We start from the raw sequence: 52,930 nt of genomic DNA on the forward strand, positions 1-52,930 counted from the left end.
TTGCCCTGCTGGGCGCCATCGGCGCCAAGGCGGGCGGCGCCAACATCCTTCGCGCAACGTTGCGCGTGACCTTCTGGGGCGCCTTCGCCATGGCGCTCACCGCCGGTATCGGCGCGCTGGTCGGCACCGCGGTGTAAGCGGCCGGCCACCTGCCCGGCCGCTTATGCCATCACCCGCCGACCGCGACCTGGATCCAGGACAAGGCCACCGCTTGCGATTGCCGCGCCTCCCATGCCATCTGTCCGATACAACGGACCGACCCGAAGCAGAATGGCAGCACGACCGACATCGCCCACAGCCAGGCCATCAGGCGTCAGCCTCAACCGCGCGCTGTCGAAACTCGGCCTGTGCTCGCGCACGCAGGCGCAGGTGCTGATCGCGGAAGGGCGCGTGCGCGTCGGCGGCAAGGTGGTCCGCGACGCCGCGCTGCGCGTCGACCTGAACCGCGACCGCATCGTCGTCGATGGCGCGCCCGTCATTGCCGAGCGCAAGGTCTATGTCATGCTCAACAAGCCACGCGGGCTGGTCACCACCCGCGACGACCCGCAGCAGCGCGACACCGTCTATGCCTGCCTCGAAGGGCTCGATTTGCCCTTCGTCTCGCCGGTCGGCCGCCTCGACAAGGCCAGCGAAGGCCTATTGCTGATGACCAACGACACGCATTTCGCCAACCGGTTGATGGACCCGGCCTCGCATCTGCCCAAGACCTATCACGTCCAGGTCAGCACGGTGCCTGACGAAGCGATGCTGAAGGCGCTGCGCGCGGGCGTCACCGTCGATGGCGAGACCCTGACCGCCAATTCGATCGCGCTTTTGCGCAGCGGCGGCCGCACCGCCTGGCTGGAGATCGTGCTCGACGAGGGCCGCAACCGCCACATCCGCCGCCTGCTCGCCGCGCACGGCATCGAGGTCAAGCGCCTCATCCGCATCGCCATCGGGCGCTTGCCCCTGGGCGACCTCGCCAAGGGCGCGGCGCGGCATTTGACGCCGGACGAGTTGGCGTTGCTGGAAGGCTGAGTGCGTCCCGCCCGCCAGACCGCAAGCGGCCAGGTTCATTTTTTCGTCGGGAGTTTGCGCCAGAGCGAGGAGATGGACCGGCGGCCCATCACGCCTTGTTGGTGATCCACATGCTTGGCGCGCCGACCACGCCGGCGCTTGCCATCGCCTCTTTCAATTTTGGGTTCTTGATGAAGGCCTGTGCCTCGGCGACACTGGCGAAATCATGGGTCACGGTGACGTCGTTGGGGTTGTCCGCCGCCTGATAGACGGCCTCTACGGTCGGTAGTCACTATTTGCACGGTATATTAGTAAATGTTAAATTAAAGACTGGAACCGCGATTGGTATGCGGCTCGCGACCATTCCGGCGATCGCTCGGCGTGGAGAAACTGGTAACCAGAAACCGGAACACGGGAGGATGAAATGACTTTCAAGCATTGTCTGCTGGCCGTCGTTTTCACGTCACTCTGCATGGGATCTGCTCAGGCCCAGCCTGCGAAAGAAGCCATCGAAGCCGCTAATGCCGAGTTCGTGAAGGCGTACAACAGCAAGGATGCGGCCGCGGTTGCCTCGAAATACACGGATGATGCGGCCGCATTCCCGCCGGATATGGCGCGGGTCGACGGCCGCCAGAATATCCAGAAGCTATGGCAGGGCGCGATGGATATGGGCATATCGGAGCTCACGCTCACGACGCTTGATGTCCAGGAAAGCGGAGATTTTGCGTTCGAGTCCGGGAGTTTCTCCCTCAAGGCGCCGGGCAAGGATTCGAAGCTGGTGGATGCCGCCGGGAAGTATGTCGTGGTCTGGAGGAAGGGTCAGGACGGAGGCTGGAAGCTCTACCGGGACATATGGAACTCCGACCCCGGGAAATGAGTCCGCATGCAGCCATCCCCGCCTGCGGATGGTGCTCGCAAGCGACTGATCTGGCTGTAGGCCTGAACGCGGGGAATAATGGCGATAAGGGTGATCGGAACGGGCTTTGGCCGGACAGGAACGGACTCGATGCGCGAGGCGCTGACGATCCTTGGCTTCGGCCCCTGTCACCACATGTCCGAAGTCATGGGCAATGAAGACCAGAAGCGGCTTTGGCGTGCGCTGGCGAAGGGCGCGGCGCCAGACTGGAACCAGCTGTTCGCGGGCTACGCGTCCTGCATCGACTGGCCCTCGGCGCACTATTGGCGTGATCTGATTGAGTTCTATCCGAATGCCCGGGTCATCCTGACATACCGATCTCCGGAAAGCTGGTGGGCAAGCTTCGAGAAAACGATCCTCGCGAGTATCAGCCAGAGCACGGATCAGGAATCGCTGGGTCTTGCCCTGATCTCCAGGCAAGTCTTCGACGGCCGGCCGCACGATCGCGCCAATGCCATAGCCGTCTACGAGGCCAACGTAAGGGCGGTCATTGCGACAGTGCCGCCTGGTCGGCTGCTGGTCCACAATCTCGGAGATGGGTGGAAGCCGCTCTGCCTGCATCTCGAAGTGCCGGTGCCGGACAAGCCCTATCCCAATCGCAACAGCACCAAGGACTTTCAGTCGGCTCTTGCACAGAACTAGTTGGCCGTCTGCAAGGAGCGCGTTAGCGGACGTTCCGTACGGCGACCACTGCACGTTTAATTAGCCACAATGTTCACGAATGAGAGCCGCCTGATCCGCGCCCGCGAAAGATTTTCGCCGCCCCACCGATGATTTCCACCCGCCCGCGCTGTCCTCATCCATGGGCGCCGGAATTGTCCGGGCCGGAACAGTGAGGTGATCCATGCGATCGTTGCAAGGTCAAAATGTCGTCGTGGTCGGAGGCAGCCGGGGTGTCGGCCGCTCGATCGTGGAAGCCGCGCTCGGCGAGGGCGCAGATGTGCTTGCCGTCGCCCGCGGCGCGGAAGCTTTGAAGGAGCTCTCCTGGGAAAAGCCCGGAGTCAGGACGCTGGCCGCCGACGCCACGCAGGACATGGCGCCCGATAGGGTGTTCGCCGCGCTGCAGCCGGATGTGCTGGTGATCTGCGCCGGCGCCTTCGCGCCGTCAGCCTCCATCCAGGACCAGAGCTGGGACGATTTCTCGGCGAATTGGGAGACGGACGTCAAGGCGTCGTTCCTGTTCTGCAGGGCAGCGCTGCAAAGCCGGTTGAAGCCGGGCAGCCGCGTGGTGCTGATCTCCAGCGGCGCGGCATTCAGCGGCGGACCGCCGAACTCCGGCGGCTATTCCGGCGCCAAGCAGATGCAGATGTTCCTCGCCGCCCACAGCCAGAAGGAGGCCGACCGGCTTGGCCTTGGCCTGCGCTTCATGGCACTGGCGCCGATGCGCATCATGGCCGGCACCGGCGTCGGCCAGCGCGGCATTGCGAGCATCTCCGCCTATCTCGGCATCAGCCCGGCGGATTTCCTGGCCAGCCTAAGCGATGTGCAGACGCCCGCCGATGTCGGGCGCGCCGTGGTGGCGCTCGCCGGCGGCAAAGTGCCAGGCATCGCCTTCACGGTCAGTGGCAGCGGCCTTGCCGCCGCGGCATGAGGCGCGCAGGATGCGAGACGAACTCCGCATGGCAGGCTCGACATGACAGACGCTCCCGGCCCGTTTGAGCCGCTGAGCCCGACAGGCGGGCCGATCCTCGATCGGCCTGCCTTCGAGCGCCTGACGATGGCCCACCGCCGGACGCTGAAGCTGCATTGCTACCGGATGATGGGCTCGCTGCACGAGGCCGACGATCTCGTCCAGGAGACGTTCCTCAAGGCCTGGCGCGGCCGCGCGCAATTCGACGGGCGCGGCTCGCCGCGCGGCTGGCTCTACACGATCGCCACCAACGCCTGCCTCAACGCCATCAAGGCGCGGTCGTCGGCCCACCGCGTCCTCGAAATGCCCGCGCGGCCGCCGAGCGAAGGGCGCGCAGCCGCCGGGCCGGCGGTCGAACTCTCCTGGCTGGAGCCCTACCCCGACGCCGAACTGCCGGACCTTGCCGATGGCGAGCCCGGCCCGGATGCGCGCTACGAGACAAATGAGGCCGTGCGGCTGGCCTTCGTCGCCGCCATCCAACTACTGCCGCCGAGGCAACGCGCCTCCCTGCTGCTGTGCGACGTGCTGGGCTGGTCGGCGCTGGAGACCGCGCAATTGCTGGGCGGTTCGACCGCCTCGGTCAACAGCGCCCTGCAGCGGGCGCGCGCGACGCTTGGCGAGCGCTATCCCGGGGGACGGCCCGAGCAGCGATCGCAGCCCAACCGAGAGGAAGGCGTGCTGCTCGAACGCTATATCAGCGCCTGGCAGGCCGCCAATCTTGACGGCTTCGTCGCGCTGCTGCGCGAGGACGCCACCTACCACATGCCGCCATGGCGCGACTGGTACCAGGGACATCAGGCGATCCACGGTTTCTTCAAAACCGTGTGGGGCAATTTCGCCGGCTACCGCGCCGTGGCGACACGGGCCAACGGCCAGCCGGCGGTCGCGATCTATGCCCGGCGCCATCAGGAGTCCGAATGGCGCGCGCAATCGCTGCATGTCATCGAGCCGGCCGATGGCGCTATCGCCTCGCTGACGATCTATGTCGCCCCGCTCGGCCCTGCCCTGTTCGCCGCCTTCGGCCTGCCGCCGGTCTGGTCCGGACCGGAAGCGTAGCCGTCGCCTCCACTCCTGACGGAAAGCTGGCAGGAGGCCTGGCCTATAGATCGGCCGGGAGCCCGGCCGTGGCTTCAGCGATCAAGGAGCCAACAATGAATTTCGTCTCTGTCCGCATCATCACCTCGGACGTTCAGCGCCTCGTGCGCTTCTACGGCGAGATCACCGGCATGCCGGTGACGGTCTACACGGAGGATTTCGCCGAACTCGCGACACCTTCCGGCACGGTGGCGATCGGCAGCACGCGCACCTTGATGCTGTTCGGCGGCGACATCGCCCGCCCCGCCGACAACCACACGGCCATCCTCGAATTCCGCGTCGGCGACGTCGATGCCGAATTCATCAGGCTGTCGGACTTCATCAGGGACACGACCGTGCAGAAGCCGACCACCATGCCCTGGGGTAACCGCTCGCTGCTGTTTCGCGACCCCGACGGCAATCTGGTGAATTTCTTCACGCCGGTGACGGCGGAAGCGATCCGGAAGTTCGATAAGTAGGAGGCGGACGCGCGGTTTGAGTTGGTTCAGCGCCTGGCATCGGGGATTGGCTGAAGCCACCCAACGCGTCGTCATGCTAGGGCGAAGCAGGAACGCAGCTCCGTCGCGGAGACCCTAGGATCCATGCCGGGACCTTCGACGTAGAGTGCAGCGGAGCAGTATTCTGCACCGTAGCGGCGCCTAGAAGTCGCGGCATGGATCCTCGGGTCTGCGCCGCGTCGCTTCGCTCCTTGCTTCGCCCGTGGATGACGAAGCGATGCGCGTTCCCGCGAGTGGGCCGCAGCGATGCCCGCTACTTCAGGTTCCATTTGCGCACGACCGGCTCGCCGAGATCATGCTCGTAGCCGAGCACGCTGATGCTTGCCGTATCGAGCACGAACAGCGCGCCGCCTTCCGGCGGCAGGCCGAGCCAGCGGGCGGCGAGCACGCGCAGGAAATGCGCGCTGGAAAAGATCAGGATCGAGCCGCCAGCTTCGCGAAGCCGTCTGATGATCCTGTCGGCACGGGCGCCGACATCGGCGGCCGTCTCGCCTTGCGGGCAACCGTCGCGAAACACGTTCCAGCCCGGCCGCTCGGCCAGGATGTCCTTGGTGGTGCGCCCCTCATAGGCGCCGTAGTCCCACTCCTGCAGATCATCGTTTCTGACGCTCTCACCGCCAAAGCCAGCCAGCACGCTGGTGTTGTAGGCGCGCTGCGAGGGGCTCGACCACACCGCCGAGAACGACAGGCCTGCGAGCCGCTGCGCCACGCCCCGCGCGGCGGCCTCGCCCGCCACCGTCAGCGGCATGTCGGTGCGGCCGGTATGCTGCCCCGAAAGGCTCCACGCCGTCTCGCCATGCCGGACCAGATGGATTTGCGGATACGCGCTGCTCATACGCTCGGCCCTTCGTTGATGTCGGGCCAAAGCTGTAGCGGTCGGCGCAAGGGAGCGAAAGACCCGGCGACCATCGCGCCAGGCGGTCGGGGCGCAACCGAGCCAAAGCCAACAGGGATACCGGAAGATCGCCGCGGCACGCCCCTCGTCTGGCCCTGATCCACATGACGCTGGCCCTGTGAGCAGCCCGGCGGCGCAACTATATCAGGAGGGGGCCACCAAGGCTCCCGCCCCAAGGGCGCCAACCCTTGCACAACAGGTCAGATCATCATGTACAAACATCTGCTCATCGCCACCGACGGGTCGGAACTGGCCGACAAGGGCGTTGCCCATGGCCTCACATTGGCAAAAGGCATCGGCGCCGCCGTCACCTTCGTCACCGTCTCGGAACCGTTCCCCATCTTGGCCTGGGGCGGCGCCATGGCCGGCTACGCGGCGGGCGACGAACTGGTCGTCTACCAGGAAGAGGCGCGTAAATATGGCAAGGAGGTTCTGGCCAAGTGCAAGGCCTCGGCCGAGGCAGCGGGCGTGTCCGCCAAGCTTGTGCATGTCGAGGACAAACGGCCCGCCGAGGCGATCCTGGAACTGTCGCAGGCGCAGGGCTGCGACCTGATCGTGATGGCCTCGCATGGCCGCCGCGGCCTGGGCAAGCTGCTTCTGGGCAGCCAGACTGCGGAAGTGCTGTCCTACACCGCGATTCCGGTTCTGGTCGTTCGGTAATAGATCGGCCGGCGCTCATGCCCTTGAGGTCAACGCGGCAGGATTTATATTGTACGGATTCAATCCGTACCGTATTATCATGAGCAAAGGGGATACCTATGCCGCGCAACGTCAGTGACAACGGTCGAATCGATTTTCGGATTGCGCCCGAAGCGAAAGCTGTGATCGCTCGTGCGGCGGCCTTGTCGAATGTCGGCCTGACCGAGTTCGTCACGCGTTCGGCACTGCGTGACGCCCAAGCCACGATCGAGCGCGCGGAACATCTTGCGCTATCAGAACGGGACAGTCTGCGTATCCTCGACCTGCTTGAGAACCCACCCTCCCCGACCAACCGTCTTATCCGCGCCGCCAAGGCCGGTCAGACCCTCGCGTGAACTCCACTACCTGGCAGGAAACGCCGATCGGGAAACAGCATGACCGTGCCGCCTTCGACTGCGGCGACACGGACCTCGACACCTATTTGCAGCGCTTCGCCCGTCAAAACCATGAAAGCGGTGGCGCGAAAACTTTCGTTGCCGTGACGGCGCAAGATCCTTCGCGCATCCTAGGGTTCTATTCTCTCAGCCCGGCTTCGATCGACTTTGTCCGGACGCCGGCCATCGCCAGACGCGGCCTTGGCCGCTATGAGGTGCCGGTCTACCGTCTAGGTCGGCTCGCAGTGGATCGTTCGATACAAGGCCGCGGCCTCGGCGGCGGTTTGCTGCTCGCTGCCGGAAAGCGCTGTATGGCAGTCGCGGAGGAAGTCGGCGGCGTTGCCTTGCTGATCGATGCCAAAGGGGATCAGGCGGCACGCTGGTATGAGGGTTACGGTGCGGTCCGTCTCGACGACGCGCCGTTGTCCCTGATCCTGCCTTTCGCCGTTATCGCCAAGGCGATAGCTGCGTTCTGAACGCCTGCGGCGGTGCTGGTGGTTCGCTAAGCCTGGCCCTTGGAGGCAGAATCCGGCATGCGTCAGCTATTCGTTTAGCCGTGCCGGAGGGAAACAACGAATGGCGCATGAGGATCACACCAGGGTAATCCCCGGGAGAACGCCGCAATCGGCGGCCATGCTGGCGGACGTCAAACGGGCGATGGCGATCACCGCCCGTCTCAACCAGTTGACGTTCAACGACGCGGACGAGGTCCGCGCCCTGTTCAGCGAACTCATCGGCAGGAAGGTCGACGACAGCTTCCTGCTGATCCCGCCCTTCTACGCGACCGGCGGGGCCGACACCCGCATTGGCCGCAATGTCTTTATCAATCAGAACTGCACGTTTTATGATCTTGGCGGGCTCGACATTGCCGACGATGTGCTGATCGGGCCGAATGTCAGCCTCATCACGTCAGGCCATCCGCTCGAATCGTCGCGGCGACGCGCCTTCACGACGGCAAGGCCGATCGTCATCGAGCGCAATGTCTGGATCGCCGCCGGCGCGACGGTCCTCGGCGGCGTGGCCATCGGCGAAAATTCCGTCGTCGCGGCGGCCTCGGTGGTGACCAGGGACGTTCCCGCGAACACGCTTGTCGGCGGCAACCCGGCGCGGGTTATCAGGTCGATTGCCGAGTGAGTCCACCTCACATCAGCGCCTCCAGCGCAAGATACACCCCCAGCGCCAGCAACCCGACAAAGAACACCTTTCGAAAAGTCTCGACGCTCATCCTCTGGCGCAGCGCCTGGCCGATGAACATGCCGCCCAGCGCCGGCAGCAGCGCCAGGATCGAGCCCGTCAGTTGCGCCGTCGGCGACGCGAAAGCGCCTGTCCTGAACAGGCCGAGGGCAAGCGCCGCCGTCGAGACGGTGAAGGACAGGCCGAGTGCCTGGATGAGATCTTCCTTCTCCAGCCGCATCGACTGCAGATAGGGCACCGCCGGAATGACGAAGACGCCGGTGGCGCCGGTGACCAGCCCGGTCGCCACGCCGACCAGCGGGGACATCAAGGCCTCGTGGCGCACCGGCGTGGTGAAGCCAAGCCTGAGGAGGCCGAGAATGGCGTAAAGCACCAACGCCGCGCCGAGCCCGGCCGAGGCCGCGCCCGCATGCGCGCCGGTGAGCACCCCTGCCCCGGCGACGGTGCCCAGCATGATGCCGGCCATCATCGTCCACAGCCGCCTGCACAGGCCGCCGAAGGCGGGGCCGGTGAACAGCTGCCAGAGATTGGTGACCAGCGACGGGATCAACAGCAAAGCGGCGGCCTCGGCCGGCGGCATCGTCACCGCCAGCAGGCCCATCGCCACGGTCGGCAGGCCCATGCCGACGACCCCCTTGACGAAACCGGCGGCGAGGAAAACGGCGCCGATCCAGGCGATGATGCCGGCGCTCAGCATGCCCACGGGATCAATCATGCAGCAGCATGTCAGCCGCATCGGCATCCGGTTTTGCCGGCACGGCATCATGGCTGGCGGGAACCGCCGTCGTGCATCCGCGCAGGCCGGGCTGCGCCTGCGCCATGGCAAGCGAGGCCACGGCGACCGCCAGCACGATCGCCATGCCTTCAAGAATTCCGAGCCGGCCTGTCGCTTTTTCGCCCATCGCAAACCTCCATCGCAAAAGATTTGACGGACATCCGGCCCGCGCACAATGTGGAAGTTGCGCTGCCAGCCTTCGTCCAGGCCGAAGGCTGGGGCCAACATCATGCACGTCGCAGGGAGCAAGAAATGCGCTTCGATCTCACCGATCTCCGGCTGTTCCTGCTGGTGGCCGAGCGCGGCAGCATCACCCATGGCGCCGAGCTTGCCGGGCTGGCGCTGGCCTCGGCAAGCGCCCGCATCAAGGGCATGGAGGAGCGGCTCGGCGCGCCGCTTCTGGAGCGCCGCCGCCGCGGCGTGGTGCCGACTGCCGCCGGCCAGGCGCTGCTGCACCATGCGCGGGCCGTGCAGAACCAGATCGAGGCGATGGCCGGCGACCTCGGCGCCTATGCCGGCGGCCTGCGCGCCCGCGTGCGGCTGATGGCCAACACCGCCGCCACGGCCGAACTTTTACGCGACACCTTGCCGGCCTTCCTGGCGGCCCATCCCGGCATCGACATCGATTTGGAGGAGCGCCCCAGCCACGAGATCGCCGAGGCGGTGGCGAGTGGTGCGGCCGATCTCGGCATCGCCGCGACCTGGGCCGGCCTTGCGCATCTCGAACAGAAACCGTTCTTCATCGACCGGCTGGTGGTGATCGCCGCGCGGAACTGGCCGGGGCTAGCCGGCCTGCACAGCGCCAGCCTCGCCGACATGCTGGGCGAATCCTTCGTTGGCCTCGGCCTCGGCCACGCCCTGCAGGAGCAGGTCACCCGCCAGGCCGCCCGGCTGGGCGGCCATCTGCATATCCGCATCCGCGTGCCCGGGCTCGACAATGTCTGCCGGCTGGTCGCGCAAGGTGCCGGCATCGCCATCGTGCCGGAAAGCACCGCCCGACATTCGGCTCGCACGCTGTGCAGCCTGCGGCTGACCGACGACTGGGCGACCCGCCAGCTCAATCTGTGCGCCCGCAGCTTCGACGAACTGACGCCGCAGGCAAAGCTTCTGGCCGCGGCGCTTGATCCCGCCTCCAGCATGGGGAGGAGATGATCATAGCCCATAAATGATACGGGCCTTGCTGTTATTAAAAATTTCCCCTAGGGTCTTTTCACATAAGAAAGAATAGATCATCTATTTATCTCATTTGTGAAAGACGGGCACTTTGCGGGAACATCTCGATCTGACCGATCGGCGGCTGGTCAAACAGCTGTCGCAGGACGCCCAGCCGGGCATCAACCGCCTTGCCGAGATCTTGGCGATTTCGGTGCCGACGGTGCGCTCGCGGCTGCGCAATTTGCTCGACCGCAATTTGCTCAAGATCGTCGGCCTGCTGAACCTCACCGAGCGGCCGGAACTGATCTCGGCTATTGTCGGCATCAATGCCCAGGGGCGCGGCCGGGCCCGCGAACTGGCGCAGCGCATTTCCGAACTGCCATTCGTCAACTCGGCTTCGGTGGTCACCGGACGCTTCGACATCATCGTCGACGTGACGGTGGCCGGTGACGTCGCCGATCTCTATCGCGTCACCAGCGAACTGATCCCGGGCGCCGGCGAGCCGGGCGAGGTCGTGCGCAGCGAAACCTTCGTCGTCATGGCGTCCTGCAACAAATGGGTCAGCCTGCCCGAAGGCTGCTGGTCGGACGACCGCAAGGAGCCGGCATGAGAATAGCGGTTCTCGGCGGCCTCGGCCTGCAAGGCCGCGCGGCCATCGCCGATCTCGTCGCCAGTGGTGTCGAGGAGGTGATCTGCGTCGATACCGCGCCGGATGGCGCGGCCCGGCTGGCTGATCTGACCGACCTTTCCCGCGTGCGTTTCGTCATGCCCAAGGGTGCGATCGGACCGGCGCTTGCCGGTGTGCTGGCGGACGCCGACGCCGTCATCGATTTGCTGCCGCAGCCGCTGATGCGCGAGGCGGTGCAAGCCGCCATCGCAACCCGCACGCCGCTGGTCACCACCAATTATGCCAAGACCATCGCCGACCTGGCGCCGGAAGCCGAACGGGCCGGTGTATCGATCATGACCGAATGCGGGCTCGATCCCGGCATCGACCTCGTGCTTTACGCCCGCGCCGCGAAACAGTTCGACGCGATCGCATCAATCGATTCCTATTGCGGCGGCATTCCCGAGCCGAAGGCGATGGCCAAGCCGCTTTGCTACAAGGTGAGCTGGAACTTCGACATGGTCCTGGTCAGCCAGAACCGCGACAGCGTGATGATCGAGGACGGCAAGCGCGTCGCCGTGCCCGCAGCCCGCCAGCACGACAGTCCTTTCATCCATGAGATCGAGGTCGCCGGCCTCGGCCGGCTGGAAGCCTTCCCCAATGGCGATGCGCTGCATTATGTCGAGATGCTTCCCGCGGCCAAAGGGCTGCGCCGCTCCGGCCGCTACACGTTGCGCTGGCCCGGATGGTCGGCCTTCTGGGCGCCGCTGAAGGAACTCGGTTTCCTCTCCGAGGACAAGGTGCCCGGCACCTCCATCAGCCCGCGCGAATTCCTCGGCCGGCTGCTCGGCCCGCAACTGCAATATGGCCCCGGCGAGAAGGACCTTTGCGTGATGCGCAATGTCTTTTCCGGCCTCCAAGGCGGCCGCGCCAAGACCGTGACATCCGACTTGATCATCGAGCGCGACCTGGCGTCGGGCCTGTTCGGCATGAGCCTCGGCGTCGGCTACCCCGCCAGCATCGTGGCGCAGATGCTGGCGCGGCGCGAGATCACCACGCCAGGCCTTTTGAACCCGCTGCTCGACGTGCCCGACGAAGCCTTCTTCGACGAACTGGCCAAACGCGGCATCAAGGTTGCCGAGACGGTGGCCTGGGACTGAGGATTTTCGAACGGCCCGCCGGCAAACGGCGTCGCCGCTCAAAAAAGAGCCCAAGGGAATCCGCGGGCAAACAACAACAGGGAGGAATGTCAGAATGAAGATTGCCAGACTTTTCATCGCCGGAAGACTTTTCATCGCCGGACTTGCGCTCGCGGGCCTGACCGCTGCCGCCAGCGCCGGAACGCTGGACGAGATCACCAAGCGCGGCGAATTGCGCGTCGCCGTGCAGACGCAAGGACCGCCCTTCTCGCTGGTCGGCGCCAATGGCGAACGCACCGGCAGTTCGGTCGAACTCGCCGAACTGATGGCCAAGGAAATGGGTGTGAAGATCACCTTCCTCGACTTCGACTGGGACGGCCTGATCCCGGCGCTCTTGTCCGGCAAGGCCGATCTCCTGGTCGCCGACATGACGCCGACGCTGGCGCGCGGCATGAAGGTCGCCTTCACCACGCCTTACATGTACACGGGCAGCACCGTCTTCACCAAGGCCGACAGCAAGTTCAAGACCACCGAGGACTGCAAAGCCAAGGGCACCAAGATCGCCGTGCTGCTCGGCGCCACCGGCGAGAAGGAAGCCAAGGCCGCCTTCCCCGATGCCGACATCAAGAGCTACAAGGGCGGCGGTCCGCTGCTGCTCGACGCGGTCAACAACGGCCAGGCCGATTGCGGCGTCAATGACGTCTCGGCGGTCAAGGGCCAGTCGACCGCCTACCCGGCCGGCACCTTCACCATCATGCCGGACCTCTTGTCGAAGGAGCCGCTTGCCTTCGCCACCCGCTATGACGAGCCGGACCTGCTGGTCTGGATGAACCTGTTCCTCAACCAGGTCACCATCGACGGCCGCCTGCAGAAGAACCTCGACTACTGGGTCAATTCCGACGCCTGGAAGAAAGACCACTAAATTGGGTGAGTAGGCAGTAGTGAGTAGTGAGTAGCCATTCGGCGCACTTCTCTACCGCCTACTGCCTACTGCCCTACTGCCCTACTGCCTACTGCCTACTGCCTACTCACTACTCACACCGCCGCGCGCTCATGCTCGAAAATTTCAGTTTCCGCACCATCGTCGAATACCTGCCGCTGTTCGGGCAGGGCCTGGTCACGACTGTCTGGCTATCGGCGATCTCCTTTGTCGGCGCGCTCCTCGTCGGCATCGTGCTGTGCGCCATGAATTTGCAGCGCGGCTGGCTGTTTCGCGCGCCGGCCAAGGCCTATATCGACGCGGTGCGCGCCACGCCCTTGCTGGCGCAGCTCTATTTCCTCTATTTCGGCCTGCCCCGGCTCGGCTTCGTGCTGCCGGAACTCGTCGTCGGCATCCTCGCTTTGTCATTGAACAGCGGCGCCTATATCGCTGAAATCATTCGCGCCGGCATCCTGTCGATCCCGCGCGGCCAGGTCGAGGCCAGCGTCGCCTCCGGCATGACCTACACGCAGCGCATGCGCCTGGTCGTCCTGCCGCAAGCCTTCAAGGTGACGATCCCGCCGCTGCTCGGCCAGGCGATCGTGCTGGTCAAGGATTCCGCGCTTCTGTCGCTGATCTCGGTCGCCGAGCTGACGCGCGCCGGGCAGTTGCTCGCCTCCGATCGTTTCATGCCGGCGGAAGGCTTTCTCACCATCGCCGCCTTCTATTTGCTGCTCTACTACGGCCTGAAGGCACTGGCCGGTCTCTCGGGCCGCTGGCTCGGCACGGCGGGGGCGCGGACATGATCTGGCAGCAATTCGTCAGCCTCGCCGGCTCTTATCCGCTGGCCCTGCGCGGCCTCGGCATGACCGTGGTGCTGTCGCTGATCAGCCTGGTGCTCGGCACCTTGCTCGGCTTCGGTCTCGGCATCTTGCGCACCGGCGGCAACCGGCTGCTCTCCAGCATCATCGGCGCCTGGGTCGACCTCATCCGCGGCACGCCGTTCCTGGTGCAGATCTTCCTGATCTTCTTCATCCTGCCGGAGTTCGGCATCGAGCTCGACGCCTTCACCGCCGGCGTCATCGCGCTGACCAATCTCGCCGCCTGCTTCATCTGCGAGATCGTCGCCGCAGGCATCCGCTCGGTTCCATCAGGCCAGGTCGAGGCGGCGCTGGCGTCCGGCCTGTCGCGCTGGCAGCGCATGCGCCAGGTGGTGCTGCCGCAGGCGATGCGCATCGTGCTGCCGCCGCTGGTCGGGCAATATGTGCTCTTGATCAAGGATTCTTCCGTTGTCTCGGCCATCGGCCTGACCGACCTCACCCGCGTCGGCTGGCTGGTGGTGCAGCGTGTGCCCAACGGCCTGCTGGTCTTCTTCCTGGTCGGCGTCGGCTATTTCATCGTCTGCTATCCGCTGATCATGCTGGCCCGCCGGCTAGAATGCCGCATGGGTGCGGCGCATGGCGAGGTGCAGCTGTGACATCGAACCCCAAAGGGCCAAGCAATATGACCGAAGCGGGCATGACCCAACCAGGCCTGACCAAGACCGGCATGATCGACTTTCGCGGCGTCAACAAATGGTTCGGCGCGCTCAACGTGCTCAGGGATATCACGCTCAGCGTCGAGCCGCGCGAAGTGGTCGTCGTCTGCGGCCCGAGCGGCTCGGGCAAGAGCACGCTGATCCGCTGTATCAACGGGCTGGAGACAATCAAGGACGGCCACCTCATCGTCGACGGCCAGCGTCTCGGCGACCCCGCGACCAACATGACGCAGTTGCGCACCGAGATCGGCTTCGTCTTCCAGTCCTTCAACCTCTACCCGCACAAGACCGCGCTCGAAAACGTCACGCTGGCCCCGATCCATGTCCGCAAGATCCCGCGCGCCGAGGCCGAACAGGCCGGGCGCGAACTGCTGGCCAAGGTCGGCTTGGCCGACAAGGTCAACGCCTATCCGGCACAGCTCTCCGGCGGCCAGCAGCAGCGCGTGGCGATTGCGCGTTGCCTCGGCATGCGGCCCAAGATCATGCTGTTCGACGAACCGACTTCCGCCCTCGACCCGGAAATGATTTCGGAAGTGCTCGACGTCATGGTGGCGGTCGCCGAGGAAGGCATGACCATGATGGTGGTGACGCACGAGATGGGCTTTGCCCGCAAGGTCGCCCAGCGCGTCGTGTTCATGGATGCTGGCGCCATCGTCGAAAGCGGCACGCCCGACGAGTTCTTCTCACACCCCAAGACCGACCGCAGCCGCGCCTTCCTGAGCAAGATTCTCAGGCATTGAGGGCGGCGACCGTCGGCTTTGCGGTGCAACCGATCTGTAAGCCGTTAGGGCCATCGTACCGGGCGAGCGGCTGCCCTTCCGCTGCGGGCGAAAGGGCAAACCGTCTGGGATGGGCGGCTCAGGCCGCCGTCGGGTAATCCGTATAGCCCCTGGCGTCGCCGCCGTAGAACGTCGCCTTGTCGGGGACATTCAGTTCGGCATTGCGCTTCAGCCGGCTGACCAGGTCGGGATTGGCGATGAACAGCTTGCCGAACGCGACCAGGTCGGCATAGCCGTCCCCGACGGCCTTTTCGGCCAGTTCCTTGTCGTAGCCATTGTTCACCAGCCAGGCACCGGTGCCGCCGGCCTTGTGATAGGCGGCCTTGAGTTCTTCGTAATCGAACGGCTGGTCGCCCTGGCTGAAGTCGCGCGCGCCGCCGGTCGCGCCTTCGACGATGTGGATATAGGCAAGGCCACGGCTGCCCAGGCCCACCATCACATGGTTGAACAGCGGCTGCGGATCGGCATCCGAAGTGTCGTTGGCGGGTGTCACCGGCGACAGCCTGATCCCGGTCCTGCCGGCGCCGACTGCGCCCGTGACCGCGTCGACCACCTCGAACAGGAAGCGCGTCCGGTTCTCGATCGACCCGCCATACGCATCGCCGCGATGGTTGGTGCCCGAACGCAGGAACTGGTCGATGAGATATCCGTTGGCGCCATGGATCTCGACGCCGTCGAAACCCGCCACCTCGATCGCCGCCTTGGCGGCGCGGCGGAAATCATCGACGATGCCGGGAAGTTCGGCCGCATCGAGCGCGCGCGGCTCGGAGGTCTCGGCGAACTCGCCGCTGCCATCCGGTTTGACCAGGAACGTCTTGGAGTTTGCGCGGATCGCCGACGGCGCCACCGGCTTGCCGCTGCCGGGCTGCAATGTGTTGTGCGAGATGCGCCCGACATGCCAGAGCTGCACCACGATCTTGCCGCCGCCTCTATGGACGGCGTCGGTGACACGCTTCCAGCCGGCCAGCTGGTCCGCGCCATAGAGGCCGGGCACGTTGGCATAGCCCTGGCCCTGATGGCTGATGGCGGTGGCTTCCGTGACGATAAGACCAGCCGTGGCACGCTGGCTGTAATAGGTCACCGAGAGGTCGCCAGGCACCGCATTGGGCGAGCGATTGCGCGTCAGCGGCGCCATGACGATGCGGTTCGCCAGCGTCAGGTCGCCGGCCCGCAAGGGATCAAACAGGGTAGTCATGAGAAATGCCTTTCATGCATTCGGGGGGATCGGGGGAGGATCGTCAGAGATCGGACAAGGCGGCCTGAAAGGCGGCGATGGTTTCTTCGTTGCGCTTGTAGAACACCCATTGGCCGACCCGACGCGTTGTCACGAGGTCGGCCGATGCCAGCGTCGCCAGATGCGCCGAGACGCTGGACTGCGCCAGGCCGCGATGGTCGAACTGGCTGGCGCAGACACCCATCTCGAGCGGATGCGCCTGCGCGGCGAAGTGCTGTTCAGGCTCCTTCAGCCACGCCAGGACATCGCGTCGAAACGGATGCGCCAGTGCCTTCAATATGATGTCGCGGTCCATCTTCACCTCGCATCGATCTCACCCGATATATAAATCGGGTAGAGTCGATATGGCAGGAAATCCATGCCAATTTCGAAGGCAATCGGAGCAAGTTGGTCTCAGGACACGGCACGAAGCCGCAAATAGCGCCGCCGGGCGCCAGCCTCCGCGGCGAATGCGCCGCCATCCCGTCAGGTGACCGACAGCACCTTGCCCGTATCGTGCTGGCGCACGAAATCCACATGGCTGCCGTCCCAGTGGTAGGAGTAGTGCCGGCCCTGCACCGGCACGGGGATGACGTCGGGCCAGAAGATGCCGATGCATTGCCCGTCGGGCATGCGCACGCTGTTCCAGACAAGTCCATCGCTGCCCCCTGCCCGCAGCGCCCGCCCCTCCGCCTGCGAGGCGGTGTAATCGTCGGGGTCGAGCACGCCGGGCACGGCGTTGACGTCGTCGAGGTCGCGGTCGACGCTGCCGATCAGCACGCGAAAGTCCGCCGTCCAGCCCGGATCCTCATTGGTGGCGCGCATGAAGTTCTGGTGGTGGTGGATGGTTTCGGCCAGCGCCACATCCTCGCTGTCGCCGGCATAATAGAGGCCGTAGCTGCCATCGGAAAAACGCCCGGGCCGCAGCGTCGAACAATGCACGAAGGGCGCCATCACGAAGCTGGCGCCGGGGCCGGAAACCCGCCTTGCCGCCGCGACCTTGCCGAGATCGCCGATCTCCAGCCGGATGCGCGGGTTGGTCTTCTCCTCGACGGCGGCCAGCGCCTCCCAGTCACGCGGATCGGCAATGTCCTCGAACAGGTCGATCGGCGGATGGATGGAGCGGATGATGCGAAACGTCTGGGGCCAGTGGACGCGGCGCCGGACCGCGAGCCCACTCACCATGCACCACGCTCCGCATCAAGCCATTCGCGCATGGCGGCAAGGTCGGAGATTTCGCCGCGCAGCATCAGGTCGAGCGCCGACTGGCCGCCGAACGTGGCATTGGGCTTGCGGATCCAGGCATAGCCACGCGCCGGTTCGGTGAAGAGATAGCGCAGGCCCTTGTGGATGCCCATCAGATGCGCCATGCGGGTGCGCAGGTCGCGGTCGATCCTGCCGATGCCGCCTTCCTTCCAGCGTGCCCCAGTCTTCCAACGTGCCCAGGTGCGCGCCGACATGCCGCCGAGCAGGATGCAGGCCTCGAGGTCAGTGAGGTTCCACGCCTTGAACAGATTGACCGTGGTGCGCGCCAGCGCGCCGGCCTCTTCTTCCGAAATGGCTGACCCGACCGCGGCCGGCGTCGTGACGATGGACTGAAGCTGCATGTTGCTCACCCTGCTATTGGCAGAGATATAGCATGTATTTGCCAATTGGCAAGGGTGAGGCCTCAACAGACCCTCGCCTCCACGAAGTGGGGAACCCAATTCCTGGAAGGTCGATGCTAAGGCCCTGCCTACTCCGCCGCCTCATACCCGGCGATGCCCTTGATTTCGAGGAAATCCTCGAGCCCGTATTCGGCGTATTCGCGGCCGTTGCCTGATTGCTTGTAGCCGCCGAAGGGCAGGCCGGCGTCCCAGGCCGGGTAGTTGATGTAGACATTGCCGGAGCGCATGCGTGCCGCCACGTCGCGGGCCTTCTGGATGTCCTTGGCCTGGATGTAGGAGGCAAGGCCATAGACGGTGTCGTTGGCCTGTTCGACCGCCTGTTCGACCGTGTCGTAGGGCATGATCGCCAGCACTGGCCCGAAGATTTCCTCGCGCGCGATGCGCATGTCGTGGGTGACGTCGGCGAACACAGTCGGCCTGACATAGTAGCCGCGGTTGAGTTCGGCCGGGCGGCCGGGGCCGCCGGCGACCAGCGTCGCCCCCTCGTCGATGCCGGCCTGGATCAGGTCCTGGATCTTGTCGAACTGGACCTGGCTGACGACGGGGCCAAGCTTGGTGTTGGCGCCATCGGCGGGGCCGACCACGAACTTTTCCGCCGCCGCCTTGGCATAACCGGCGGCCTCGTCATGGCGCTCGCGCGGCACGAACATGCGGGTCGGCGCATTGCAGGACTGGCCGCTATTGCCGAAGCAGCCGGCGACACCCTTGGTGACGGCGCGGGCGAGGTCGACATCCGGGAACAGGATGTTGGCCGACTTGCCGCCCAGTTCCTGGTGCACGCGCTTGACCGTGTCGGCGGCGGCCTTGGCCACCAATATGCCGGCCCGCGTCGAGCCGGTGAACGACATCATGTCGACGTCGGGATGGCTGGAGAGCGCCTGGCCGACGCCGGGGCCGTCGCCATTGACGAGATTGAACACGCCCTTCGGCACGCCGGCCTCATCGATGATCTCGGCGAAGATGATGGCGTCGAGCGGCGCGATTTCCGACGGCTTCAGCACCATGGTGCAGCCGGCGGCAAGTGCCGGGCCGACCTTGCAGGTGATCTGGTTCAGCGGCCAGTTCCACGGCGTGATCAGGCCGACGACGCCGATCGGTTCCTTGACGATGAGCGAGGACCCCTTGACGTGACGAAACTGGAAGGTCCTCAGCGTCTCCGCCATCTTCTCCAGATGCGCCAGGCCGACGCCAACCTGGCTGTCGAGCGCCATCTGGCGCGGCGCGCCCATTTCGCGCGACACGGCGAGCGCCAGGTCCCTGGAGCGCTTCTTGTAGACCTCGATGACGCGGTTCAGCATGTCGAGGCGTTCTTCGACCGAGGTGAAGCCGAACGTATTGAAGGCGCGCCTGGCGGCGGCCACCGCCTTGTCGACATCGGCCTTGGAACCCAGCGAGATCCGCGCGAAAACATCCTCGTTCGACGGATCGATGACATCGAGCGTGTTGGGCACGACAGGATCGACCCACGCACCGTCGATATAGAACTGCAGATTGTGTGACATGCTTTTCTCCTTGGGGTGCCGCAAGGCCGTTCCGGCCGTCATATCCGATCAGAAATAACGATGCACAAACGCCGCTGTCAAACACAACCCCCGAAATGGTTGCGCCAGCGCGCCAGTCATTGAGCCAGAGGCGTTGGGCCAGAGAACCCAGCCGTTTTCCACGGCCTGGCATGGATTACAGCAGCGTGTGTCCTGCCTCGACCAGATGCCGTCGCGCCGCATCCTGATCCCCGGCCTTCACCAGCAGATGGTCGCCGTCGAAGGTGGACACCAGGAAGATGCCCAGTCCGTTTTCCGACAGCGGCTGGATGACCGACAGCACGATGCCGGTTTCGTCGAAAGCAAAGGGCCCCTGCAATTTGAAGGCGACCCAGTCGCCGTCGTGCTTGACCGCGCGTGGGACGCGATCCTGCAGGCACGTGATCGAAAGCTCGTCGTCGGTCCTGGTGATGCTGACGAAGCCCGGCCCGTCCGCCCAGCCGGGAATGCCGTCGCCCGACCCGAGCCGCGAAATCGCGTACGGCCCGGGAAGTTGCCTCAATTTGACCTTGGCAGCCATCGTCGTATCCATGCCTCCGATTTGTCCGCTATCGCGTCAATTTCTTGCTCATATAGACCGTCATGCCGCCCATGAACGGCTCCTCCCGCTCGATCGTATAGCCATGCTTTTTGTACAACAACACATTGGCCTCGAAGGCGCCATTGGTCAGCAGGCGCAGCTCCTGGCGGCCTGCTTCGAGCGCCTTCCGCTCGGCCCGCTCCAGCAGCAGCCGGCCGATCCCCCTGCCCTGCGCCGGCGGCGCGACGCAGACATTCTCGATCCACAGATGATCGTCGGCCAGCATGGTTTCGATCATGCCGACGATGCGGCCGCCTTCGACGGCGAGCTCGAACGGATGCTCGGCAACGGCCTTCCCGTAATCGGCACGCATCGGCAGCGGCTCGCGGCCGATCACCCGCACCCATTTGCCATAGGCCGCGCGCACAATGTCCCTGATGGTCGCGGCGTCAGCGGTTTCGGCCGGACGAAACCGGATGGAAGAATTTGTCATCACAGTGCTCCAGATATGGAAAACCCCGCCGGCGTTGTCGCCGGCGGGGCTGGAAACGAACGAACCGGATCTAACCTGCCGGCCTTTGTCGTCGCGCGCTCAGCATGCCGCTCGGCAATGAGCGGCGTCGCGTGCTGTTTGTGGGCGCGAGAGCGAACATGACGCCAAGCTGGAACATGAGGCGCGGGGCGTCAAGGCTTGGGGATTAGCCCAGACTTTCGAACTTAGTGCTCTTGCGCCGTCGGCCTGAACAGGATCTCGTTGATGTCGGCCTCATCGGGCCAGCTCATGGCGAACTCGACCGTCCTGAAGGAATCCGCCGGATGGCTACACGGTCACAGAGCGCGCGCACGCTTCAGCGGTCGATCCTCGCCGCCTGTTGCGGCGAATAGCGCTCGCCCTGCACGGCAATTGCCGAGACCGCGTTTTCGATGTCGGCAAGATCCTGCGCCGTCAGCGCGACCGAGGCCGATCCGATGTTCTCCTCGAGGCGGTTGAGCTTCGTCGTGCCGGGGATCGGAACGATCCAGGGTTTTTGCGCCAGCAGCCAGGCGAGCGCGACCTGCGCCGGGGTCACCTTCTTTTGCGCCGCGATGGCGACGATCGCGTCGACCAACGCCTGGTTCGCCTTGCGCGCCTCTTCCGCGAAACGCGGCACGGTGTTGCGGAAGTCGCTGCTGTCGAACCTGGTATCGGCATTGATGGCGCCGGTGAGGAAACCCTTGCCCAGCGGGCTGAAGGGCACGAAGCTGATGCCCAGTTCTTCGAGCACCAGCAGGATCGCCTCCTCGGGTTCGCGCCACCACAGCGAATATTCGCTTTGCAGGGCGGCGACCGGCTGCACCGCATGGGCGCGGCGGATGGTGCGCACACCGGCTTCGGAGAGGCCGAAATGCTTGACCTTGCCTTGGCCGATCAAGTCCTTCACCGCGCCCGCCACATCCTCGATCGGCACGACCGGATCGACGCGGTGCTGGTAGAGCAGGTCGATCCGGTCGGTCCTCAGCCGCTTGAGCGAGGCTTCGACGACCTCGCGAATATGCTGCGGCCGGCTGTCCATACCCTCATGTCCGGCCGTGCCGGCGATGTCGATGCCGAATTTGGTGGCGATCACCACCTGGTCGCGGATCGGCTGCAGCGCCTCGCCGACGACCTCCTCGTTCTTGAACGGCCCATAGACCTCCGCCGTGTCGAAGAAGGTGATGCCGCGCTCGAACGCGGAGCGGATCAGGCGAACGGCATCCGGCGTCTCCATCGGCGCCCCGTAGGACTGGCTGATCCCCATGCAGCCGAGCCCGATGGCCGAGACTTCGAGGCCGCTTGTTCCAAGTGTGCGCTTTTGCATCTTCAATTCTCCTTCGGTGTGATCCGCACCGTGGCGGCGCGGGCGCGCGCCGCGATCATCGGTGCGAGATAAGGGCTGGCTGCGTATTTCGCGCGGTAGGCGTCATCGATGCGGGCGTTGACGGTTCCCTCGACTGCTTCGAAGGTAACGTCCCGGGTCAGGCCGGCGTCAGCCGCGCACATAAAGCGCGCCGTCGACGACGACCGACCAGATCCAGGTCGGCGTGCCCAGGGTCACGCCGTCATCGCGCAAAGGCGAAATATGCAGATCGTCGGTTGCTGCGATCCTCTCGAGTTCATCCTTCGACCAAGGCATTTCCTATTCCTTTTTCTCGGCATCCGCCTGTTCGAAAACCTTCCGGGCGACGCCGATCGCCGTGCTTGCAACCGGCCATCCGGCGTAAAAGGCGAGATGCGTGATGGTTTCGATGAGTTCGTCGCGGGTGACGCCATTGTCGAGTGCCCGCTTCATGTGGAAAGGCATCTCGTTGATCCGGTAGTTCGAGATCAGGCTGGCGACGGTGACGAGGCTACGGTCGCGCGGCGAAAGGCCGGGCCGTTTCCACACATCTCCGAACAGCACCTCGTCGGTGTATCTGCCGAGCGCGGGCGCGATATCGGAGAACGGATTCCTGTGCGGCACTGGTTTATCGGTCATGGTGGTTTCCTTCGTTGCGGCATCGGTCCAAGCGAAGCTGATGCTTGCTCAGACCCCGTATTGTTCGTCGGTAACATGCTCCATCCAGTCGACGACCTTGCCTTCGAGGGCCTCGGCGATGGCAATGTGGGTCATCGCTGTTGTCGGTGCCGCGCCATGCCAGTGCTTCTCGCCGGCCGCGAACCAGACGATGTCGCCGGGGCGAATAGGCTCGATCGGGCCGCCCTCACGTTGGACCAGGCCGGCGCCCGACATGACGATCAGCGTCTGGCCGAGCGGATGGGTGTGCCGCGCGGTGCGCGCGCCGGGTTCGAAAGTCACGGTGGCGCCGCCGACGCGGGCCGGCTCGCTGCCCTTGAACGGTGCGTCGATGCGCACCGTGCCGGTGAAATAGTCGGCTGGACCTTTTGCGGAAGGCTGCGAGCCGCTTCGCTTGATGTCCATGGTTTCTCCTTCTCGACGCCAGGCAGCACGCTGCCCCAGGCCTTCAAGGCCGCCGAGTTCGGGCAGCCAATTGTGATGGCGTCTATTTAGCGCCTGCGATTGGCCTGGATTAGATGCTATACCCGGCATGTACTTATGAGGACAATTCATCAATGCCGCGAGACAATCTGAACGATCTGACCGCTTTCCTCGCCGTCGCGCGCGAGAAAAGCTTCACGCGGGCGGCGGCACAGCTCGGCGTCTCGCAATCGGCGCTCAGCCACACGGTGCGCGCGCTGGAGGAGCGGCTGGGCGTGCGGCTGCTGACCCGCACCACGCGCAGCGTGGCGCCCACCGAGGCCGGCGAGCGCCTGGTGCGTTCCGTCGGGCCAAGGCTCGACGAGATCGAGGCCGAGCTCGCCGCGCTCAGTGCCCTGCGTGAAAAGCCCGCCGGCACCATCCGCATCACTGCCGGCGAGCACGCCGCCGAGGCGGTGCTGTGGCCGGCGATCGCGCGGCTTATGCCGGACTATCCCGACATCAAAGTCGAGATCATCGTCGACTACGGCCTGACCGACATCGTCGCCGAGCGCTATGACGCCGGCGTGCGGCTTGGCGAACAGGTGGCGCACGACATGATCGCGGTGCGCATCGGCCCCGACATGCGCATGGCCGTGGTTGCATCGCCCGCCTATCTCGCCCGGCAGCCGAAGCCGCGCACGCCGCAGGAGCTCACCACCCACAACTGCATCAACCTGCGCCTGCCGACCTATGGCGGGCTCTATGCCTGGGAATTCGAAAAGGCCGGGCGCGAACTGAAGGTGCGCGTCGAAGGCCAGCTGATCTTCAACACGGCGGGGTTGCGCATGAATGCGGTGCTGGCCGGCCTTGGCCTTGCCTACCTGCCGGAGGATCAGGTACGCGCGCATCTGGCCGACGGCCGGCTGGTGCGGGTGCTGGCAGACTGGTGCCCGCCCTTCCCTGGCTACCATCTCTACTACCCCAGCCGTCGCCAGGCGACGCCTGCCTTCTCGCTGCTGGTCGATGCGCTGCGCTATCGCGGCTAGAACGTCTGGACTGCGCCCGCGGTCGTTCTATTTTCCTGCCGGAACGCGATTGAAGAAACCCCGGACCCGTCGCCGTGACAGAAACCGACCTCTATCGAGGCTATATCGACTGCCTCAACAATCAGGATTGGGCGCGGCTGCATCGCTTCGTCCATGACGAGGTGCACTACAACAGTGAGCGCGTCGGCCTGTCGGGTTACCGCGCCATGCTGGAGCGGGATTTCCGGGAAATTCCCGATCTCTATTTCGATGTCCAGCTGCTGATTGCCCAACCACCGTTCATAGCCAGCCGCCTGCAGTTCAACTGCACGCCGAAGGGAACCTTCTTCGGCCTGCCCATCAACGGCCGCAAGGTCTCGTTCAGCGAGAACGTTTTCTATGAATTTCTGAGCGATCGGATCAGGAACGTCTGGTCGGTGATCGACAAGGCGGCCATCGAAGCACAGCTTTGATGAGGCCAGCTCCCTCTCCCCATTCCACAGGGAGTTGAGGACTGATCCGCGCAGCGGACGAAAAGCCAATTGCTTGGCTTTTCGAAAGACGAACGGCCGGCAGGCGGATGAGAGGCAGCGCCAACGTTGGTCAGTGATTGCCGATCGTTCGTAAAAATCGATCATTCTGACCATAACAATTCGTTGGAAAGATCGTTTCAGGAATGGCATTCCTCCGGCATACCTGTCTGGAGCATTGCATTGTCTTCCGCCGCCCGCGTCGCGAACGATATTTCGAAAAGCATGATTTCCACCGACCTCGCCGCAGGCCGCAAGCGGCTCGATTCGGTGTGGAACGGCATTATCCCCGGCATCGTGCTGGTGGCGATGATCACGGCCGTCGCCTTCTCGGCGCACAATGTCTCCGGCTTCGCTTTGTTCAGCCCGATGATCCTGGCCGTCGTTGCCGGCATGGTCTATTCCAACGTGCTCGGCACGCCGGCGCACGCCAAGGCCGGCATCGCCTTCTCGCAAAAGCGCCTGCTGCGCTTCGCCATCGTCCTGCTCGGCTTCCAGCTGACGCTCGGCCAGGTCGTCTCCATCGGCGCCGGCGGTGTCGGCATTGTCGCGGCGACGCTTGGCGCCACCTTCCTCTTCACCGTCACGCTCGGCCGGCTGATCGGCGTCGACGCCAAGCTGGCGCAGCTGATTGCCGCCGGCACCTCGATCTGCGGCGCCTCGGCCATCGTCGCCACCAACATCGTCACCGATGCGCGCGACGAGGACGTCACCTATGCCGTCGCCTCGATCACGCTGTTCGGCACCGTCGCCATGCTCGCCTTCCCGCTGCTCGCCCCCGCGCTCGGCCTCGACCAGCACGCTTTCGGCCTGTGGGCCGGCGCCTCCATCCATGAGGTGGCGCAGGTCATCGGCGCCGGCTTCCAGAACGGCACCCAGTCCGGCGAGATCGCCACCGTGGCCAAGCTGACGCGCGTTGCCATGCTGGCGCCGACGGTCATCGCACTCGGCCTGATGGCACGGCGCGGCAGCCGCGACCAATCGGCGGCACGGCCGCCCATGCCGTGGTTCGTCGCCGCCTTCGTCGCCGTCGTGGCGTTGAACAGCCTGGTCACCGTGCCCGCCGAAGTGAAGTCGGCCATGGCGCTCGCCACCACCATCATGCTGACCATGGGGCTGGCCGCCATGGGTCTGCAGGCCGACATTTCGCAGCTGCGGTCGCGCGGCCTGCGCCCGCTGGCGCTCGCCTTCTGCGCCTTCCTGTTCATCGGCGGCTTCAGCCTGATGCTGGTGAAGTTCGCCTAGCTCGCCAAGCCTCCCGTGAGAATTCGGATGCTGGCGGCCGCAGGGACGTCGGCTGGGTTGCCTGGCCGCATCTCACTCCAGTTTCCGACGCGCTCTTTCCTTGCGCCAGCACAACGACCGACCAACCGGCTCTGCTACGGTCGAAGTACGGGGAGAACCACGAAGGAGACGCCCATGCGGATCGATCCGAACATGTCCATGGACGACCTCATGAGACGATGGCCAACAAGCGTTGCCGTGCTGATCCGGCACGGGATGCACTGCGTGGGCTGCCACATCGCTCCCTTCCATTCGATTGCCGAGGCCTGCCGGGATCATCGAATTGACGAAGCCGATTTCCTGAAGGGTCTTGAACGCGCCGTCGCCGGCGGGCCGGTCAGCCGTCCTGATGCTCCGCCAGCATCACCAGGCGATGCGCGTCGGTGATGGTGACACGCTGGCGGCCGCTGACGATGATCCCGCGTTCCTCCCAGGCGCTCAGCAGCCGGCTCACCGTATGCAAGGTCGTCCCCGTCATCTCGGCGATGTCCTGGCGAGAGATCGGGAAGTCGATCTCGATGCCGGCATCGGTCTTGCGCCCCGTCTGCTTCACCAGCCGCAGCAGCGCACTGGCAACGCGTTGCTCGACCTGTTCGGTGGCCAGTTCCATCACGCGCGCCTGCGTGTCCTGCAGCCTCGCGCCGACCGTCTTGAATGTTCCCGCGGTAAGAACGGGAAACCGGGATGACAGGTCCGGCCACACGGCATTCGGCCAGACCAGAACCACGCAGTCGACCGCCGCGGTCGCGGTTGCCGGATAGGTCAGCCGGCCGAGTGCGGCGGCAACGCCGAATATTTCGCCCTCACTGATGTAGCGGGCGATCACCTGGCGCCCGTCGGGCGTGGTCCGCACGACGCGAATATGTCCCGCCAACAGCACGTAGAATGAACGCGCCTCGGCCTCCTGCTCGAAAATCGCGGCTTCTTTGGCAAACCGCACGGACCGGGCATCCCTCAGAATGCTGTCCAGCTCCGCGGGCCCCAGGCCCTCGAACAGCGAAAGCCTCGCGATGATCGATCGGTCAAGCGGCAACCCCAAACCCTCGCTGCACACGGCTCCAGATGACGCCGGCAGCCAGTCTATATTTCGTGCGCCAGTTTGCGCCAGCGCAAATCGCCTGTCCGTGCTGTCGGCTAGAAGGCTGCAACGGTTTGAGCCGTGATGCACCGAAGAAAGGACTTTACCCATGAAATTCCACCTGATTGCCGCGGCCGCCGCCCTGCTCGCCCTCGCCGGCGTCGCAAACGCCGAAGAGCACGTCGTCCAGTTGCTGACCAAGGGAGACAAGGGATCCATGGTCTTCCAGCCCGATTTCATCAAGGCGGCCCCTGGCGATACGGTCAAGTTCGTGCCCGGCGACAAGACCCACAATGTCGAAACCATCAAGGGAATGCTTCCCGACGGCGCCCAGGAAATCAAAAGCAAGATGGGTGAAACCACCACTGTCACCATGACGCAGGAAGGCGTCTACGGCGTCAAATGCAGCCCGCATTACGGGATGGGCATGGTGGCGCTGATCGTGGTCGGCAAGCCCGTGAATCTCGACGCGGCGCAGGCCGTCAAGCAGGTCGGCAAGGCCAAGACCGTGTTCCCCACGCTGTTTGCTCAGGTGGTGAAGGCGAACTGATCGAGGCCGACGGCCGGGCGGACAGACAGGTTCGTCCGCGCTCGACATTGGAATTGCGAAGTCTTGTGGGAGTGGCGGCGGCTTCGGCACCGTCACTCCCACGGCGTTTTGGCGCCCGGCGGGTATCTCCATTCGCCCGCGATTGCCGGTCTCCGAACAGCCGTCGTTGCCTCCCAGATGAACCAGATCAAGGCAAACTAAATTTCAAATTTGCGCCAGCGCAAAGAAGTCCTGGTGGAAAGGCTTATTCTCCAGGCATCGAACGGTTCAGAAAAGGAGCGGGAAATGCTTACGAGACGCGAAGCACTGTTGGGGTCTGTTCTTGCGGCTGCGGCCGTCGCGACGGTCGGCTCGATGCCGGCCATGGCCAGCGCCAAGGAAGTCGCCGGCTTGCCGCGGGAAAAGGTGACATTGGTCGCGCCGCCTTTCGTCCATGCCCACGACCAGGTGGCCAAAGGCGGTCCCAAGGTCGTCGAATTCACGATGACCATCGAAGAGAAGCCGATGGTGATAGACGCCGACGGCACCCAGCTCAACGCCATGACCTACAATGGCTCGATTCCGGGGCCTCTGATGGTCGTGCATGAGGGTGACTATGTCGAGCTCACGCTGATCAACCCCGACACCAACACGCTTGCCCACAACATCGACTTCCATGCCGCCACCGGCGGGCTCGGCGGCGGTGCGCTGACCCTGGTCAATCCCGGCGAGCAGACGACGCTGCGCTTCAAGGCGACGCGCTCGGGGACCTTCGTCTACCACTGCGCGCCCGGCGGTCCGATGATCCCCTGGCATGTCGTTTCGGGCATGAACGGAGCGATCATGATCCTGCCGCGTGACGGGCTCAAGGACGACAAGGGCAAGTCGGTCCGCTATGACCATATCTATTACATCGGCGAAAGTGACTTCTACATTCCCCGCGACGAGCAGGGTAAATTCAAGAAGTATGACTGGGCCGGCGACAATTACGATGACACGGTGAAAGTCATGCGTGGCTTGATCCCCACCCATGTCGTGTTCAACGGCAAGGCGGGATCGCTGACCGGCGAAAACGCCATGAAGGCCAAGGTCGGCGAGACTGTCCTGATCGTCCATTCGCAGGCCAATCGCGACACGCGTCCGCATCTGATTGGTGGACATGGCGACCATGTGTGGGAACAGGGCAAGTTCGCGAACCCGCCGGCAAAGGACCTCGAAACCTGGTTCATTCGCGGGGGTTCGGCCGGCGCAGCCCTCTACACATTCCTGCAGCCGGGCGTCTACGCCTACGTCAACCACAATCTGATCGAGGCGGTGGAACTCGGCGCGACCGCGCATTTCACGGTCGACGGAAGCTGGGACGACGACCTGATGATGCAGGTCGAAGCGCCAAGGGCGATTACGTCCTGATTGCCGCCTCGGGTCCTAAGGTAGACGCGGCCTTGCGCCATTCCTGCAGGGCCGCGAACGCGGGAAAACTGCAATGCCCCTCAATCCCATCCTGGCTCTCGGAGGTCTGGCTTGCGCCCTGTTCACGCTGGGCGCGACGGGCGCCGTCGGCTGGCGTCCGGCGCCGGATCAGGAACTCCTGATACGCTCCGAACTCATCACCCTCGCGCCCGGATCGTTCGCCCATCCGCTGCCAGGCGAATTCCTCAGGCAGAACCACCCGGTCAGTGCTCCCGTGGTCCGGGCAACGGTGGCGGAGCCTTTCGAGATCATGAAATACCAGGTAAGCGCTTCGGACTACCGGCGCTGCGTCATGGCCGGCGCCTGCAAGCCGGCCGATGGCCGCGGCAGCGGCAATGTTCCGGTTACTGGCGTCAGCCATATCGATGCCGAGGCCTATGCCGACTGGCTCTCGGCCGAGACCGGATCGGCATGGCGCCTGCCGACGGACATGGAATGGGCCTATGCGGCGGGCGAACGCTTTCGCGGCGACATCGAGGCTGGCGAGACCGACCCCAACAATCCGGCGCAGCGCTGGCTCGTCCAATATCGCACCGAGGCTTCGCTTGGACGAAAATCCGACCCCGAGCCGAGAACCAGGGGCGGATTTGGACCCAATTCCAAGGGGGTGGCCGACATTGCCGGCAATGTCTGGGAGTGGACGTCGACCTGTTACGTCCATACGACGGAAGCCGCCGACGGCGCCGGCGTTGCAAGCTCGATCGACAATTGCGGCGTTCATGTCGTGGAAGGTTTCCATCGCACCTATATGTCGAACTTCATCAGGGACGGGAAAAGCGGCGGTTGCGCCGTTGGCACGCCGCCCGACAATCTGGGATTCCGCCTTGTGCGCGACCGGCTCAATCTCGTGCAAGCCGCCATCCGGTGGCTGGGCATTTCCTGATCACGACAACAACAGGGCTTCTGCAATGACATTGAAATCGTCGCTGGCGGATCATGCGCGTCCGGCCCCGGAGAAGCCGTTGCATCATGCAGGCGTCGATCGGGCTGCGATCGGCCGGCTCGTTCGCGAATTCTATGCGCGACTGCGCAAGAACGAACGTCTCGGACCGATCTTCGCGCGCGAGATTCCCGGCGACTGGGAACCGCATCTCGAGAAGATGACCGACTTCTGGTGCTCGGTCATCCTCAAGACGGGTGACTATCATGGCCGCCCGGTGCCGGCGCACCTGAAGCTCGGGGACGTGACCGAGGCCGATTTCGATATCTGGCTGGCCATGTTCAGCCGGACGGCCGCCGAACTCTTTGGCCCGGAAATCGCCGCGGTGTTCGTCGACCGGGCCGAACGGATCGGGACGAGCCTGAAGCTGGCGATGTTCTTCCGCCTGGGCGATCGCGCCTAGACAGCCGGTCCGGAACAGAACGGGCGCTCAGTCCTCGAACGAACTCGCGGCCGCATAGATCGCCGCGAGCGTCTCGATGCCGGCCTGGTCTTCCTTGTCGAAGCGGCCGGGCAGCGGGCTGTCGAGATCGAGCACGCCGAACACGCCTTCATCGTCCTCGAGCAGCACCACCAGTTCCGAGCGCGAATCGGCGTCGCAGGCGATATGGCCGGGGAAATCATGCACGTCCTTGATCAGCATCGAGGTGCCGAGTTGGACCGCCGTACCGCACACGCCCTTGCCGACCGCGATGCGCACGCAGGCCGGCTTGCCCTGGAAGGGTCCCAGCACCAGCTCCTCGTCCGAGGCCAGGAAATAGAAGCCGGCCCAGTTGAGGTCCGGCACCATCTGGAAGATCAGCGCCGCGGTGTTGGCGGCATTGGCGATCGAGTCGCTCTCGCCGTCGAGCAGCGCTTTCAACTGGGCGGCGAGGTCGCGATAGAAAGCGGCCTTGTCCGAGGTGTCGATGGCCTTGGCGGCGAACGTGGCTTGTCTCCAAATTCAGAATCGCGGCTGCGGTTCCGCGAGCTCTCTGCACCAAACGACCACGCGACGATACTAGCTTGAATTCAAGTCGCTGCGAAAGTCGCAAGAAGATGCCCTGTCCGACACTCGGCAGCACGGCATCGAACCGTGCTGCCGTGATCAAGAAGGCAAGTCCATCAGCCGGCGGGTTTGTACGCGCCGGCAGCCTTCTTGGCGGCCGCGAGCACCGCCTTCATGTCGAGTTCTTCCAGTACAACCATCTCGGTCAGCGAGCCGCTCGCTCGCACCGCAAGGGACATGCCAATCCCCGCTGACTGGTCCGGCACCTCGCCATTGACAACGACGTCATAGATGCCGCGCGTGAACATCACGCTGCTCACCTTGCCGCCAACGCTTTCAAAAAGCGCCTTGACCGCGGCCTGCCTGTCCGAGCCTTCCATCAACCCTTTGGCGGCATGAGGCGCATAGTTTGCCAAGATAGTCACTTTCATGGGTATTTCCTCCAAATGTCATTGTCTCGTGCTGCCCCACAATTCGAGCGGCACGGAGTGATTTATTTTTCGGAACAATCGCAGGCGCGCACTGGGACGCGTTGGCGGCCAAGGGCACGCTGCCGGGCAAATATGCGCTCAAGCTAATATAATGACAATACCGAACACGCCGATAGCGCCGACAGGAAGGTGCCTGGCTGGGCCACGCTCGGCCAACGGCATCGAGCTCGCGCCATTGACGCGCGATGTGGTGCTGAGATTGAACGGCCAGTAGCGTCGGGCGCGGCTTTACATCGGGCGCTTGGGCTCGCCCTTTTGTGGTGCGGCCGTGTCGGAATCCGATTTCTTGTGCTTGTCGGCGGCAATCCTGCGGATGCGGTCGAAGCGGTTGTCCTCGGTGGTTTCGGTCGTGACGACCGTCTGCGGCTTCCGCACGAACACGATCATGGATCGATCTCCTGGGCTAGAAGCCCTGCGCGCCGGGAGAAAATCCCCCGGCGGCAAGATCCGGCTCCTGAAGCCGGCTCGGATTCAGGTCAGGCTGAAAGGTGACTTCTATGAACCACCCTCCAGTTCGGTTGCATCCTTAGTAGCCGCCCATGCCGCCGCCGCCACCCGCCGGTGCCGCATCCTTGGCCGGGATGTCGGTGATCATCGCTTCGGCGGTGATCAGAAGCGCTGCGATCGAGCCGGCGTCCTGCAGCGCGGTGCGCACCACTTTCGCTGGGTCGACGATGCCGGCCTTGATCATGTCGACATAGGTCTCGTTCTGGGCGTCAAAGCCCTGATTGTGATCCTTGCTGTCGGCGAGCTTGCCGACGACGATGGAGCCCTCGACGCCGGAATTCTCGGCGATCTGGCGAATCGGCGCTTCAAGCGCCCGCAGCACGATCGAGATGCCGGCGGTGACATCGGCATTGGCGCCGTTGAGGCCCGATAGTGCCGACCTTGCACGCAGCAGGGCGACGCCGCCGCCGGGCACGATGCCTTCCTCGACCGCCGCGCGCGTCGCGTTCAGCGCGTCGTCGATGCGGTCCTTCTTTTCCTTGACTTCCGACTCGGTGACGCCGCCGACGCGGATGACGGCAACGCCGCCCGACAGCTTGGCCAGCCGCTCCTGCAGCTTTTCCTTGTCGTAGTCGGAGGTCGTCTCCTCGATCTGGCCCTTGATCTGGGCGACGCGCGCCTGGATGGTCGCCTTGGTGCCGGCGCCGTCGACAATCGTGGTGGTGTCCTTGTCGATCAGCACGCGCTTGGCGCGGCCGAGCATCTCGATGGTGACGTTGTCGAGCTTGATGCCGAGATCCTCGGAAATCATCTGGCCTGCGGTCAGCACCGCAATGTCTTCCAGCATCGCCTTGCGGCGATCGCCGAAGCCCGGGGCCTTGACGGCCGCGACCTTGAGGCCGCCGCGCAATTTGTTGACGACCAGCGTGGCCAGCGCCTCGCCCTCGACGTCCTCGGAGATGATCAGCAGCGGCCTGCCGCTCTGCACCACCGCTTCGAGGATCGGCAGCATCGCCTGCAGATTGCCGAGCTTCTTCTCGTGGATCAGCACATAGGGCTCTTCCAGCTCGACACGCATCTTGTCGGCATTGGTGACGAAATACGGGCTGAGATAGCCGCGGTCGAACTGCATGCCCTCGACGACATCGAGTTCGGTTTCGGCGGTCTTGGCTTCCTCGACGGTGATGACGCCGTCATTGCCGACCTTGTCCATCGCCTTGGCGATCATCTCGCCGACGGTTGCATCGCCATTGGCGGCGATGGTGCCGACCTGCGCGATCTCGGCCGACGACTTGACCTTCTTGGCCCTGGCCTTGATCTCGACGACAACGGCGGCGACCGCCTGGTCTATGCCGCGCTTCAAGTCCATCGGGTTCATGCCGGCGGCAACCAGCTTGGCGCCTTCGCGCAGGATCGAGGCGGCGAGCAAGGTGGCGGTGGTGGTGCCGTCACCGGCGAGGTCGTTGGTCTTCGAGGCCACTTCCCGCACCATCTGCGCGCCCATGTTCTCGAACTTGTCGGCAAGCTCGATTTCCTTGGCGACGGTGACGCCGTCCTTGGTGATGCGCGGCGCGCCATAGGCCTTGTCGATGATGACGTTGCGGCCCTTGGGGCCGAGCGTGACCTTCACCGCATTGGTGAGGATCTCGACGCCGCGCAGCATGCGGTCACGCGCGTCGGTGGCGAATTTGATTTCCTTGGCAGACATTTTTTCAATCCCGTTCGAATTTGGAGTGGACGAACCCCGCGCGGAAGGCGCGGCGCTCCAGTCAGGCGGCCTTCTTGGCTTCGACGCTCTTCTCGATGACGCCCATAATGTCGGCTTCCTTCATGATCAGAAGGTCCTCGCCGTCGATCTTGACCTCGGTGCCCGACCATTTGCCGAACAGGATCAGATCGCCGGCCTTGACGTCAAGCGGCACAAGCGCGCCGTTTTCGTCGCGTGCGCCGGGGCCGACGGCGATGATTTCGCCTTCCTGCGGCTTTTCCTTGGCATTGTCGGGAATGATGATGCCGCCCTTGGATTTGGTATCGCCTTCGGCGCGCCGGATAACGACGCGGTCGTGGAGTGGCCGAAACTTCATGAAAACTTCTTTCTGGGGCCGGCTTAGGCGACCGCGCCCTTCCTATAGGCGCTTTGGCACTCGATAGATAGGAGTGCCAAAAATTATTCGCAGGGCGATTAAATATTGAAAAGTATTATTTCGGCCTGCCGTTTCGTGATATCCGGAGGCGGTCAAATAATTCAAAAAATTGAATTTTGCCGGTTGGATGCCTATTTATCGGACAAGTTCATTTTCTCGATTCCAGCCCCAAGGAGATTTATGCGATGGCCGACGGCAATCAGACGATCATGGAAAAAGCTGAAGCCCGCTTCGTCGACAAGCAGAAGAAGACGGCGGAGCGCAACAAGGCAACCGCCGAGTACATGTCCGAGGCGCGGGCCAGGGAGATCAAGACCGCAAAGCTCAGGACATTGCGCCTGGCCAAGGAAGAGGCGGATCGCGTCGCCGAAGCCCTGAACCCGACGCCGAAGAAGAAGCGGGCGACCAAGAAGGCCGCCGCAACGGAGGCAAAAACATGAGCCTGACCTTCCCCAACCGCAGCCGCAGCTATGACGAAGCCGGCAAGCGCATCCGCTTCGTCGGCCATGACGGCATGTTCCAGATTTCCTTCTCGGTGGCCGTCGATGCGATGAGCAAGATCCAGCCGCAAACCAGCGCCGATGAAGCGGGCTACCTCGCAACGTTCGACACCGAGAGCAGCGTCATCCGCGATGTTGCGTCGAAGGCCTACGGCCGTACGCGCAAGAGCATGTATGTGCTGACATCCGACGACTTCGGCTGATCAGCCGAGGTCCATGTCCTCGATCATCGTCCGTATCTTCGCGGCTTTTTCGAAATGGTCGAGGCGGTGGGTCCTGATCCACCATTCCGCTGCTTCCATCAGCAGTTCGGGGTCGTCATTCCTGTTGGCGAAAAACGCGTAGAACGACAGGCCGACGGCGGGCCCTTTCTCGGAAATCTTGCGGTCGCAGACCTCCAGTATCTTTTGCCTCAGGCTCGCTCTCACGGGAATCCTTCTTGTTTTGGTGTTGCGGGCCTTGGCCCACCCCGGAACGTTCAACCCTTGCGCTCCGCCCTCTCCTGATGTCGCCGACATTCATCTGCACGACCATGTCCTCGGCCTCGCGCGGGCTCATGCCGACCATCATCTCTTGCCTGATCACGCCTGGCCGGCCAGTCAAGACATCGACGATGGCCCAGATCTGCGGCAGATCCATGCGCAGTGCGCCAGAAGGTCGGGCACAGATTCTCGGCTGTAGGATTTTTGGAGGCCTCGCCTCGGGATCGAACCGAGGCTTCAGAGATTTGCCGTCTCCAGCGTAGCCGCTCCGCCACGAGGCCATGGCAACCGAACTAACGGGGAAATGCTTGCGGAAACGTTAAGGCCCAACGGCCGTTCTGTCGGTACTTTGGAAAATGTCGCCTGGCGTCGCTCTTCGGCAGACCCTTGCGGCGAAGCGATCACGGACGTCAACTTTCCCCTTGAACGATCCCCCGATCTGGCTTAGCCTCGATTTGAGAAAAGGTTTTTCCAAACAGTTCTGATCGGGCTCGGCCATTGGCCGGGCCATGCTCCGGCCTGTAAGAGAAAACCTTTTCCCAACTCAGGATTCTCGATGGCATCGGACGATCAGCCTGTTCCGGTTTTCCCCAAGCCCGTCACCTTGCGTGACGTGGCGGCGCGGGCCGGCGTCAGCGTCGCCACGGCCTCGAAGGCGCTCAATGACCAGGGGCGGATGACCGCCGAGACGCGCGAGCGCATCCGCGAGACGGCGCGCAGCCTGGGCTTCCGGCCCAACAGCCTGGCGCAGAGCCTGCTCAGGCGCCGCTCCTTCACCGTCGGCCTGCTCACCAACGATACTTATGGCCGCTTCTCGCTGCCGCTGATGTCGGGCATTTCGGACGCGCTGGTCGACAATGGCGTCTCGGTGTTCCTGTGCAATGTCGAGGAGGATCCGCGGCTGGGCCAGTTGCATGTCGAGGCCATGCTCGACAAGCGCGTCGACGGCATCATCGCCACCGGCAAGCGCATCGACCGCCATCTGCCCGTCGATCTCGCCAATCTGCGCATCCCGGTGATCTATGCCTTCACCCAGCCCGATCCCGACGCCGTCGCCTTCGTCTCGGACGATGCCGACGGCGCGCGGCTGGCGGTCGAACATTTCTGCCGGCTTGGCCGCAGGCGCATCGCCCATGTCAGCGGGCCGGCGAGCTTTGCCGTGGTGCACGCCCGCGCCCAGGCCTATCGCGACGTGCTCGCCGAAAACGGGCTGCCGGTCACCGCGCCGCTGCTCGGCGCCTGGTCGGAAGCCTGGGGGCATGAAGCGGTGGCGCAATTGTTCGACGGCAAGAGCGAACGGCCTGACGCCGTCTTTTGCGGCAACGACCAGATCGCGCGCGGTGTCATCGATGCCTTGCGCGAGCGCGGCCTCGACGTTCCAGGCGATGTCGGCGTCATCGGTTTCGACAATTGGGAGATCGTCGCCGAAGCGACGCGTCCGCCGCTGACCTCGGTCGACATGAACCTGGTCGCCCTCGGGCGCGAGGCCGGACTGACCCTGCTTTCCCTGGTCGGCGGTCAGCCCGCCGCGCCGGGCATTCGAAAACTGCCGTGCCGGCTGGTGGTGCGTCAGTCCTGTGGCCGCCCACCGGACGGCTGAAAACGCAGCGCCGCGTGACCGGCGCCAAGCCGCGCACCGCGGCCAACCCTTGGAGGAGGAGAATATGAGGAACGTGATTGCCAAACTGGCCCTGGCCGCTGCCGTACTGGGCGGTGGTCTCGGCGCTGCCGCCGCCGACACCGCCAACATCTGGGTGCGCGCCGACGGCTCGAATTTCATGCCGCGCATCGTCGATGCCTACAACAAGGCGCATAAGGACCAGATCAAGCTCGACATCATCCCCAATGCCGAGATCATCCCGAAATATGGCGCCGCCGCCGCCGGCGGGACAGCGCCCGACGCGCTGTCGCTCGACCTGATCTACACCCCTTCATTCGCCGCCGCCGGGCAGTTGGAGGACATCACCGACTGGGCCAAGTCCCTGCCCTATTTCGCCAGCCTGTCGCCCGCGCACGTCAAGACCGGCACCTACAAGGACCACATTTACGGCCTGCCTTTCTCGGCCGACGCCTCGGTGCTGATCTGGAACAAGAAGCTGTTCAAGCAGGCCGGCCTCGACCCTGAAAAAGGCCCCGCCAACTGGGCCGAAATCGCCGCCGACGCCGAGAAGGTCAACGCGCTTGGCGGCAACATCAAGGGCTTCTACTTCTCCGGCAATTGCGGCGGCTGCAACATCTTCACCTTCACGCCACTGATCTGGGCCTCGGGCGGCGACATCCTCAGCGAAGACGGCTCCAAGGCGACGCTGGACAGCCCGCAATTGCGCGGCGCCATCGATCTCTACCGCTCGATGGTCAAGAAGGACCTGGTGCCGGCAGGCGCGCAGACCGACACCGGCGCCAACTTCTTCGCCGCCTTCGCCGCGGGCAATATCGGCATCTCGCCCTCCGGCGCCTTCGCCATCGGCGCGCTCAACACCCAGTATCCCAATGTCGATTACGGCGTCACCTTCCTGCCGGGAAAGGATGGCGGCTGGTCGTCCTTTGCCGGCGGCGACAATTTCGTCGTCACCAAGGGCACCAAGAAGCTCGCCGTGGTGAAGGAGTTCCTGGATTTCGCCTATTCGCTGGAAGGCCAGACCATCCTCGCCAAATATGGCAGCCTGCCGGTACGCGGCGACATCGCCAAGGATGCGCTGAAGGATCTCGATCCGCGCTACCAGGTCGCCGCCGAGGCCATGGCCAAGGGCAAGACGCCCTATTCGGTGGTGTTCAACGATCTGATCAACTCCGCCAACGGCCCGTGGACGCAGATGATCAACGAGGTCTTCTTCGGCGACGATGTCGATGGCGCCATCGCCAACGCGCAGGAGACCATGCAGTCGATCATCGACCAGGCGCCGCAGAAGTAGCGGCCGCCTGCCGGCCGCCCGCCTGTCTCCCTGGGCGGGCGGTCGGCGTGCTCCTTACCCTCCCTCTTGTGGAGAGGTAGGGCGGCCAACTGGATGCGACGCAAGAACAGGCAAAGCATGACCACCATCACCGCAAGCACCACCGCCCCGCCCCGCGCCCGAAAACTCGTCGGCGCCGGGCGCCGGCAATGGATCGGCCTCATCTATGTCGCGCCGGCGGTCGCGCTGGTCATGGTGTTCTTCGTCATCCCGCTCGGCATGACGGCGTGGATGTCGCTGCACAACTGGCCGCTGATGGGCGAGCACGCCTTCGTCGGCCTCGACAATTACGGGGCGATCCTGCGCGACACCAGGTTCTGGAACGCACTCAAATTCACCGGCTACTACACGGTGGTCGTCACAATCGCGATCTTCGCCGTCGCCTTTCCCTTGGCGATCTTCATCGAGAAACCGCGGCCGCTGACCAACCTCTACCGCACTTTCTTCTTCATGCCGGCCGTGGTTGGTTTCGCCTCGGCGAGCCTGCTCTGGTCATGGCTGCTCAACGTCGATTCCGGCCTGTTCAGCCCGGCCGCCTACGACCTCGGCCTGATCGACAGGAAGTTCAACCTGCTCGCCACCTTCCAGCCGGCCTTCTGGTCGATCATCGCCATGGTGGTGTGGAAGGTCGCCGGCTTCACCATGATCATCCTGATGACCGGCCTGCAATCGATCCCGCAGGATCTGCAGGAGGCCGCCGTCATCGACGGCGCCGGACCGTTCGCGCGGTTCCGGGCGATCACCTTGCCGCTGATGCGCCGCACGCTGGCGCTGGCGCTGATCCTGTCGGTCGCGGGCTCGATCCTTGCCTTCGACCAGTTCTACATCATCCTGCGCGGCGGGCCGCGCAACCAGACGCTGACGGCGGTCTACTGGATCTTCAACCAGTCCTTCGTGTCGTTCAAGCTCGGCTATGGCGCGGCACTCTCCATGGTGCTGCTGGTCATCCTGGTGGCGCTCAGCCTCATCCAGCTGTGGCTGTTGCGCAAGCCCGAGGGGCTCGACTGATGGCGCAGGCGATATCAGCCAGAGGCAAGTTTGCCGCCCGCCTCGCCAGGCACTCCACCGGCATCATCGCCTCGGTGCTGTTCGTCGCGCCCATCGTGTGGACGGCGCTGTCGGCCTTCAAGCCGGCGGCCGAAGCGCGCCTGCCGCCGCTGCCGCCCTGGCCGACCACGGGCTTTTCGCTGGAAAACTATGCCACGCTGAACTCCTTCGGCGACGGGCTCTGGGTCTCGGCGCAGAACAGCATCTATGTCTCGGTGATGACCGTCTTGCTGTCGGTCATCGTCAGCGTGCTGGCCGGCTACGGCTTTTCGCGCTTCCGCTTTCCGTTCAAGGACCTGTTCTTCGTCCTCATCCTGTCGACGATCATGATCCCGTTCCAGTCGATCCTGACGCCGATCTTCCTGGTGCTGACCAAGCTTGGCCTGCACAACACGCTGACCGGCCTGGTCGGCGTCTATGTGACGCTGCAATTGCCGTTCTCGATCTTCATGATGCGCAACGCCTTCGACGCGGTGCCGCGCGAGATCGAGGAGGCGGCGCGCATGGACGGCGCCGGCAACGCCACCATGCTTTTGAAGGTGATGCTGCCGCTGGTCTGGCCGGGCGTCGTCACCATCGCGCTGTTCGCCTTCCTCGGCGCCTGGAACGAATTCCTCGCCGCCCTGGTGCTGATGACCGACCAGTCCAAATTCACGCTGCCGGTGATGATGACGGCACTGCAGTCGGGCCGCTTCGGCGCCATCGACTGGGGCGCCGTGCAGGCGGGCGTCACCGTGATGATGGTGCCGTGTCTCATCCTGTTCCTCGCTTTGCAGCGCTTCTACATCCGCGGCCTGATGGCCGGGGCCGTCAAATAACAGACTGAATGGAGTGAGTTCATGACCGAATCGCCATCCCCCCGCCCCGCCCCGAAGCGAAAGCCGAAACTCGCCTTTCGGCCGCTGCCGGTGCCGCAGGTCGATGTGCACGGCTTCTGGGGCGACCGGGCCGATGCGGTGGCGACCCGCACCGCCGACATCCTCTACGAGCGCTGCGTCGAGGCGCGCATGCTGGAGCAGATCGATCCGGACCGCCCCTCGCCCGGCATCGTCATTCCCTTCCACTCGCCCTCGCCCGATGAAGCGGACCGCCAGGGCGCCGAATTCACCGGCTCGACGGTGACGACGCAGATGTTCTGGGATTCCGATCTCGGCAAGACGATCGAGACCGCGGCCTATTCGCTCTACCGGCGCAAGAACCCCGGGCTGGAGAAGAAGATCGACGCCGTCATCGACATGTACGGCAAATTGCAGCAGGAGGACGGCTATCTCTCCAGCTGGTACCAGCGCATCCAGCCCGGCAAGCGCTGGACGAACCTGCGCGACTGCCACGAACTCTATTGCGCCGGCCACCTGATCGAGGGCGCGGTCGCCTACTACCAGGCGACGGGCAAGCGCAAGCTGGTCGATATTATGTGCCGCTACGCCGACCACATCGCCTCGGTGCTGGGACCAGAGCCCGGCAAGAAGAAGGGCTATTGCGGCCATGAGGAGATCGAGCTGGCGCTGGTCAAGCTGGCGCGGGTGACGGGCGAACAGAAATACATGGATCTGGCGAAGTACTTCATCGACCAGCGCGGCCAGCAGCCGCATTATTTCGACGAGGAGGCGCGCGCCCGCGGCGCCGACCCCAGGGCCTATCATTTCAAGACCTACGAATACAGCCAGTCGCACCGGCCGGTGCGCGAGCAGGACAAGGTCGTCGGCCACGCGGTGCGTGCCATGTACCTCTATTCGGGCATGGCCGACATCGCCACCGAATATGGCGACGATAGCCTGCGCGTGGCCCTTGACCGGCTGTGGGACGACCTTACCACGAAAAACCTCTACATCACCGGCGGGCTCGGCCCGTCGGCGCACAATGAGGGCTTCACCAGCGACTACGACCTGCCCAATGAGAGCGCCTATGCCGAGACCTGCGCCGCCGTCGGCCTGGTGTTCTGGGCAAGCCGCATGCTCGGCATGGGGCCGAACGCCCGCTACGCCGACATGATGGAGCGCGCGCTCTACAATGGCTCGATCTCCGGCCTGTCGCTCGACGGCGCGCTGTTCTTCTACGAGAACCCGCTGGAAAGCCGGGGCCGGCACAACCGATGGAAATGGCACCGCTGCCCCTGCTGCCCGCCCAATGTCGGGCGCATGGTCGCCTCGATCGGCAGCTATTTCTACAGCCTGGCGGACGATGCGCTGGCCGTGCACCTCTACGGCGATTCCACCGCCCGCTTCGACATCGCGGGCACGCCGGTGCAGCTCACGCAGGCAAGCCGCTATCCCTGGGACGGCACCGTGGAGATCACGGTCGATCCGCAAGCGCCGGTGGAGTTCACGCTGCACCTGCGCATCCCTGGCTGGAGCAGCAGCGCGACGCTTGAGATCAATGGCGAGGCGGTCGACCTCGAAGACATGACCAGCGACGGTTATGCCGCGATCCGGCGCAGCTGGCAGAAGGGCGACCGCGTCCGGCTCGATCTCGAAATGCCGATCGAGCGGCTCTACGCCAATCCTGAGGTCAGGCAGGATGCCGGCCGCGTCGCGCTGTCGCGCGGGCCGCTGATCTACTGCGTCGAGGCATCGGACAATGACAGCCGGCTGCATCGCCTGACCTTGCCGCGCACGGCACGCATAGAGGCACATGAGGCGCCCGGACTGCTGGGCGGCGTGGTGACGCTTTCAGCTGCGGCACGCGCCGACGCCGGCGACGGCTGGCAGGATGGGCTCTACCGACGTGAGCCGCCGGCCAGCGTCGAGACGCGCCTGACCGCCATCCCCTATTACGCCTGGGACAACCGTGAACCGGGCGAGATGCTGGTGTGGCTGCGGGATGGCTGAGGCTTCCTGCTGCTCGACTATGTCCGGCTTGATTGGGCGGCGGCCGCCGGCAGCGCCGCGCTCGGTGCCGCTTGCGGGGCGCTGTTGTCGATATGCGCCCAGGCCGGCCGTTCGAACAGGAACATGCCGAAGCCGACCCGCTGGATGATGAGGTAGAGCACGACGGGGCTGATGATCGAGACCAGCAGCACCGCCAGGCTAAGCACGCCGGTATCGGTCAGCAGGCCGCTTGCCAGTGCGGCGCCACGGAAGAGCGACATCGGGATGGTGAAAGCGACATAGACGACCAGCGAATGTTCGCCGAGCCAGCGCAGCCATTCCATCGAGGCGAATGTCGACAGCAAGCCGCCAAGCACGCAGAGCGCCACCGCGCCAGCGACGGCCAGGGTGAGATGCAGCGGCGGCCATGCCGCCAGCCCCATCTGCATACCGACGGGATGCATGGCATATCCAGGCGAATAGACGAGCAATCCATTCACGATCGCCCACACGAGCAGGCCGGCAGCGGCAAGCATCGGGCGGGGCTGCGTCCATTCGACGAGGCGGAACACCAGCGGCGCCATGACGAAGCCGACATGAAAGAACACGAAATAGGCCGCGAACTGTTCGACCGCATAGCTGTCGGGACGCGGCGCCCACATCTGCAGTGCGGCAGCGATGGGGATGACGACCCAGGCCGGCACGCGGAACTGCCGCAAGAGCTTGGCGGCAAGGCCGAACACCGCCAGCATGTAGATGAACCACAGCACGCCATAGGGCTGGACGACGGCCATTGCCAGATCGTGCAGCATGCCGCCGGGATCCCGGCTGAAGATGCCGATCTTGAGCCCGATCGAGATGATCGCCCACAGCACGTAGAAATAGAGATAGTGGACGACGCGCCGGTCGATGTAGCGCCGCCACGGCCGGTCGATCACCTGCGACAGGAACAGGCCGGAGATCAGGAAGAATTCCGGCATGCGGAACGGCGTCGCGAAGCCGATGACATAGTGCAGGAAGCCGACGCCGCCCGTGTACTCGCCCGTATTGTAGGCCGCGTACATCATGACCACGAGGATGATCGAGAGGCCTTTGGCCGTGTCCACCCACGGCATGCGCATCGGGCTGTTCATGGCAAATCCATCCGGGGGCCGGCCGAGGCGGCCAGCCATCATCCGGCGACATCTAGCACCATCAGGCTTCCCAGATCGTAAACACGGCTGGTTTTGGGGGTGCGAGGCGATATCAACAGCTGCCTTCCGGCAGATCCCATGGTCGCGTGGGCGTCGAAATCGCCACAACTTCCACCGTCGGCGCTGCCCCTCACCTGCCTGCCGGCATCCTCTCCCCGTAAACGGGGCGAGGGACGCTGTTGTCGGCTATTTCGCCAATCGCCAGCGTTGCAGAAAATGCGCCGGCGTTGCGGCCAGGCCCTCTCGCCCCGTTTACGGGGAGAGATGTCCGGCAGGACAGTGAGGGGCAGCGCTGACGTCGACCGTTGGATAACGGCCCATGACGCAGTTACTTTCGAGCCTTGGAAGTATTCAGCGCCACGGCGGCCCGCACCAGCGCCTTCAGCGCCTCTTCGTCGACTTCCTCACCCTTCTGAAAATCGATCGCCCGCCGCGTGTTGCCTTCGAGGCTGGAGTTGAACAGCCGCGTGGGGTCGGGCAGCGCCGCGCCCTTGGCGAAGGTCAGCTTGACGATGCTCTTGTAGGTCTCGCCGGTGCAGATCATGCCGTCATGCTCCCACACCGGAACCCCGCGCCACTTCCAGGTCTCGACGACATCGGGATCGGCTTGATGGATAAGCGCGCGCAGCCGGCCAAGCATGTCGCCGCGCCAGTCGCCGAGTTCCGTGATCCTGCCGTCGATCAGTTCGGAGGCGGATTTGCGCTCCTGCGATCCGGTCATGCTGTTCTCCTCGAGACTTGGACAATAATGCGCTCACATGCGCTCGCCAGGCAATTGGCTGGCCTGCTTCACCCAGGCGCTGAATTGCGCCTCGTCAAACGCGTCGTCCTCATGGATGTCGAGGTAGCGCGTGTCCCGACTTTTGGATTCGCCCGGCGGCACCGGATCCAGCGACATGCCGCGAAAGAAGGTCACCTTGATGTATCTGGTGAAGCAATGGAAGCTGAGGAACCAGCCTTCGCCCTCGATGCCGTAGAAAGGCGAGTTCCATTTCACCGCCTTGTGCACGCCGGGCACGGTGCGCCCGATGAGCGCGTCGAGCCGCCTGCCCATCTCGCGCTTCCAGCCCGGCATCGCCGCGATATAGGCCTGCACCGGAGCGTCGCCATAACCCTTGGCGATCTGCGGATTGTCGCCGGAAAGCAGCTTCGGCTCAGCCTTGGCCGGGGTCGACTTGACCATGCGCCTTCCTCCTATCCGTTGGCCCGCTGTGCGCTGCGTCCTTTCGCGACATAGGGCAGCACGAACATATAGAGGCCGCTGAACAGCATAAGGAAGAGCGGCGGCAGTGGCGAATAAACCACCCAGGCCGGCGGCTGTCCAAACGCCATGGTGACGAAATTGGCGACGACGGTCGCCGTGAAGATGATCGACAGCCAGCGATGCGCCTGCCTGATCCATGTGCTCCAGTCCAAAATGACCTCCTGTGAAACGTGTGGAACCAGGCGCGCTACCAGCGCGCCAGCTGAGTGATCTGGATGAGATTGCCGCAGCCGTCATTGAGCTTGGCGATGGTCGAGCCGGTCACCTCGGTCGGCGCCGTGGCGAATGTGCCGCCGCGCGCCTTTATGCGCTCATGATCGCCCTTGATGTCGTCGGTGAAGAACATCACCGCCGGCTGGCCCTGCTCGAACATCGCCTGCTGATAGGTTTTGGCGGCCGGCTGGTCGTTGAGGGCCAGCTGCAGCTCGGTGCCCTCGGGCTCGTCCGGCGAGGCGACCGTCAGCCAACGGAACGGCCCATTGCTGAAATCGGCCTTCTTGGTCAGGCCGAGCACGCCGGTGTAGAAGGCAAGCGCCTTTTCCTGGTCGTCGACATAGATGCTGGTCAGTTTGATCTTCATCGTCTTTCTCCATGGGTTTTGCTGGCGGTGTGCCGCCCGGTGAAGTCAGGGGTTGGGTTCGATCGGCCGGCGGAGCAATTCCAGGAAAAGTGTGAAACGGTTTTCCGTCCGGAATTGCGTCAAAACAACGGGTCTAATCTGTCCGGTCGAGAAGCTGCTCCAGCTTCTCGAAGAATTGCGGCCAGCCCATCTTGGCGCCGCCATAGGCGCGCCGCTGCTCCGGCCGGAAGCCGGATTGCTCCATCCGCAGATGCGTTCCGGTTGGCGTCGGGGTGAGCGTGAAGGTCACCACGCTCCTGAGATCGAACGCCGGATCCTGGTGCGCGAGGTTCCAGGTGTAGGACAGCGTCCTGTTCGGCTCGACGGCCAGCACCTCACAATCGAGCACGCCGCCCCAATCGGCGCTGATGTTGAAGCGGTGGCCGACATCAGGCTTGAAATCGTTCTTCATCAGCCACTCCTCGATCAGATGCGGTTGTGTCAGCGCGCGCCAGAGTTTTTCCGGCGGATGGGAAATCTGCCGCTCGACGACGACAGTGCGGTTTTCAGTGGCACTATCGTTCACTGATCCATCCTTTTGAGCAAATCCTCGAGATCATCGAACCGGCTCTCCCAAAACCCGGCCATCTGGCGTGTCCAGTCCATCAGCGGCGCCAGCGCGCCAAGCTGCGCGCTGTAATGCGTCTGGCGGCCTTCATGGCGGTCGCGCACCAGACCGGCCTGCTTGAGCACGCCCAGATGCTTCGACACCGCCGGCTGCGACACGCCGGACTGGCTCGTCAGCGCCCCCACCGTCTGCTCGCCCTGGCGGCACAGCCGTTCGAAGATCGCCCGCCTGGTCGGGTCGGCGAGCGTCCTGAAGAGCATGTCATGGGTTTCAGGCATGTCAGATCGATAACCCGTTGGCTATTGGTTGACGTATAACCACAGGGATATATGTTCGTCAAGAGCAAGATTGGAGCGGCAGGAATGATCCTGGTCACCGGAGCCACCGGCCATGTCGGGCGCGCCGTCGTCTCGAGCTTGGTGTCATCAGGCCATGAGGTCGCCGCGCTGGTCCGCAAGCGCGAGGCGGGGCAAGGGCGCCTGCCCCGGGAAACAGCACTACGCGTCGGTGACTACGAGGATGCCTCGACGCTCAAAGCAGCCTTCACCGGCGTCGACAGGCTGGTCCTGATTTCAAGTGATGGCGCTGTGGATGCGGTCACGCGCCATCACGCCAACGCCATCGCGGCCGCGACGGCGGCGGGTGTGCGCCACATCACCTTCACCAGTATCGTCGATATCGGCGAGAACTCGCCCTTCTACTACGCGCCCGCCTATCGCGACGCCGAGCGCCGGCTGGCCGCCAGCGGCGTGCCCTCGACCATCCTGCGCTGCGGCCTCTACAGTGATTTCATCCTCGACACATGGCTTGCGCCCGCCTCGGGACAATTGGTGCTGCCTGCCGGACAGGGCCTGGTTGCGCCGGTCTCGCGCGATAATGTTGCAGCAGCCGTCGCCGCGGTGGCGACTGGGGCTCACACATCCCGCGCGGTCTACACGATCACCGGAGGCCGGGCGCTGGGCTTCAACGAAATCGCCGCCTGCTATGGCGAGGCGACAGCACGGCCCCTGCGCTATCACCCCTGCTCCCTCAGCGAATATCTGGCCTCGGCGTCGGCGCGCCTCGACGAACCCTGGCCGCGGGCCTTCACGACGCTGTGCGCCTCGATCGCCGAGGGCCGCTATGGCGGGGTCTCCCGAGACTTCGCCATACTCACGGATAGGCAGCCGGAGAGCTTTCGAGATTTCCTGGCTCGCGCAATGTCCGCAATGCCGGCGGAAGGCTAGATGGCGCCATGGGCGCGGCCGATCTCCTGCGCCACCAGTTCCTGCAACTGCCACAGATTGCGGTCGCGTATACCGCAGGCGTCGAGGTGGCGGATCGTCTCGAACAGATACTGCGCGCCCGAGCCCCAGTGGCCGACGGCCCTGGCCAGCGTCGCCGCGACCGCGGGCTTGTCGAGCTTGCCGGCATAGCGCGGATTGGCGGGATCGACGACGAAGCCGAGCGCCCGGCTCGCCCTGCCCTCGGAGCTGACCTGCAGCCAGCGCGGCACGTTGACGGCGGGCAGGATGGTCATCTCGCGGCGCAGCAGCGCTTCCAGATTTTCGGCGACCGGCTCGGCGATTTCGAACACCATGCCTTGGCACTGGCCGCCGCGGTCGAGCGCCATCATCAGGCCGGGCTGTTCGAGTGTGCCGCGAAAGCGCTGCACCGTGAAGCAGAACGACCGGTGCCAGCCCCGCGCCACCGCGCGCTCGCCACCCCTGACCTCGCCGGCCGGCTTCCACAGCAGCGAGCCATAGGCGAACAGCTTCAGCGGCCCGGGTGGCGCCGAGGCCAGGATCTCGTCGCGAAACCGCACATAGTCGGCGTCCGTCATATAGACCATGCCCGGCGTCGGCCCGGCATCCGCGACCACGCGCATGGTCCGCGCCACCAGCGCCTCGGTCAGCGCCATCGGCGCCTTGCGCGGTGGTGGGGCGGGAATTGGCTTTTTCATGTTCGTGCCATGGCCCATCGCCACAATGTTGCTGAAGGCAGAACGATTCTCAAGGGCGAGCCGGATGAACACAGGCAATCGCTTCAGGTTGAAGTTCGCACAGTATTTTTATGCAGACGTTTGCGCCACTCCTCACCAGCCTTGCGGCAGCGTCAACTTGCGCAAGGCCAAACTTGGCCGTCGTCTGAAGAAGAAGGCAAGCAGGACGGGCCGATAGCTTACTTCGCGTCCGGTTTGCTGGAGGGCTTAAATGCCTCTCCTGATTTAAGGTCAGCCCACGTCACGATTCTCATCAGCCCGAATCCGTGCGATCGATCGAGGAAAGGCACTTGTTCCTCTGGCGAGTCAATTTTCAGATTTAGGTTCACGCCAATTGGCAACACGCGGCCTGTTACCAGCTGGCCGTTTGGAAGCAAGATGACGCCTGCGTCTGCTTCGCCGCGCTCTCGCATCTCGGCAATGCCCTGTTGGAGCCAAACCCAGTCCACCGCAGTAAGCGCAATATCTGCATGGCGGTGATATGCCGTATCGAGTACCAAGTCGGACGCTTCCAGACAGACATCCCATGCCGATAACAGCGTTGGAGCCGAGATATCGGCGACCTTGTTCATCGCATAGTTCTTGCGCAATCCGAGCATCCGGCGCAGCAAATCATACCGCCCAGGAAGCGCGCCCCACAGGCCGCCCTCTCGTTCGATCTGACGATACACATACAAAACTCTGGCCGTTGCTTCTCTCAAATGGTCTGCGATCTTCTCCACCCAATCAGGTGGAATGGGCTCGCCCGAGAGACCTTGCTTTCGCTCGTCAAAAACCAGGCAGCCATTCAGTCCAATATCAAAAAACAAATGGTGGTTGGACGAGCCGCCAAAGAATTCTTTGACGAGCCATCGGAGCAAACGCTCATTGTCATCGTCGTCATCGTGGAGGGGATCGTCGTAGAAACGGAACGGTTCGTCGGGTGGCGAGACGTTTTCGGCCGCATCGGCTAGCAGCCGCATTTCGTCTATGGCTGTCATCAGTTCGATACGGTTCCATTTGAATCGTATCCGCAGGCCCGGATGGTCATGGTCGCGGATGTTGAGGCGCAACATACGATCGAAGCCTATCAGTAGTCCGAGCCGGAATGCATCGGAGCACCTGACCTCGCCCTCAAAGAAAATCTCGGGCCGGGTGAAGCTTTGGATCAAAGGCAAGCCCACGCTAGGATCGCGCCAGTCGCCAAGACCATTTCGCAGAGTGTTGCGCCTATGTTTTCTCACCGCAGGATTCATCACATAGGATCGGGCGTAGTCTCCGAGCACTCCCCAGAACTCACAAAGGAGCGGCTCAGACCGACGGCGTAAAACGTGGCGATCGGCTTCCCAAGTGCTGAAGCCTTCCACCTTTGGATCGCTCACTTCCTTCAGCAACGGATAGGCTGCCGTCGCAGTCGTAATCAGTGCATCCGAGTGCCCGGCTGGATCGTAGTCTCGACCATACTCATCCAGTTTCTCAACCAGCCAACCGTCTTTTTCTCCTATGACCCCACTCTTGCGACTAGCGTCATAGAAGGCGAACGGCGCCAGTCCGCACACCGTGATATTGTAGTCCGTCAAGCCGAATCCGCCGCCGTCTTTCCAAAGGAGGGCAAATCCATGCCCTCCGCTGCGATCACCTTCTCGGGCTATAACTTCAAGCGCTGTCCAAATGCGCAGATCAAGTTCATCAGTCTCATTCTCAACCGAAGTGTCTGCCGCTCTTCTCTCAGCGCTATACGCATCCTTCCTATATAGGCAGACTGTAACGCTCGGAATCGCGTCCTCGGGGAAGTACACAGACCCGGTGATCTTCCACGCACTTGGGATGCGCGTTTCGAGGCAAAGCTTCTTTTTCACTATCGAAGGCGTCAGGCAAAGTATGTTCCGACCAGACCACGCGATAGCCCCTGAGACCGCATGGTCTATCAATGGAGACCATTCCGGTGAGACGAGAACAAAGCTAAAATCGTAGTCGCAGACCAAGGGCAGCAGGTTCTTTATCTCCTGCTCGTATGCAAGCAGCTCGGTCAATGCCTGCCGCCCCGTCTGAGCCGTCTTTTTAAGCTCAAAAAGCACAACGCTCTGTCTTTCGGGATTTATGCAAACGATGTCAGGCCGCAGCACTTCTCCAGCCGTAGCCGACACGTTTTTGTCGCCCGTCAGCAGCACCAGCATTTGCAAGGATTGCAGCACTTTTGCACCGGCCTGGATCGACGCGAGCCGCACAAGATGATCGATCGCAAACTGCGGGAACATCGTATCCGAATCGTGATTGGCGAGGCTTTTGATCTGCGCTGTGTCCAATACGAAGTTAGATAGTTCGTCCTTCGCTATGGCGCGAACCATCAGTTTTTGCAGCTGCTCTTCTGTTGCGAATGCATTTCTTGTCATCTTGATAACGCGCTGTTGTCCGCTTCCATGGATGGAGGAGCCATTCAATCGGCGTAGCGAGCTTTTGAAAAACTCACAACTACTTGGTTTGCTACCGCCGCCCTCCTTGAGCGCTTTGTTCGTTGCGTAGTGGGTAGCAGCCGGTATGAGCGCACCCTGCGCGGGGTGGCGGAATTGGCAGACCGCCGACTCAAAATCTGAGCCGCCTGACCCAAACGCTTGAAAGGACCCTCTTACCGCCCCGGCGCCGCACTCAGTTTGTTGTGCCGCTAGGCGGCCGGCGAGACGCCCACCGTTCGTTGAACTCGCACCCTAGACTAAATGGTAGACGTCGCAGCCGCAGGGCTCGGCCACTTCGCCAGCAGGCCGCGCAAATTCACCACCAACTCATGACACCAGCGGCATCGGCACCTTCAGCCCGTCGATCAGCGCATCTCGAAACAGCGCGATCGGGCGGCTGAGCCGTCCGGCGGGCGGGCGGTGCAGCAGCCAGGCGCGCACTTGCGGCTTGAAGTCGGGGCAGTCGATGACCTCGACGGCGTCGCGCCAGCGGCTGTCGGCGAAGGCGCCGGGCGTGACGATGCCGATGCCATGGCCGCGCGCCACCAGCGACATTCTGAGGTCGACGCTGAGCGCCTCCACCCCGACCTGGAACGGCAGCCTTGCCGCCTCGAAACTTTGGCGGATGAAGGCGCGAAACCCGCAGCCGTTTTCGTTCATCACCCAGGCAAAGCGCGACAGGTCGGCGAGCTTCGCCGGCTTCGGCACGCCAAGACCGGGGGACGCGACCAGCAGCACCGACTGCGCGCCGAGATCGTCGCAGACCAGCTCGTCCGGCGGCGCCAGGCCTTCGGCCAGGCACACCGCCACGGCGTCGAGTTCGCTGCGCGCCACCTGCTCCACCAGCCTTGGCGACCAGCCCGAGGTGATGCGCAGCGTCAGCTGCGGAAAGGCGGCGCGCAGCGTGTCGAGCGGCAGCGCTAGTGCCGCGTCGGAGAGATAGGGCATGACGCCCAGGCGGAACTCGCCCTTGACCTCGCCTTGCGGCGACACGCCCGCCCTGAGATCGTCCAGCGAGCGCAGCACCCGCCTTCCATGCTCATAGGCCTCGCGCCCGGTAGCCGTCGGCTTCAGCGGCTTCGACTGGCGGTCGAGAAGTGCTGTCGCCAGACCATCCTCCAGATTCTGGATGCGGCGCGTGACGCCCGGCTGGGTGAGGTTCAGCCTGGCGGAGGCGCCGACGATCGAGCCGGTTTCCACCACGGCGATGAAGGCTTCGAGGTCATGGATGTTCATGCACATCTCGCATAATCATTATCGAATTGATTGAATTGTAGCATGATAATGCTTCGGCATAAAGTCCTCAAACAATATGCAAGTTTATTGAGGACCTCATGCTCGACACCAAGGACGGCCAGCTGTGCGGGCGGCTGCCCGCCAGCACCATCACCGGCCCGCAGACGCTGCTCTTCGCCGCCTCCACCGGCATCATCGTCACCAATCTGTTCGCGCCGCAGACGCTGGTCGGGCTGATCGGCCCGTCGCTCGGCGCCAGCGCCGCCAGCGTCGGCCTCGTCGCCATGGCCACGCTGCTCGGCTATGCCGCCGGCCTGTTCTTCCTGGTGCCGATGGCCGATCTCGCCGAGAACCGCGCCTTGATCTTGCGCATGCTCCTGACGGCGGCCCTCGCGGCCGGCGTCGCCGTCTTCGCACCCACCATCGCCTCGCTGCTGGTCGTCCTGTTCGTCCTCGGTGCCGCCTGCTCGGCGATCCAGATCCTGGTGCCGATCGCAGCCTCGATGGCGCCGCCCGGCAAGGCCGGCCGCGTCATCGGCGATGTCATGAGCGGACTGATGATCGGCATCCTGCTGGCGCGGCCGCTGGCCAGCCTCGTCGCAGACGCCTGGGGCTGGCGCGCCTTCTACGGCCTCAGTGCTACCGCGCTCGTCCTGCTCGCCGGCGTGCTCGCCTTCACCTTGCCGCAGCGGCGCCCGGAAGCAAAGTCGTCCTACGGCGCGCTGATTGCCTCGCTGTTCGGCCTGCTGCGCGACGAGCCGGTGCTGCGGCGGCGTGCGCTCACCGCGGCGCTGGTGATGGCGGCGTTCAGCCTGTTCTGGACGGCGGTCGCCTTGCGTCTCGCACAGCCGCCTTTCGGCCTTGGCCAGCGCGGCATTGCGCTCTTCGCGCTGGTCGGCGCCGGCGGCGCCGTGGTCACGCCGCTGTTCGGCCGCGCCGGCGACCATGGCTGGACGCGATCCGCCACCATCGCCTGTCACCTCGTGCTGATCGGCGCTATGGCGCTCGCCGCCTGGGCCGGCGCCTCTCAGCCCGGTGCGTCATGGCAATCGCTGGTGCTGATGGGCGTCAGTGCCGTGCTGCTCGACATCGGCGTCACCGGCGACCAGACGCTCGGCCGCCGTGCCGTCAATCTGCTTCAGCCCGAGGCCCGCGGCCGGCTCAACGGCCTGTTCGTCGGCATCTTCTTCATCGGCGGCGCCATCGGCTCATTGCTGGCCGGCGCTGCCTGGACTTGGGGCGGGTGGACCTGCGTGTGCGCCATCGGCGCAGTCTTTGGCGCCACCGCCCTGGTGGTCGACTGGATCGGCGAGCCGGAATGACCGGGCGTTCTTACAATCACGCCGAGTAGCCCAAGGGAACTATGTTGCCGGCAAACTGTTTTAGTCCTTGCCGGAGGATGCCATGAACGATGCGTCGGCGACGCCCGCGGGTCCCGTCCTTTCATCGACGGAGCGCGTGAACACGCTGTCGCATTTCCATCGCGCCGAGATCGCGCGCATGGCGGGCTGGCGCGATCGGCTCGACAGGACCACGAACTGGGCGATCACCGTGGTGGCGGCGATGCTCTCGGTTTCGCTGTCGACGGCCAGCGCGCATCATGGCGTGCTGTTGTTCGCCATGCTGCTGATCCTGCTGCTTTTGTGGATCGAGGCGCGCCGCTACCGCTTCTTCGACTTCTACCGCGCCCGCGTGCGCCAGTTCGAGCGTCACTATTTCGCGCAGATCTTCTCGCCGCAGCCTGATTTCGCCTCGGATTGGCTGCTCATCGTCGGCGAAGGCCTGCGCGCGCCGAAATTCCTGCTGTCGCAACGTGCCGCCCTGGTGCGCCGCCTGC

66 protein-coding genes and 3 pseudogenes (1 of these 69 cut by a window edge) are annotated in these 52,930 nt (G+C 64.2%); 36 read left to right on the top strand and 33 right to left on the bottom strand.

Going from position 1 to position 52,930, the window contains the following annotated elements; all coding sequences use genetic code 11:
- A pseudogene (locus CK228_RS36170) lies at positions 1–137 on the top strand (VIT family protein); the annotation flags it as partial.
- A 133-nt stretch (positions 138–270) separates the two neighbouring features.
- The gene (locus CK228_RS32165) at positions 271–1,017 is read left to right on the top strand and encodes a pseudouridine synthase (protein WP_095790436.1); all 747 of its coding nucleotides are present in this window, start codon (positions 271–273) and stop codon (positions 1,015–1,017) included.
- An 88-nt stretch (positions 1,018–1,105) separates the two neighbouring features.
- Here CK228_RS32165 and CK228_RS36415 read toward each other — a convergent pair whose 3' ends face one another.
- Positions 1,106–1,231 carry a hypothetical protein gene (locus tag CK228_RS36415; protein WP_280951056.1) on the bottom strand — a complete coding sequence of 42 codons (126 nt, stop codon included), beginning with the start codon at positions 1,229–1,231 and terminating at the stop codon, positions 1,106–1,108.
- A 189-nt stretch (positions 1,232–1,420) separates the two neighbouring features.
- Here CK228_RS36415 and CK228_RS32175 point away from each other — a divergent pair, with 189 nt between their 5' ends.
- The 5 genes from CK228_RS32175 to CK228_RS32195 all read left to right on the top strand — a co-directional run bounded on the left by CK228_RS32175 (position 1,421) and on the right by CK228_RS32195 (position 5,095).
- Positions 1,421–1,873: a DUF4440 domain-containing protein gene (locus tag CK228_RS32175; protein WP_095790437.1), complete on the top strand. Its 453-nt coding sequence runs from the start codon at positions 1,421–1,423 to the stop codon at positions 1,871–1,873.
- Between the two features lie 78 nt (positions 1,874–1,951).
- Entirely contained in the window at positions 1,952–2,554 is a 603-nt protein-coding gene (locus CK228_RS32180) for a sulfotransferase family protein (RefSeq protein ID WP_095790438.1), read from the top strand.
- A 202-nt stretch (positions 2,555–2,756) separates the two neighbouring features.
- Complete coding sequence (locus tag CK228_RS32185; protein ID WP_095790439.1) at positions 2,757–3,503, top strand: SDR family NAD(P)-dependent oxidoreductase; 747 nt, start codon at positions 2,757–2,759, stop codon at positions 3,501–3,503.
- Positions 3,504–3,545: 42 nt separating this feature from the next.
- On the top strand, positions 3,546–4,598 hold the full coding sequence (locus CK228_RS32190; protein WP_095790440.1) for a sigma-70 family RNA polymerase sigma factor: 1,053 nt from the start codon (positions 3,546–3,548) through the stop codon (positions 4,596–4,598).
- A gap of 95 nt (positions 4,599–4,693) precedes the next feature.
- Entirely contained in the window at positions 4,694–5,095 is a 402-nt protein-coding gene (locus CK228_RS32195; RefSeq protein WP_095790441.1) for a VOC family protein, read from the top strand.
- 292 nt (positions 5,096–5,387) lie between these two features.
- Here CK228_RS32195 and CK228_RS32200 read toward each other — a convergent pair whose 3' ends face one another.
- A complete protein-coding gene (locus CK228_RS32200) occupies positions 5,388–5,969 on the bottom strand; it encodes a histidine phosphatase family protein (RefSeq protein ID WP_095790442.1) in 582 nt (193 codons plus the stop codon).
- A gap of 270 nt (positions 5,970–6,239) precedes the next feature.
- On the opposite strand from CK228_RS32200, the gene CK228_RS32205 reads away from it, so the two are divergent.
- The 4 genes from CK228_RS32205 to CK228_RS32220 all read left to right on the top strand — a co-directional run bounded on the left by CK228_RS32205 (position 6,240) and on the right by CK228_RS32220 (position 8,236).
- The gene (locus CK228_RS32205; protein ID WP_095790443.1) at positions 6,240–6,689 is read left to right on the top strand and encodes a universal stress protein; all 450 of its coding nucleotides are present in this window, start codon (positions 6,240–6,242) and stop codon (positions 6,687–6,689) included.
- 98 nt (positions 6,690–6,787) lie between these two features.
- Positions 6,788–7,063, top strand: a complete 276-nt coding sequence (locus CK228_RS32210) for a DUF1778 domain-containing protein (RefSeq protein ID WP_095790444.1) — start codon at positions 6,788–6,790, stop codon at positions 7,061–7,063.
- Positions 7,060–7,578, top strand: a complete 519-nt coding sequence (locus CK228_RS32215) for a GNAT family N-acetyltransferase (protein WP_095774888.1) — start codon at positions 7,060–7,062, stop codon at positions 7,576–7,578. The genes CK228_RS32210 and CK228_RS32215 overlap by 4 nt, the downstream gene beginning before the upstream one ends.
- Positions 7,579–7,678: 100 nt before the next feature.
- Complete coding sequence (locus CK228_RS32220; RefSeq protein ID WP_095790445.1) at positions 7,679–8,236, top strand: sugar O-acetyltransferase; 558 nt, start codon at positions 7,679–7,681, stop codon at positions 8,234–8,236.
- 7 nt (positions 8,237–8,243) lie between these two features.
- Here CK228_RS32220 and CK228_RS32225 read toward each other — a convergent pair whose 3' ends face one another.
- Both CK228_RS32225 and CK228_RS32230 read right to left on the bottom strand, forming a co-directional pair.
- Positions 8,244–8,993 (bottom strand): sulfite exporter TauE/SafE family protein, encoded by a 750-nt coding sequence (locus CK228_RS32225; protein WP_095790479.1) that lies wholly within the window; start codon positions 8,991–8,993, stop codon positions 8,244–8,246.
- 10 nt (positions 8,994–9,003) lie between these two features.
- Positions 9,004–9,198, bottom strand: a complete 195-nt coding sequence (locus CK228_RS32230; RefSeq protein ID WP_095790446.1) for a hypothetical protein — start codon at positions 9,196–9,198, stop codon at positions 9,004–9,006.
- A 125-nt stretch (positions 9,199–9,323) separates the two neighbouring features.
- On the opposite strand from CK228_RS32230, the gene CK228_RS32235 reads away from it, so the two are divergent.
- From CK228_RS32235 to CK228_RS32265, 7 genes are all read left to right on the top strand, one after another.
- Entirely contained in the window at positions 9,324–10,223 is a 900-nt protein-coding gene (locus CK228_RS32235; RefSeq protein WP_095790480.1) for a LysR substrate-binding domain-containing protein, read from the top strand.
- 112 nt (positions 10,224–10,335) lie between these two features.
- On the top strand, positions 10,336–10,836 hold the full coding sequence (locus tag CK228_RS32240; protein WP_010910740.1) for an Lrp/AsnC family transcriptional regulator: 501 nt from the start codon (positions 10,336–10,338) through the stop codon (positions 10,834–10,836).
- Positions 10,833–11,993: a saccharopine dehydrogenase family protein gene (locus CK228_RS32245; RefSeq protein ID WP_095790447.1), complete on the top strand. Its 1,161-nt coding sequence runs from the start codon at positions 10,833–10,835 to the stop codon at positions 11,991–11,993. Before CK228_RS32240 ends, CK228_RS32245 begins: the two co-directional genes overlap by 4 nt.
- 94 nt (positions 11,994–12,087) lie before the next feature.
- On the top strand, positions 12,088–12,894 hold the full coding sequence (locus tag CK228_RS32250; protein WP_095774894.1) for an ABC transporter substrate-binding protein: 807 nt from the start codon (positions 12,088–12,090) through the stop codon (positions 12,892–12,894).
- A gap of 131 nt (positions 12,895–13,025) precedes the next feature.
- Positions 13,026–13,697: an amino acid ABC transporter permease gene (locus CK228_RS32255; RefSeq protein ID WP_095790448.1), complete on the top strand. Its 672-nt coding sequence runs from the start codon at positions 13,026–13,028 to the stop codon at positions 13,695–13,697.
- The gene (locus tag CK228_RS32260; protein ID WP_095790449.1) at positions 13,694–14,368 is read left to right on the top strand and encodes an amino acid ABC transporter permease; all 675 of its coding nucleotides are present in this window, start codon (positions 13,694–13,696) and stop codon (positions 14,366–14,368) included. Before CK228_RS32255 ends, CK228_RS32260 begins: the two co-directional genes overlap by 4 nt.
- Positions 14,369–14,409: 41 nt before the next feature.
- Positions 14,410–15,168 carry an amino acid ABC transporter ATP-binding protein gene (locus CK228_RS32265; protein WP_095790481.1) on the top strand — a complete coding sequence of 253 codons (759 nt, stop codon included), beginning with the start codon at positions 14,410–14,412 and terminating at the stop codon, positions 15,166–15,168.
- Between the two features lie 118 nt (positions 15,169–15,286).
- On the opposite strand, the gene CK228_RS32270 is transcribed toward CK228_RS32265, so the two are convergent.
- The 12 genes and pseudogenes from CK228_RS32270 to CK228_RS32325 all read right to left on the bottom strand — a co-directional run bounded on the left by CK228_RS32270 (position 15,287) and on the right by CK228_RS32325 (position 23,087).
- Positions 15,287–16,402, bottom strand: coding sequence for an alkene reductase (locus CK228_RS32270; protein ID WP_095790450.1), 1,116 nt, complete (start codon positions 16,400–16,402; stop codon positions 15,287–15,289).
- Positions 16,403–16,445: 43 nt separating this feature from the next.
- Positions 16,446–16,736, bottom strand: coding sequence for a metalloregulator ArsR/SmtB family transcription factor (locus CK228_RS32275; protein ID WP_032931173.1), 291 nt, complete (start codon positions 16,734–16,736; stop codon positions 16,446–16,448).
- 170 nt (positions 16,737–16,906) lie between these two features.
- On the bottom strand, positions 16,907–17,605 hold the full coding sequence (locus CK228_RS32280) for an RES family NAD+ phosphorylase (protein ID WP_095790451.1): 699 nt from the start codon (positions 17,603–17,605) through the stop codon (positions 16,907–16,909).
- The gene (locus CK228_RS32285) at positions 17,599–18,027 is read right to left on the bottom strand and encodes an MbcA/ParS/Xre antitoxin family protein (protein ID WP_095775040.1); all 429 of its coding nucleotides are present in this window, start codon (positions 18,025–18,027) and stop codon (positions 17,599–17,601) included. The genes CK228_RS32280 and CK228_RS32285 overlap by 7 nt, the downstream gene beginning before the upstream one ends.
- A gap of 128 nt (positions 18,028–18,155) precedes the next feature.
- Positions 18,156–19,589, bottom strand: a complete 1,434-nt coding sequence (locus tag CK228_RS32290) for an aldehyde dehydrogenase family protein (protein WP_095790482.1) — start codon at positions 19,587–19,589, stop codon at positions 18,156–18,158.
- Between the two features lie 175 nt (positions 19,590–19,764).
- Complete coding sequence (locus CK228_RS32295) at positions 19,765–20,148, bottom strand: ACT domain-containing protein (protein WP_095790483.1); 384 nt, start codon at positions 20,146–20,148, stop codon at positions 19,765–19,767.
- Between the two features lie 28 nt (positions 20,149–20,176).
- Complete coding sequence (locus CK228_RS32300) at positions 20,177–20,644, bottom strand: GNAT family N-acetyltransferase (RefSeq protein ID WP_095790452.1); 468 nt, start codon at positions 20,642–20,644, stop codon at positions 20,177–20,179.
- 221 nt (positions 20,645–20,865) lie between these two features.
- A pseudogene (locus tag CK228_RS36175) lies at positions 20,866–20,961 on the bottom strand (oxidoreductase); the annotation flags it as partial.
- Positions 20,962–20,996: 35 nt separating this feature from the next.
- Positions 20,997–21,986 carry an aldo/keto reductase gene (locus CK228_RS32310; protein ID WP_095790453.1) on the bottom strand — a complete coding sequence of 330 codons (990 nt, stop codon included), beginning with the start codon at positions 21,984–21,986 and terminating at the stop codon, positions 20,997–20,999.
- A gap of 2 nt (positions 21,987–21,988) precedes the next feature.
- Positions 21,989–22,301: pseudogene (locus CK228_RS32315) on the bottom strand (DUF2255 family protein).
- A 3-nt stretch (positions 22,302–22,304) separates the two neighbouring features.
- The gene (locus tag CK228_RS32320) at positions 22,305–22,643 is read right to left on the bottom strand and encodes a carboxymuconolactone decarboxylase family protein (protein WP_095790454.1); all 339 of its coding nucleotides are present in this window, start codon (positions 22,641–22,643) and stop codon (positions 22,305–22,307) included.
- A 48-nt stretch (positions 22,644–22,691) separates the two neighbouring features.
- Positions 22,692–23,087 (bottom strand): cupin domain-containing protein, encoded by a 396-nt coding sequence (locus CK228_RS32325; protein ID WP_095790455.1) that lies wholly within the window; start codon positions 23,085–23,087, stop codon positions 22,692–22,694.
- Positions 23,088–23,239: 152 nt separating this feature from the next.
- Between CK228_RS32325 and CK228_RS32330 the strand changes: the two genes are divergently transcribed.
- From CK228_RS32330 to CK228_RS32345, 4 genes are all read left to right on the top strand, one after another.
- Positions 23,240–24,133, top strand: a complete 894-nt coding sequence (locus tag CK228_RS32330) for a LysR family transcriptional regulator (protein ID WP_095790456.1) — start codon at positions 23,240–23,242, stop codon at positions 24,131–24,133.
- Between the two features lie 74 nt (positions 24,134–24,207).
- Positions 24,208–24,585, top strand: coding sequence for an ester cyclase (locus CK228_RS32335; protein ID WP_095790457.1), 378 nt, complete (start codon positions 24,208–24,210; stop codon positions 24,583–24,585).
- Positions 24,586–24,867: 282 nt separating this feature from the next.
- Entirely contained in the window at positions 24,868–25,887 is a 1,020-nt protein-coding gene (locus CK228_RS32340; RefSeq protein ID WP_245438163.1) for a YeiH family protein, read from the top strand.
- Positions 25,888–26,061: 174 nt separating this feature from the next.
- Positions 26,062–26,313 (top strand): DUF1858 domain-containing protein, encoded by a 252-nt coding sequence (locus CK228_RS32345; RefSeq protein WP_095774907.1) that lies wholly within the window; start codon positions 26,062–26,064, stop codon positions 26,311–26,313.
- On the opposite strand, the gene CK228_RS32350 is transcribed toward CK228_RS32345, so the two are convergent.
- Entirely contained in the window at positions 26,264–26,959 is a 696-nt protein-coding gene (locus tag CK228_RS32350) for a Crp/Fnr family transcriptional regulator (protein ID WP_095790459.1), read from the bottom strand. The two genes, CK228_RS32345 and CK228_RS32350, sit on opposite strands and share 50 nt — an antisense overlap.
- A 154-nt stretch (positions 26,960–27,113) precedes the next feature.
- On the opposite strand from CK228_RS32350, the gene CK228_RS32355 reads away from it, so the two are divergent.
- The 4 genes from CK228_RS32355 to CK228_RS32370 all read left to right on the top strand — a co-directional run bounded on the left by CK228_RS32355 (position 27,114) and on the right by CK228_RS32370 (position 30,346).
- Positions 27,114–27,554 carry a pseudoazurin gene (locus CK228_RS32355; RefSeq protein WP_095790460.1) on the top strand — a complete coding sequence of 147 codons (441 nt, stop codon included), beginning with the start codon at positions 27,114–27,116 and terminating at the stop codon, positions 27,552–27,554.
- A 285-nt stretch (positions 27,555–27,839) separates the two neighbouring features.
- Positions 27,840–28,943, top strand: coding sequence for a copper-containing nitrite reductase (gene nirK, locus CK228_RS32360; protein ID WP_095790484.1), 1,104 nt, complete (start codon positions 27,840–27,842; stop codon positions 28,941–28,943).
- A 73-nt stretch (positions 28,944–29,016) separates the two neighbouring features.
- Positions 29,017–29,886 carry an SUMF1/EgtB/PvdO family nonheme iron enzyme gene (locus tag CK228_RS32365; protein WP_095790461.1) on the top strand — a complete coding sequence of 290 codons (870 nt, stop codon included), beginning with the start codon at positions 29,017–29,019 and terminating at the stop codon, positions 29,884–29,886.
- A gap of 25 nt (positions 29,887–29,911) precedes the next feature.
- On the top strand, positions 29,912–30,346 hold the full coding sequence (locus CK228_RS32370; protein WP_095790462.1) for a group III truncated hemoglobin: 435 nt from the start codon (positions 29,912–29,914) through the stop codon (positions 30,344–30,346).
- A gap of 27 nt (positions 30,347–30,373) precedes the next feature.
- Here CK228_RS32370 and CK228_RS32375 read toward each other — a convergent pair whose 3' ends face one another.
- From CK228_RS32375 to CK228_RS32390, 5 genes are all read right to left on the bottom strand, one after another.
- Positions 30,374–30,886 (bottom strand): GAF domain-containing protein, encoded by a 513-nt coding sequence (locus CK228_RS32375; protein WP_095790463.1) that lies wholly within the window; start codon positions 30,884–30,886, stop codon positions 30,374–30,376.
- A 161-nt stretch (positions 30,887–31,047) separates the two neighbouring features.
- Complete coding sequence (locus tag CK228_RS32380) at positions 31,048–31,356, bottom strand: GYD domain-containing protein (RefSeq protein WP_245438165.1); 309 nt, start codon at positions 31,354–31,356, stop codon at positions 31,048–31,050.
- Positions 31,357–31,650: 294 nt separating this feature from the next.
- On the bottom strand, positions 31,651–31,809 hold the full coding sequence (locus CK228_RS35545) for a hypothetical protein (protein WP_179296114.1): 159 nt from the start codon (positions 31,807–31,809) through the stop codon (positions 31,651–31,653).
- Between the two features lie 139 nt (positions 31,810–31,948).
- A complete protein-coding gene (gene groL / locus CK228_RS32385; protein ID WP_095790464.1) occupies positions 31,949–33,577 on the bottom strand; it encodes a chaperonin GroEL in 1,629 nt (542 codons plus the stop codon).
- Between the two features lie 61 nt (positions 33,578–33,638).
- The gene (locus CK228_RS32390; RefSeq protein WP_095774915.1) at positions 33,639–33,953 is read right to left on the bottom strand and encodes a co-chaperone GroES; all 315 of its coding nucleotides are present in this window, start codon (positions 33,951–33,953) and stop codon (positions 33,639–33,641) included.
- A 245-nt stretch (positions 33,954–34,198) separates the two neighbouring features.
- On the opposite strand from CK228_RS32390, the gene CK228_RS32395 reads away from it, so the two are divergent.
- Together CK228_RS32395 and CK228_RS32400 are read left to right on the top strand one after the other, a co-directional pair.
- Positions 34,199–34,453: a hypothetical protein gene (locus tag CK228_RS32395; RefSeq protein ID WP_095774916.1), complete on the top strand. Its 255-nt coding sequence runs from the start codon at positions 34,199–34,201 to the stop codon at positions 34,451–34,453.
- Entirely contained in the window at positions 34,450–34,716 is a 267-nt protein-coding gene (locus CK228_RS32400) for a DUF1488 domain-containing protein (RefSeq protein WP_095790465.1), read from the top strand. Before CK228_RS32395 ends, CK228_RS32400 begins: the two co-directional genes overlap by 4 nt.
- Here CK228_RS32400 and CK228_RS32405 read toward each other — a convergent pair whose 3' ends face one another.
- Complete coding sequence (locus CK228_RS32405) at positions 34,717–34,941, bottom strand: DUF6500 family protein (RefSeq protein WP_095790466.1); 225 nt, start codon at positions 34,939–34,941, stop codon at positions 34,717–34,719.
- 610 nt (positions 34,942–35,551) lie between these two features.
- Here CK228_RS32405 and CK228_RS32415 point away from each other — a divergent pair.
- The 5 genes from CK228_RS32415 to CK228_RS32435 all read left to right on the top strand — a co-directional run bounded on the left by CK228_RS32415 (position 35,552) and on the right by CK228_RS32435 (position 41,821).
- Complete coding sequence (locus CK228_RS32415) at positions 35,552–36,595, top strand: LacI family DNA-binding transcriptional regulator (RefSeq protein ID WP_095790467.1); 1,044 nt, start codon at positions 35,552–35,554, stop codon at positions 36,593–36,595.
- Positions 36,596–36,659: 64 nt separating this feature from the next.
- Positions 36,660–37,907, top strand: a complete 1,248-nt coding sequence (locus tag CK228_RS32420; RefSeq protein WP_095774920.1) for a sugar ABC transporter substrate-binding protein — start codon at positions 36,660–36,662, stop codon at positions 37,905–37,907.
- 117 nt (positions 37,908–38,024) lie between these two features.
- Positions 38,025–38,954 carry a sugar ABC transporter permease gene (locus CK228_RS32425; RefSeq protein ID WP_095790485.1) on the top strand — a complete coding sequence of 310 codons (930 nt, stop codon included), beginning with the start codon at positions 38,025–38,027 and terminating at the stop codon, positions 38,952–38,954.
- Complete coding sequence (locus tag CK228_RS32430) at positions 38,954–39,811, top strand: carbohydrate ABC transporter permease (RefSeq protein ID WP_095774922.1); 858 nt, start codon at positions 38,954–38,956, stop codon at positions 39,809–39,811. Before CK228_RS32425 ends, CK228_RS32430 begins: the two co-directional genes overlap by 1 nt.
- A 21-nt stretch (positions 39,812–39,832) precedes the next feature.
- Entirely contained in the window at positions 39,833–41,821 is a 1,989-nt protein-coding gene (locus CK228_RS32435; RefSeq protein WP_095790468.1) for a glycoside hydrolase family 127 protein, read from the top strand.
- Positions 41,822–41,838: 17 nt separating this feature from the next.
- On the opposite strand, the gene CK228_RS32440 is transcribed toward CK228_RS32435, so the two are convergent.
- The 7 genes from CK228_RS32440 to CK228_RS32470 form a co-directional block, all read right to left on the bottom strand.
- On the bottom strand, positions 41,839–42,933 hold the full coding sequence (locus CK228_RS32440) for an acyltransferase family protein (protein ID WP_095790469.1): 1,095 nt from the start codon (positions 42,931–42,933) through the stop codon (positions 41,839–41,841).
- A gap of 388 nt (positions 42,934–43,321) precedes the next feature.
- Entirely contained in the window at positions 43,322–43,714 is a 393-nt protein-coding gene (locus CK228_RS32445) for a DUF1801 domain-containing protein (protein WP_095774925.1), read from the bottom strand.
- 33 nt (positions 43,715–43,747) lie between these two features.
- Positions 43,748–44,176: a DUF1801 domain-containing protein gene (locus tag CK228_RS32450; protein ID WP_095790470.1), complete on the bottom strand. Its 429-nt coding sequence runs from the start codon at positions 44,174–44,176 to the stop codon at positions 43,748–43,750.
- Positions 44,177–44,187: 11 nt separating this feature from the next.
- Positions 44,188–44,409, bottom strand: coding sequence for a hypothetical protein (locus tag CK228_RS32455; RefSeq protein ID WP_095774927.1), 222 nt, complete (start codon positions 44,407–44,409; stop codon positions 44,188–44,190).
- Between the two features lie 35 nt (positions 44,410–44,444).
- Positions 44,445–44,837, bottom strand: coding sequence for a VOC family protein (locus CK228_RS32460; protein WP_095790471.1), 393 nt, complete (start codon positions 44,835–44,837; stop codon positions 44,445–44,447).
- A gap of 133 nt (positions 44,838–44,970) precedes the next feature.
- Entirely contained in the window at positions 44,971–45,402 is a 432-nt protein-coding gene (locus tag CK228_RS32465) for an SRPBCC domain-containing protein (protein ID WP_095790472.1), read from the bottom strand.
- Entirely contained in the window at positions 45,399–45,722 is a 324-nt protein-coding gene (locus CK228_RS32470) for a metalloregulator ArsR/SmtB family transcription factor (protein WP_095790473.1), read from the bottom strand. Before CK228_RS32470 ends, CK228_RS32465 begins: the two co-directional genes overlap by 4 nt.
- An 84-nt stretch (positions 45,723–45,806) precedes the next feature.
- Here CK228_RS32470 and CK228_RS32475 point away from each other — a divergent pair, with 84 nt between their 5' ends.
- A complete protein-coding gene (locus tag CK228_RS32475) occupies positions 45,807–46,670 on the top strand; it encodes an NAD(P)H-binding protein (RefSeq protein WP_179296115.1) in 864 nt (287 codons plus the stop codon).
- Here the strand turns inward: CK228_RS32475 and CK228_RS32480 are convergent.
- From CK228_RS32480 to CK228_RS32490, 3 genes are all read right to left on the bottom strand, one after another.
- Positions 46,667–47,386, bottom strand: a complete 720-nt coding sequence (locus CK228_RS32480) for a gamma-glutamylcyclotransferase (RefSeq protein WP_095790486.1) — start codon at positions 47,384–47,386, stop codon at positions 46,667–46,669. The genes CK228_RS32475 and CK228_RS32480 overlap by 4 nt on opposite strands.
- Before the next feature lie 218 nt (positions 47,387–47,604).
- Positions 47,605–49,797, bottom strand: coding sequence for a hypothetical protein (locus CK228_RS32485; RefSeq protein ID WP_143750648.1), 2,193 nt, complete (start codon positions 49,795–49,797; stop codon positions 47,605–47,607).
- 387 nt (positions 49,798–50,184) lie between these two features.
- A complete protein-coding gene (locus CK228_RS32490; RefSeq protein WP_095790476.1) occupies positions 50,185–51,093 on the bottom strand; it encodes a LysR family transcriptional regulator in 909 nt (302 codons plus the stop codon).
- A gap of 98 nt (positions 51,094–51,191) precedes the next feature.
- Between CK228_RS32490 and CK228_RS32495 the strand changes: the two genes are divergently transcribed.
- Complete coding sequence (locus CK228_RS32495; protein ID WP_095790477.1) at positions 51,192–52,415, top strand: MFS transporter; 1,224 nt, start codon at positions 51,192–51,194, stop codon at positions 52,413–52,415.
- 82 nt (positions 52,416–52,497) lie between these two features.
- Positions 52,498–52,930, top strand: the 5' portion of a protein-coding gene (locus CK228_RS32500) for a DUF2270 domain-containing protein (RefSeq protein ID WP_095790478.1). It continues 260 nt past the right edge of the window; only the first 433 of its 693 coding nucleotides appear in the window; the start codon lies at positions 52,498–52,500; its stop codon lies beyond the right edge, outside the window.

This window comes from Mesorhizobium sp. WSM4312 (assembly GCF_002294875.1).
Lineage (GTDB): Bacteria > Pseudomonadota > Alphaproteobacteria > Rhizobiales > Rhizobiaceae > Mesorhizobium.

What these genes read in the sequence shown, in the direction of transcription:
- CK228_RS32440 (WP_095790469.1), bottom strand. Translation starts at nt 42,933, where the DNA reads ATGAACAGCCCGATGCGCATGCCGTGGGTGGACACGGCCAAAGGCCTC.
- CK228_RS32415 (WP_095790467.1), top strand. Translation starts at nt 35,552, where the DNA reads ATGGCATCGGACGATCAGCCTGTTCCGGTTTTCCCCAAGCCCGTCACC.
- CK228_RS32205 (WP_095790443.1), top strand. Translation starts at nt 6,240, where the DNA reads ATGTACAAACATCTGCTCATCGCCACCGACGGGTCGGAACTGGCCGAC.
- CK228_RS32230 (WP_095790446.1), bottom strand. Translation starts at nt 9,198, where the DNA reads ATGGGCGAAAAAGCGACAGGCCGGCTCGGAATTCTTGAAGGCATGGCG.
- CK228_RS35545 (WP_179296114.1), bottom strand. Translation starts at nt 31,809, where the DNA reads ATGATCGTGTTCGTGCGGAAGCCGCAGACGGTCGTCACGACCGAAACC.
- CK228_RS32250 (WP_095774894.1), top strand. Translation starts at nt 12,088, where the DNA reads ATGAAGATTGCCAGACTTTTCATCGCCGGAAGACTTTTCATCGCCGGA.
- groL (WP_095790464.1), bottom strand. Translation starts at nt 33,577, where the DNA reads ATGTCTGCCAAGGAAATCAAATTCGCCACCGACGCGCGTGACCGCATG.
- CK228_RS32395 (WP_095774916.1), top strand. Translation starts at nt 34,199, where the DNA reads ATGGCCGACGGCAATCAGACGATCATGGAAAAAGCTGAAGCCCGCTTC.
- CK228_RS32285 (WP_095775040.1), bottom strand. Translation starts at nt 18,027, where the DNA reads ATGCAGCTTCAGTCCATCGTCACGACGCCGGCCGCGGTCGGGTCAGCC.
- CK228_RS32345 (WP_095774907.1), top strand. Translation starts at nt 26,062, where the DNA reads ATGCGGATCGATCCGAACATGTCCATGGACGACCTCATGAGACGATGG.
- CK228_RS32235 (WP_095790480.1), top strand. Translation starts at nt 9,324, where the DNA reads ATGCGCTTCGATCTCACCGATCTCCGGCTGTTCCTGCTGGTGGCCGAG.
- CK228_RS32480 (WP_095790486.1), bottom strand. Translation starts at nt 47,386, where the DNA reads ATGAAAAAGCCAATTCCCGCCCCACCACCGCGCAAGGCGCCGATGGCG.
- CK228_RS32270 (WP_095790450.1), bottom strand. Translation starts at nt 16,402, where the DNA reads ATGACTACCCTGTTTGATCCCTTGCGGGCCGGCGACCTGACGCTGGCG.
- CK228_RS32495 (WP_095790477.1), top strand. Translation starts at nt 51,192, where the DNA reads ATGCTCGACACCAAGGACGGCCAGCTGTGCGGGCGGCTGCCCGCCAGC.
- CK228_RS32490 (WP_095790476.1), bottom strand. Translation starts at nt 51,093, where the DNA reads ATGAACATCCATGACCTCGAAGCCTTCATCGCCGTGGTGGAAACCGGC.
- CK228_RS32420 (WP_095774920.1), top strand. Translation starts at nt 36,660, where the DNA reads ATGAGGAACGTGATTGCCAAACTGGCCCTGGCCGCTGCCGTACTGGGC.
- CK228_RS32290 (WP_095790482.1), bottom strand. Translation starts at nt 19,589, where the DNA reads ATGTCACACAATCTGCAGTTCTATATCGACGGTGCGTGGGTCGATCCT.
- CK228_RS32390 (WP_095774915.1), bottom strand. Translation starts at nt 33,953, where the DNA reads ATGAAGTTTCGGCCACTCCACGACCGCGTCGTTATCCGGCGCGCCGAA.
- CK228_RS32260 (WP_095790449.1), top strand. Translation starts at nt 13,694, where the DNA reads ATGATCTGGCAGCAATTCGTCAGCCTCGCCGGCTCTTATCCGCTGGCC.
- CK228_RS32485 (WP_143750648.1), bottom strand. Translation starts at nt 49,797, where the DNA reads ATGACAAGAAATGCATTCGCAACAGAAGAGCAGCTGCAAAAACTGATG.
- nirK (WP_095790484.1), top strand. Translation starts at nt 27,840, where the DNA reads ATGCTTACGAGACGCGAAGCACTGTTGGGGTCTGTTCTTGCGGCTGCG.
- CK228_RS32340 (WP_245438163.1), top strand. Translation starts at nt 24,868, where the DNA reads ATGATTTCCACCGACCTCGCCGCAGGCCGCAAGCGGCTCGATTCGGTG.
- CK228_RS32460 (WP_095790471.1), bottom strand. Translation starts at nt 44,837, where the DNA reads ATGAAGATCAAACTGACCAGCATCTATGTCGACGACCAGGAAAAGGCG.
- CK228_RS32355 (WP_095790460.1), top strand. Translation starts at nt 27,114, where the DNA reads ATGAAATTCCACCTGATTGCCGCGGCCGCCGCCCTGCTCGCCCTCGCC.
- CK228_RS32275 (WP_032931173.1), bottom strand. Translation starts at nt 16,736, where the DNA reads ATGGACCGCGACATCATATTGAAGGCACTGGCGCATCCGTTTCGACGC.
- CK228_RS32185 (WP_095790439.1), top strand. Translation starts at nt 2,757, where the DNA reads ATGCGATCGTTGCAAGGTCAAAATGTCGTCGTGGTCGGAGGCAGCCGG.
- CK228_RS32265 (WP_095790481.1), top strand. Translation starts at nt 14,410, where the DNA reads ATGACCCAACCAGGCCTGACCAAGACCGGCATGATCGACTTTCGCGGC.
- CK228_RS32445 (WP_095774925.1), bottom strand. Translation starts at nt 43,714, where the DNA reads ATGACCGGATCGCAGGAGCGCAAATCCGCCTCCGAACTGATCGACGGC.
- CK228_RS32295 (WP_095790483.1), bottom strand. Translation starts at nt 20,148, where the DNA reads ATGGCTGCCAAGGTCAAATTGAGGCAACTTCCCGGGCCGTACGCGATT.
- CK228_RS32425 (WP_095790485.1), top strand. Translation starts at nt 38,025, where the DNA reads ATGACCACCATCACCGCAAGCACCACCGCCCCGCCCCGCGCCCGAAAA.
- CK228_RS32165 (WP_095790436.1), top strand. Translation starts at nt 271, where the DNA reads ATGGCAGCACGACCGACATCGCCCACAGCCAGGCCATCAGGCGTCAGC.
- CK228_RS32255 (WP_095790448.1), top strand. Translation starts at nt 13,026, where the DNA reads ATGCTCGAAAATTTCAGTTTCCGCACCATCGTCGAATACCTGCCGCTG.
- CK228_RS32220 (WP_095790445.1), top strand. Translation starts at nt 7,679, where the DNA reads ATGGCGCATGAGGATCACACCAGGGTAATCCCCGGGAGAACGCCGCAA.
- CK228_RS32280 (WP_095790451.1), bottom strand. Translation starts at nt 17,605, where the DNA reads ATGGTGAGTGGGCTCGCGGTCCGGCGCCGCGTCCACTGGCCCCAGACG.
- CK228_RS32470 (WP_095790473.1), bottom strand. Translation starts at nt 45,722, where the DNA reads ATGCCTGAAACCCATGACATGCTCTTCAGGACGCTCGCCGACCCGACC.
- CK228_RS32330 (WP_095790456.1), top strand. Translation starts at nt 23,240, where the DNA reads ATGCCGCGAGACAATCTGAACGATCTGACCGCTTTCCTCGCCGTCGCG.
- CK228_RS32430 (WP_095774922.1), top strand. Translation starts at nt 38,954, where the DNA reads ATGGCGCAGGCGATATCAGCCAGAGGCAAGTTTGCCGCCCGCCTCGCC.
- CK228_RS32475 (WP_179296115.1), top strand. Translation starts at nt 45,807, where the DNA reads ATGATCCTGGTCACCGGAGCCACCGGCCATGTCGGGCGCGCCGTCGTC.
- CK228_RS32400 (WP_095790465.1), top strand. Translation starts at nt 34,450, where the DNA reads ATGAGCCTGACCTTCCCCAACCGCAGCCGCAGCTATGACGAAGCCGGC.
- CK228_RS32210 (WP_095790444.1), top strand. Translation starts at nt 6,788, where the DNA reads ATGCCGCGCAACGTCAGTGACAACGGTCGAATCGATTTTCGGATTGCG.
- CK228_RS32325 (WP_095790455.1), bottom strand. Translation starts at nt 23,087, where the DNA reads ATGGACATCAAGCGAAGCGGCTCGCAGCCTTCCGCAAAAGGTCCAGCC.
- CK228_RS32190 (WP_095790440.1), top strand. Translation starts at nt 3,546, where the DNA reads ATGACAGACGCTCCCGGCCCGTTTGAGCCGCTGAGCCCGACAGGCGGG.
- CK228_RS32435 (WP_095790468.1), top strand. Translation starts at nt 39,833, where the DNA reads ATGACCGAATCGCCATCCCCCCGCCCCGCCCCGAAGCGAAAGCCGAAA.
- CK228_RS32175 (WP_095790437.1), top strand. Translation starts at nt 1,421, where the DNA reads ATGACTTTCAAGCATTGTCTGCTGGCCGTCGTTTTCACGTCACTCTGC.
- CK228_RS32225 (WP_095790479.1), bottom strand. Translation starts at nt 8,993, where the DNA reads ATGCTGAGCGCCGGCATCATCGCCTGGATCGGCGCCGTTTTCCTCGCC.
- CK228_RS32310 (WP_095790453.1), bottom strand. Translation starts at nt 21,986, where the DNA reads ATGCAAAAGCGCACACTTGGAACAAGCGGCCTCGAAGTCTCGGCCATC.
- CK228_RS32320 (WP_095790454.1), bottom strand. Translation starts at nt 22,643, where the DNA reads ATGACCGATAAACCAGTGCCGCACAGGAATCCGTTCTCCGATATCGCG.
- CK228_RS32200 (WP_095790442.1), bottom strand. Translation starts at nt 5,969, where the DNA reads ATGAGCAGCGCGTATCCGCAAATCCATCTGGTCCGGCATGGCGAGACG.
- CK228_RS32245 (WP_095790447.1), top strand. Translation starts at nt 10,833, where the DNA reads ATGAGAATAGCGGTTCTCGGCGGCCTCGGCCTGCAAGGCCGCGCGGCC.
- CK228_RS32365 (WP_095790461.1), top strand. Translation starts at nt 29,017, where the DNA reads ATGCCCCTCAATCCCATCCTGGCTCTCGGAGGTCTGGCTTGCGCCCTG.
- CK228_RS32370 (WP_095790462.1), top strand. Translation starts at nt 29,912, where the DNA reads ATGACATTGAAATCGTCGCTGGCGGATCATGCGCGTCCGGCCCCGGAG.
- CK228_RS32450 (WP_095790470.1), bottom strand. Translation starts at nt 44,176, where the DNA reads ATGGTCAAGTCGACCCCGGCCAAGGCTGAGCCGAAGCTGCTTTCCGGC.
- CK228_RS32195 (WP_095790441.1), top strand. Translation starts at nt 4,694, where the DNA reads ATGAATTTCGTCTCTGTCCGCATCATCACCTCGGACGTTCAGCGCCTC.
- CK228_RS32180 (WP_095790438.1), top strand. Translation starts at nt 1,952, where the DNA reads ATGGCGATAAGGGTGATCGGAACGGGCTTTGGCCGGACAGGAACGGAC.